A 56422-nucleotide genomic window follows, 5' to 3' on the forward strand; every position below is an offset into this window, starting at 1 on the left:
TGAAGTAATCGCCGAAGCTGAAGTTACCCAGCATTTCGAAGAAGGTGTGGTGGCGGGCGGTGTAGCCCACGTTTTCCAGGTCGTTGTGCTTGCCGCCGGCACGCACGCAGCGCTGCGAGCTGGTGGCGCGGGTGTAATCGCGCTTGTCGCGGCCGAGGAACACATCCTTGAACTGGTTCATCCCCGCATTGGTGAACAGCAGGGTGGGATCGTTCTCCGGCACCAGCGAGGACGACGCCACCACGGCGTGGCCCTGGCGGGCGAAGTAATCGAGAAAGGCCTGGCGAATCTCAGCGCTCTTCATACGCAAGCAACTACTTTAGACAGGGAAATGGGGAGCAAAGTATAGCGTTGTCAAAGGGCGGTTGCGATGGGGAAGGCGCGCCGGCCCGGCGCGCCACTTACTTGAACGCCGCCGCCGCGCAGACCGTCACCACCATCACCAGCAGAATCCACTTCAGCACACGCTGGGACACCTTGTGGGCGAAGCCCACGCCCAGCCGCACGCCCAGCAGGGTGCCGGCGGCGACCAGCAGGCCCGGCAGCCAGGCGACCTGATCCCGCCACACGAAAATACCCAGGGCGAGAATGGTGAAGCCGGCGGTGATCGCCAGCTTCAGGCCGTTGGTGCGCACCAGGTCGTAACGCAGCTGGCCCGCCAGCACCGCGATCAGCAGGAAGCCCACACCGGCCTGGGCGAAGCCGCCGTAGGCCCCGGTCACGAACAGCCCGGCCCAGGCCGCCGGGGTGCTGGCCAGAGCGCGGGGCGCCTCGTCGGGCCCGGCCACCAGCGTGGACGGTTTCAGCACCATCACCACCGCCATCACCACCAGGGTGGTCAGCAATACCGGTTCCAGAATGGTGGTCGGCAGGAAGGACGCGGCCAGAGTGCCGAGCAAGGCGCCGGCCAGTGTCGGCACCATGATGCCCGGCAACGCCGCCACCGGCATGGAGCCGTGGCGATGGAATTGGCGGGCGCCCTCAAGACACTGGATCAAGACGCCCACGCGCATGGTGCCGTTGGCCAGGGCCGGCCCCATCCCGGTCAGCATCAGCAGCGGCAGAATCAGCAGCCCGCCGCCGCCGGCCAGAGTATTGATAAAACCGGCGATCACGCCGGAACCCAGCAAGGCCGCCACCAGCCAGGGGTCGCTCAGGTATTCCACGTCGATTCCCCGCTACCTGTCAGAAAGGGAAAGTATTATGACCTGTCCGGCGGGGGAATAAAGTGGCGAGGCGCACCGGATCAGTCGAGGTCTTCTTCCCCGGCCAGATCCAGCGCGTTGAAGCTCTGCTCCGCGTCGAAGCCCCGGGACTGCAGAAAGCGCAACTGGCGGGCTTTTTCCTTGCGGTCCGCCGGCGGCCGGCGGAAGCGCCGGGCGTGGGTCTCGCGGGCCAGGGCAAACCAGTCACACTCGGCCTGTTCCAGGGCCTCCTTGACCAGGGCCTCCGGAAGGCCTCGCTGCTGAAGCTCGGAGCGGATGCGCAACGGGCCCTGGCCGCGCTCGATCCGCGAACGCACAAAAAAACCGGCGAAGCGCCGGTCATTCAGAAAGTCGTGTTCCTGGCACCAGTCCAGCGCCGCGTCCAGCGCCTCGCTGTCGCCGAACTTGCGCGCCATCTTGACGCGCAACTCGGCACGGCCGTGGTCCCGGCGCGCCAGCATCTTCACCGCATACTGGCGTAACTCTGAAGGGTCGGCGGGGCCGTCTTCGGGGCCCCGCTGTCGCCGGCGCCGTTCAGTCATCCTTGCCGTCTTGCGCCTCGTCGCCCTCGGCCACCGCCGCTTCCTCGCTGGCGGGGGTGACCACATTCAGCAGGCGGGCACGGATTTCCTTCTCGATGGCTTGGGCCACGTCCGGGTGCTCGGCCAGATAGTCGCAGGCGTTCTGCTTGCCCTGGCCGATCTTGTCGCCCTGGTAGGCGTACCAGGCGCCGGACTTGTCCACCAGGCCCTGCTGAACACCCAGGTCCAGCACTTCGCCCAGCTGATTGATGCCCTGGCCGTAGAGAATCTGGAATTCCGCCTGTTTGAACGGTGGCGCCACCTTGTTCTTGACCACCTTCACCCGGGTTTCGTTACCGGTGACTTCGTCGCCCTGCTTCACCGCGCCGATACGACGGATGTCCAACCGCACGGAGGAGTAGAACTTGAGGGCGTTGCCGCCGGTGGTGGTTTCCGGGTTGCCGAACATCACACCGATCTTCATGCGGATCTGGTTGACGAACATCACCAGGCAGTTGGCGTTTTTCACGTTACCGGTGATCTTGCGCAGCGCCTGGCTCATCAGGCGGGCCTGCAGGCCCACGTGGGCGTCGCCCATCTCGCCTTCGATTTCCGCCTTCGGCACCAGGGCCGCCACGGAGTCCACGATCACCACGTTGACGGCGCCGGAACGCACCAGCATGTCGGTGATTTCCAGCGCCTGCTCGCCGGTGTCCGGCTGGGACACCAGCAGGTCGTCCACGTTAACGCCGAGTTTTTCCGCGTAATCCGGGTCCAGGGCGTGCTCCGCGTCCACGAACGCGCAGGTGGCGCCCTGCTTCTGCGCCTGGGCGATCACGCTCAGGGTCAGCGTGGTCTTACCGGAGGACTCCGGGCCGTAAATTTCGACGATCCGGCCTTTCGGCAGGCCACCGATGCCCAGGGCGATATCCAGCCCCAGGGAGCCGGTGGAAATGGCGGGAATGCGCTCGCGCTTCTGGTCGCCCATGCGCATCACCGAACCTTTACCGAACTGGCGCTCGATCTGAGACAGCGCCGCCGACAGTGCCTTACTCTTGTCGCTCATTTGTGAACCCCTCTCCGATTCCATCCATTGGCACAGAAACTGACCCGATGGCCAGCACTGTCTTTCTGGACAGCATTATGGGCAGTGTTTGTTCAGGGTGCAACCCCTGCGCCGTGTCTGACGATGGAGGCCATGATACACGTCCCGCCCGCGTAACAAATAAGCCAATGGAGGACAGCGGCGGACATCTCCTACAACATTGTAATGATATTCATTCTCACCTATAGTCCAGCCCTTCTGCGTTTCATCGTTCGGGGGCGGGCCATGTCCGGGGGAAGATCACAGTCACTGTCCGTAAATACGCTTTATGCCGAGTACCACGGCTGGCTGCACGGCGTGCTGCGGCGACGGTTGGGCAACGCCGACGACGCGGCGGATCTGGCCCACGACGCCTTCGTGCGCCTGCTGACATCATCCCGCCCACTTGATCACCACGGCGCGCGGGCCTACCTCAGCCGCATGGCACGGGGCCTGTGCGTGGACCTCTGGCGCCGCCGGGAGGTGGAGCGGGCCTGGCTGGAAACCCTCGCCAACCGTCCCCTAGACGCGGTGCCCTCGGCGGAGCGACAGACCGCCGCGCTGCAAGCCCTGGTGGCGGTGGACGCGATGCTCAAGCGCTTGCCGGCTCCGGTGGCCGAGGCGTTTATCCAGTCCATGGTGCACGGCAGGAGCGCCAAGGAGGTGGCCGCCGATCTGGGGGTTTCCGATCGCACCGTGCGCAATTACCTGTCCCGCGCCATGCTCGCCTGCCTGCGTTTGCAGTCCCGGCTGGGCCTGGATAATGGCGATCCGGCATGAACCCGGCACCGAGCCAACGGGTGCTCGCCGAGGCCGCCGAGTGGTTCGCGCTGCTGCGGGCCGGCGAGGCGTCCGAGGCCGACGTCCGCCGCTGGCGGCACTGGCTGGAAGCCAGCCCGGAGCACCATCGCGGCTGGCAAATGGTGGAGCGCGTGGAGCAGCAGTTCAGCATGGCGAGTGGTGACGATCCCGACCAGGCCGAGGCGACGCTGGCCCGAACCCGCCAAAGGCGCCTGGACCGACGCGGCATGATCAAAGGCATGGCGCTGCTTTTCGGTGTCGGCGGTCTCGGTTGGGCCGGCTGGGGTGCGTCCCCGCTGCCCACAGTGGTGGCCGCCTGGGGCGCCAGCCATCGCACCGGCACCGGTGAGATCCGTGAACTGGCTCTGCCGGACGGCAGCCGGCTCTGGCTGAATACCAACACCGCTATTAACACCGACTTTGACGGGGAAAGCCGGCGCATCGATCTGATCACCGGTGAAATTCTGCTCGCCACCGCCCGGGATGACCGGCCGCTTACCGTCTCCACCGCGCAAGGCCAGGTGCGCCCGCTGGGCACTCGCTTCACCGTTCGAAGCGAAGACGACACCACCCTGGTGGCGGTCTATCAGGGCGAAGTGGCGGTCACCAATGGCGGAGAGAGCACACGAATCGTGCCGACCGGGCAACAAACCCGGTTTTCGCGCGCCGCCCTCCAGCCGCTGTCGGCGGCCGACCCCGCCCGGGAAGCCTGGCACCGGGGGGTGCTGGTCGCCGACGACATTCGCCTGGCCGATCTTATCGCCGAACTCGGCCGCTACCAGCACGGTTACATCAATGTGGCGCCGGAAGTGGCCGGGCTGCGTGTGTTCGGTGGCTACTCACTGACCCGGCCGGCGCACACCCTTTCCCTGCTGGAAAAAGTACTGCCCATCCAGGTGTCCCAGCCCCTGCCATGGTGGACTGAAATCCGGCCCGCCGGAGCCCGGGCTGAAAAAAACGAAAATTAGTTTTCCGCTTTCAGCGCCGCTGTTCGATCTCCTAGTAAATAACGCCAACAGGAGACACCGTGTTCTATACCAACAACCGCCTGCGCGCGCTGGCCGTGGGCCTCGCCCTGGGGCTGGCTCCCCTGCCCTTTCCCGGCGGCCACGCCCAGGCCGCCACCGCCGAAGCCGCGCAGCAGCAATACAATATCGCCGCCGGGCCGCTCAACACCGTGCTCACCCGTTTCGCCGATGTCTCCGGCAGCCTGATCGCCGGCAACCTGCAACTGGCGGCGGACAAGCAGAGCCCGGGGGTAAGCGGCAGCTTCACTCCGGATCAGGCGCTGGCCCGGATCCTGGCCGGCACCGGTCTGGTGGCGGACCGTGACCCTGACGGCGCCTATGTGCTGCGGGACGCCGAGGCCGCGGGCACGAACGAACTATCGCCGGTTTCGGTGACCGCGCCCAACCAATACAGCGTACAGAACAGCCTGAGCTATGACCGGGGCCGCATCGAAGCCCTGCAACCGCAGGACATGAAAGATCTGTTCAAGAACGAATCCTCGGTGTCCGTGGGCGGTTCCATTCCGATTAACCAGAAGGTGTATGTGCGCGGCGTGGAAGAAACCGCCATGCTGGTGACCATGGATGGCGCGCGCCAGAACAACAAGGTGTTCCACCACAACGCCACCAATCTGATCGACCCTTCCTTACTGAAAGCCACCCGCGCCTCGGCGGGCGTGGCCGCCGCCGATGATGGCCCGGGCGCGCTGGGCGGCAGCCTGGCCTATGAAACCGTGGACGTCGGCGACCTGCTCGCTCCCGGTGATTCCCTGGGTGGCTTCCTGGACGGTCGCTACGCCAGCAACGGCGACACCGTTACCAGCGCCGGCTCCGTGTTCGGCCGCGCCAACGGCTTTGAGGCGCTGGGCTATGTGAAGCACACGGACGGCAACGACTACCAAGACGGCAACGGCGACACCGCCCCGTTCACCGCGCCGGCGCTGCTCAGCGGCCTGGCGAAGATCGCGTATCAGGGCGACGGCCCGAGCCGTTTCGAGCTGAGCCACGAAACCGTTAACGACGAGGCCGCGCGCCCCTACCGGGCCAACTTCGCCGGCCTCGACGGCGGCCGCCCGGTACCGGACTCGCGGATCTATGATCTGACCCGCGAGAACACCGTCTTCAACTACAGCCGCGACACCGGCGAGGGTTACTGGAACCCGAAAGTGACGCTCGCCCACAACGAGACCGAACTGGAAACCCGGGAAGTCCCCCTCAGCGCACCGGACACCACTATCGTGTACACCGGCATCACCGAAAGCCTCTCCGCGACGCTCAAGAACGTCTTCCATACCCGGCTGGCGAGCGTCTCCACCGGGGTCGACTATTACGACGACAGCGCCGTGTTCCGTTTCGAAGGCGACCCGGACCTTGAGGAAAACGCGCAAAACACCGGTGCGTTCCTGCAAGTACGTCAGCCCGTCGGCGATAAACTGGACCTCTCCTACGGCGTGCGCTACGACCAGCAGGACTTCACCGGCACCGACGATTCGGAACACGATGATTCCGGCGTCAGCAGCAACGTCTTCGCGGAGTTCTTCGTCAACGACCATCTCTCCTTCAACGCCGGCTACGCGGACGTCTGGGGCGGCACCGCCCTGGCCGAGAACTTCATCCTCAACGGCGCCTGGGACTATGGCGATCAGAAACCGGTGGAAGCCTATAACCACACCTTTGGCGGCAAGGCCGACTGGAACGGGTTCTTCGCCGAAACCAACCGTTTCGAGACACGCATCAGCAACGGCCGGGTGCCGTCGTTCAGCGTCGGCCCCAACGAGGTGGCCGACTTCGATATCGAAGGCTATGACGTGTCTCTGGGCTACATTGGCCAGCGCGGCGAAGTATCAGTGAAATACGCCAACATCGAATCCGAAAAGGATGGCGAACCAGCCACCTCCTTCGACGGCAACTATTTCACCGCACCGCTCGGTGAGATCATCACCATCAGCGGCGCCTTTCGCATGCCGATCCTGGCGCTGGAACTCGGCATGAGCACCGAAATCACGCTGGATAACGACGCCCTGGAGGCGGCCGGAAACGAGCAGGAGGGTTACACCGTCGTGGACCTCTACGCGGATTACCAGGCGACGCGCAATCTGTCGCTGCGGCTTTCCGTGGACAATCTCGGCGACGAGGACTACACCGACCGCGCCAGCTACGGCCAGGAGTTCGCCACCGTGGACACACTGCTGGAACCGGGCCGCTCCTTCGCGCTCAGCGCACGCTACGGCTTCTAACGGTCGAGCCGCTCGATCAATCCCTCGATGGCCGCCAGCATGCTGCGGTTACGCACCTCGTCGCGGTCGCCGGGGAACAGAAAGTGTTGCGCCTCGGCGACGTCCTCGCCGAGGCCCCAACCGATCCACACCGTGCCCACCGGCTTGTCGGCGGTGCCGCCATCCGGACCGGCCACGCCGCTCACCGAGATGCTGACGTCGCCGTTGGAGTGCGCCAGCGCACCCCGGGCCATGGCCAGCACCACCTCTTCGCTGACCGCGCCGTGGGTTTCCAGAAGGGAACGCGGCACGCCCAGCATCTCTTCCTTAGACAGATTGGAATAGGTCACGAAACCGCGCTCGAACCAGCTCGAGGCCCCCGGCTCGTCGGTGAGCAGGCGGGCGATGCCGCCGCCGGTGCAGGACTCCGCCGTGACCACGGAGAACCGCCGCTGTTGTAAAATCTTGCCTAACTCCCGGGCTCGATCCGCCAGTCCTTGCATGCGCCTTACCTCGCCAAAGCCTGTTATCAGCGCCTCCATGATGGACGACTTGGCGCGGGCTTCCCAGCGCCCGCTACGCGACCACCTTCCAAGCCGGCGGCGGCTGTGCTATCCCCGGAGGCACCGACGCTAGTGAAGGAGCACTACCGTGACCACCGCGAAGGAAGATTCAACCGCGGCGGACGCCGCACCGAAAGGCACCACGCCGGGCGCCGCCATGGACAGTGTCGTACACCTGGTGGACGAAGACCCCGGTGCCCGCGACCGCCTGGACCGGCTGATGCGCCGCGCCTACCTGCCCTGCCGGGGCTACCGGGACAGCGACGATTTGCTGCTGCGCCTTAACGATGACCGGCCCGGCTGCGTACTGGTGACCCTGCGCACCCCGGGGATGGCCGGGGTGCGCACCCAGCAGCGTCTGAGCGACACCGGCTCGACGCTGTCGGTGGTGTTCCTGGGCGACAGCCCCCGGGTCAGCGCGGCGGTCGGGGCGATGCGCGCCGGCGCCGAGGACTTCCTCGCCAACCCCACCGACGACGACACCCTGATCGAAACCGTGCAACAGGCGGTCGCCCGGGACCGGCGCCGCAAGGCCCGCCAGAGCGCCCGCCTGGCGCTGCGCCAACGCCTGGCCCGGCTCACCCCGCGTGAGCGGGAAACCCTGGAGGCGGTGGTCTCGGGGCTGTCCAACAAGGGCATCGCCGAGTCCCTTTCGATTTCGCCGAAAACCGTGGAACTGCACCGCGCCCATATGATGCACAAGATGCGTGCCGGCTCGGTGGCGGAAGTGGTGAAGCTGTACCTGTTCGCCACGGAAGCGGCCACGCCGCCGGTTACGGGTTTTCCCCTGCCCGGCCACGGGGAACGCCCTATAGGCAACCGCCAGCGCACGGACTAGCTTGGCCTTTCACCCAAGGAACCGCCGGCGCCGTGCCGGCGGCCGGCAAAGGAGGCGCTATGAAAGCTCTGACCTGGCACGGTACCCACGACGTGCGCGTGGATACCGTCCCCGACCCACGGATCCAGGACCCCGGCGACGCCATTCTCAAAGTCACCGCCACCGCCATTTGCGGGTCCGACCTGCATCTCTATAACGGCCTGATGCCCGCCATGGAGCCCGGCGACGTGCTCGGCCACGAATTCATGGGTGAAGTGGTCGAGGTCGGCAAGGAGGTACGCAACCTGAAGAAAGGCGACCGTGTGGTGGTGCCGTTCACGATCGCCTGCGGCCACTGTTTCTTCTGCGACAAACGCCTGTATTCGCTGTGCGAGACCAGCAACCCCAACGCCGACGACGCCGCCCAGGCCATGGGGCACTCCCCGGCCGCCCTGTTCGGCTACTCTCATCTTCTGGGCGGCATCCCCGGCGGCCAGGCGGAATACGTGCGCGTGCCCCACGCCGATGTGGGACCGCTGAAAGTGGCATCCGACATGAAGGACGAGCAACTGTTGTTCCTGTCGGACATCTACCCCACCGGCTACATGGCCGCCGCCAATTGCGACATCAGCGCCGGTGACACGGTGGCGGTGTGGGGCTGCGGCCCGGTGGGTCAGTTCGCCATCCGCAGCGCCTGGATGCTCGGCGCCGGCAGGGTTATCGCCATCGACCGCGTTCCCGAGCGGCTCGCCCTGGCGGAAACGCAATCCCAGGCGGAAGTGATCAACTTCGAGAAAGACGACCCCTACCGGCGCCTGATGGAGATGACCCGAGGCTACGGGCCCGACAGCTGCATCGACGCGGTGGGCGCCGAGGCCCACGGCGCCGGCGACCCGGAATACCAGCGCCGGGACAGCGACTCCGGCGAACCCAACCGCCCCACCGCCCTCAACCAGATGATTCAGAGCTGCCGCAAGGGCGGGCAATTGTCGATTCCCGGCGTCTACACCGACAGCATGGACGGCGTCGCCTTCAACGGCCTGATGAACAAGGGGCTGTCACTGAAAAGCGGCCAGACCCATATGCAGGCCTATATGCCCGCCCTGTTACAGACCATCGAGCTGGGCAACATCGACCCGTCCTTCATCATCACCCACCGCTACGGACTGAACGACGCCGCCAATGCCTACGCGGATTTCAACGCCAAGCAGGACGGCTGCATCAAGGTGGTGATGACGCCCTGAGCCCCGCAGCCGGCGTCCACAAAAAAGCCCCGCCATCCGGCGGGGCTTTTTATGCGCCTCTGATTATGCGCCTTTGAGTGTCGCCGCTGTCGTTCAGGGCAACCGGGTCTTCAACGCGTCGGCGTCTTCGCTATCGTCTTCCACTTCACCTTCCAGGATCGCCTCCGCGCTGATGGCGCGGGTGTAGTATTCCTGGTTGGCTTCATCGTCACTGAAGACATCGCTGACGCTGATGGCACCGCCGGCGAACAGGCCTTCGGTGCTGCTCCAGAACAGCACGTCGCCCTTGCCGTAGCTGCCCTGGGCCACCTTGGACCAGTCGACAAGCGTCAGGCCGGCGTCCGCGTTGAGCGCGAAGTTGTGGTCCTGCTTGAAGGACGCCACCGCCTTATCGGTCATCAGCAGCATCGCCACCTCGCCGGCGGCGACACCGCCCTGGGCACCGGCACTGACCGCGCCGAAGTTAAAGAACGCCGGACCGTTCCAGTCACCGCCGTCCTTGGCCAGCACCACGCCCTGGCCGCCGCGGCCACCGAACACAAAGGCGCCACGCCCGAAATCGGGCACCAGAAACACACCCTTGGCCTGCTCCAGCGCGGCGTCCATACCGTCCTCGCGCTTCATGTTTTGCAGCACCTTCTCGGACTCGTTGAGCACGTCCCGAGCGTTCCGGCGCTCTTCGCCGGTCTGCACGTTGGACGCCTGGTCCTCCATATGATCCATGCTCTGGGTGTTCTGCATGGTCTCCGCGTCATCCACGTCGCGACCGGTCTGATTGGCGGCGACGCCCGCCGCCAGCGAAGCCAGCGCCAGGGAAGTCGCTGTGATCGTTGCTACCTTCATGGTTCTCTCCTTCCTTGATGAGGGAACCGCCACGCTAGGGCGCCAGTCCGACCTCTGGAAATACGGGATAACCCGTGGTCGGCGGCCACAGCGTGCTAATCTTGGCCGGTTTTTCATTCCTTAACACACCCGGACACCATGACCTCAGCACCTACCCGAGCCCGGCGATGGCTGGAACGCCTCAACGGCTCCAAGCACATGCTCTGGCTGCTCGCGCTGTTCTCCTTTCTGGAGACCCTCATCGTGCCGGTGCCCATTGAGCTGGTGCTGATCCCGCTGATGGCCCTGAACCGCCAGCGCATCTGGCGCATCGCCACGGTCACCACCGCCGGCTGCCTGGCCGCCTCGCTGCTCGGCTACGGCGTCGGCATGGTGCTTTACCAGTCCGTCGGCACCTGGTTCATCGACACCATGGGCATGCAGAACGCCTATCAGGCCTACCAGGGCTTCTTCGACCGGTACGGTTTCATCGCCATCCTCACCCTGGGCATTCTGCCGATCCCGTTCCAAGTGGCGATGATCACCGCCGGCCTGTCCGGCTACCCCATCGTCCTGTTCGTGCTGGCCGCGCTGATCGCCCGGGGCATCCGCTACTACGGCCTGGCCTGGCTGGTGCTGCGGTTCGGCCCCCGGGTGGAGCGGATGTGGCGGCGCCACGCGCTGGTGACCAGCCTGGCGGCCGGGCTGATCGTCCTGGGCGTGGCGCTGGGGATACAGTGGCTGGCGGGCCAGGTGCTCTGAGCGCTCCCCTCTATCGCACTCTATCGCATTGAAATGATACCCATTCCCATTTAAGATTCGTCCTCATTATCTTTGTCCGTATCGGGGTCGGGTTATGTCCGGGGTTCCACAGCAGTCGCTGTCGGTGGCAACGCTGTACAGCGACCATCATGGGTGGCTGAAAAACTGGCTGGGGCGGCGGCTGGGCGATGCCATGGACGCCGAGGATCTCACCCAGGACACCTTTATCCGTGTCATCCGCTCCTCCCAGGACCCGGGGCTGCTCCGTGAGCCGCGCCGGTTTCTGGTGACCGTGGCACGGGGTCTCACCGTCGACCTGTTCCGGCGCCGGACGCTGGAACGGCAATACCTGGAAGCTCTGGCCAGCCTGCCGGAGACCGCCGCGCCTTCGGAAGAGGAGCGGGCTTTGGTGGTGGAAACCTTGATGGAAGTGGACGCCATGCTCGCCAACCTGGGCGCGCGGGTGCGCAAGGCCTTCATTCTTTCCCAACTTGAGGGGCTGACCTACCAGCAGATCGCCGATCAACTGGGCGTTTCCCTGCGCACCATCAAAGGTGATATGGCCAAGGCCATGGAGCATTGCTGCCTGTACCGGCTGGAGCACGGCCTGCAATGACCACACGGCAAGGCATCGGGGAAACGCTCAAGGACGCCATTCGCGACGCGGCCCGCTGGTACGCGGTGCTGAATGCTCCCGACGTCACGCCGGCGGATCAGCGTGGCTGGCAGCAATGGCTTGCCGATGCACCGGAGCACCGACTGGCCTGGCGCGAAGTGGAGCGCGTGCAGGACAGCCTGCAGCGGGTGCCGGGCCGGCTGGCGGCGCCGGCGCTGCAGCGCGCCACGCTGACCCGGCGTCAGGTGCTGACGCGGCTCGGCATGGTCGCCGTGGCCGCGCCCGTGGGCGCGCTGACCTGGCAGCTGGCGCCCTGGGAGCGGTGGCGCGCCCAATACGTCACCGGCATCGGCGAACAGCGCAAGCTGGTACTGGCCGACGGCAGCCAGCTTATGCTCAACACCGACACCCGCGTGGACACCGACTACAACCCGCGCCACCGGTTGATCCGCCTCCACGACGGCGAAATTCTGGTGCAATCCGCGCCGGACCCGCGCCGGCCGTCGCGCCCGCTTCTGGTGGACACGCCCGAGGGCCGTATCCAGGCCCTGGGCACCCGGTTCACGGTGCGCCGTGACGCCGGCCAGACCCGCGTCACCGTTCTCGCCGACACCGTGCGCGTCACCAGTGCCAATCATCCGGACGGACGGCTCGTCCAGCAGGGCGAGGAAATCCGTTTCACCGCGGGCGACCTGCCCCCCACGCGCCCGGCGCCCGCCGGCGCCGCCAGTTGGGCCGGCGGCAAGCTGATGGTGGTGGATATGCCGTTGCGGGAACTGCTCGCCGAGCTTGGCCGCTACCGCCGGGGCCTCCTCGCCTGCAGCGACGCGGTTGCCGGATTGCGGGTGTCCGGCACTTTCCCGCTGGCGGACACCGACCGGGCGCTGAGCGTGATCACCGAGGCGTTCCCCTTACGCCAACGCCGCCTGACCGATTACTGGGTCACCCTGCTGCCTGTATAGAACGTAATTTTTCGCCCTCCCTTTGCCCCTTTTTGCTCCCTGATTCGGCCCTCGGGTAACAGACGCTCATTTTCGAGGAACGACAATGTCCAGACCGCACACTATCACCAGCGCGCGCACGGCCCTGGGGCTTGCCGTGGCCCTGGCCATGGGCGCCACCGCCCTGCCCGGCGCCGCCCACGCGCAACAGAACACCGGCGGCACCGTCCAGGCCGAGCAACACTACGACATTTCAGCCGGACCGCTGAGCCAGGTGCTCAACCGGTTCGCCGACCAGGCCGGGGTGGCGCTCTCTTTCGATGCCGCCCGGCTGGGCCAGCGGCGCTCCGGGGGCCTCAAGGGACGCTTTACCGTGGAACAGGGGTTCAGCCGTCTGCTCGACGGCTCCGGCCAGATCGCCCGCGAGAAGAGTCCGGGCAACTACGTAATCGAAGCCACCAATGACAACCGGCTCGACCCGGTCCAGGTGAAAACCGGGCGGCTGGGTCTGAGCACGGAAAACACCGGCTCCTACACCACCGCCCAGGTGGGCATCGGCAGAACCGTGGAATCGGTGCGCGACATCCCGCAGACCGTCAACGTGGTCACCAGCCAGCAAATCAAAGACCGCAACATGACCACGCTGCAAGACGCCCTGGAAAACACCACCGGGGTCTCGGTGAAGAGCTACGGCACCGGCACCGCCAACTACCTGATCCGCGGGTTCGAAACCGACGCCATCAGCATCGACGGTAACCAGACCGGGGGCACCTCCAGCGGCACCCACGGCCACGGCGCGCCGGACCTGGCCGGCTTCGAGCGCGTGGAAGTGCTCAAGGGCCCGGCCGGGCTGCTGCAGGGCTCGGCGGAACCGGGCGGCTACATCAACCTGGTGCGCAAACGGGCCCTGGCGGAGCGGGCGGTGAGCCTCACCGGCTTCGCCCACTCCTGGCCGGGCTACCGGGTGCAGGTGGACGCCACCGGCGCCCTCACCGACGACGACCGGCTGCGCGCCCGCACGGTGGTGGCCTACGAAGATTCCGACGGGTACATCGACGACGTCACCCTGGAAAAAAAGGTGCTCTACACCACTCTGGAATACGACCTCACCGACGCCACCACCACCTCCATCGGCTTTTCCACCGAGGACGTGGAGTCGGTCCCCGACGTGGGCGTGCCCACCTACGCGGACGGCACCTTCGCCGACATCGACCGAGACCTTTACACCGGCGCCCCCTTCAACAACAAAAGCAGCCGGCTGAGCCGCGCCTTCGTGGAAGTGGAGCACCTGTTCGACAACGGCGTCATGCTGCTGGCCTCGGCGAACCGCACCGAGCGCGACTTTGATTATCTGTTGAACTACACCGTATCGCCGATCGACCCGGTCACCGGAGAAAGCACCCGCTGGGCGCTGGCCACCGACCAGGAACTCGAAGAGCAGGCCTACGACGTGCGCCTGGATATGCCGGTCTCGCTGCTGGGCCTCAACCACGACGTGCTGCTGGGCGTCCACCGCCGGACCTCCGAAGACGTGAGCAGCGGCTACCAGATCGACCTGAATTACCCGCCGATCAACGTGTTCGCCCCGGAAACCGCCAGCAACCCCTGGCCCAACCTGGCGCCCTTCAGCGACCCGAGCACCACCGAGCAGGAAGAAACCGGCGTTTACTTCAAGACCACCTCGTCGCTCACCTACGCCACCAAACTGATCCTCGGCGGGCGCCTGACCAACTGGGAGACCGACAACGGCCAGGACACCGAACGGGTCAGCGATGAATTCACCCCCTACGCCGGCGTCGTCCACGAGCTGAATAACGACCTCAGCCTCTACGCCAGCGCGGCGCAGTCCTTCGTCCCGCAAACCGCGGAAAAGGCCAACGGCGACATCCTTGCCCCCCGCGAAGGCACCCAGTTCGAAATCGGCGCCAAGGGCGTCTTCAACCGCGGCCTGACTAACTACAACCTGGCCCTGTTCCGCATCACCGACGACAACCGCGCCATCCAGGACCCGGGCAACCCGGCCTTCTCCGTGGCCGGCGGCAAGGTGCGCGCCCAGGGCGTGGAAGCGGAAATCGCCGGCCAGGTCTCCGAGCGCATCCAGGTGCTCACCGGCTACGCGTACACCGACACCGAACAGCTCGAATCCGACGACCCGAACGCCGAAGGCAAACCCTTCGCCCCGGACTCCCCGGAGCACAGCCTCAAACTGTGGGGCAAATACACCTTCAACCCCAGCTGGGAAGCGGGCCTGGGCGCCCAATACAGCAGCGGCACCTTCGCCGAATCCGGCGGCGTGCGCTGGGAGCAGAACGGCTACACCACCTTCTCGGCCATGGCCGCCTACAACCTCAACGCCGACACCCGCTTCGTGCTCACCGGCAGCAACCTCACCGACAAACGCTACTACAGCCGCGTGCAAGGCGGCGGCCGCCAGAACTACTTTGGCGATGCGCGGCAGTTCAAGCTGAGCTTTGAGACGCGTTTTTGAGGCATCAGTGGGTGCTGCCGCCACTGGCGTCAGATCTGCGCCCGGCGGCTCATCGCCGCCGGACGCGCAGCGTCATTGAATACGCCGACCAATACACCGATCGAAAATGGCTTCCAAGCGCCGGTAATCACAGGCCACGGCATCAATATTCCCCAGCCGCCAATCCTCTGGTTCGACCTCCCACCAACTGATCTCGTAGCCGGCATTGATGATCAAATGTTCAAACATCAACCGCTGGGCGCGACCGTTTCCTTCCCGGAAAGGGTGCAACATATTGATATCACCGTAATACTCAGCCACGGCGGCGATCAGGTCAGCCCGTTCGTAGTGCTCAAGCCAACGATCCTGGGCGAGCCTCGCAAAAATTTTCTCGGCTTCCGCTTCAATACGGGTAACAGTACAAAAGCGGGTGTCGTCTTTGGAGATGTCCACGGTGCGGATTTCGCCAGCCCAGTCATAGATGTCCTGGAACAGGTAGCGGTGCAGGCTTTGGAGATAATCAAGAGAATATGGAGGCGGATTAAAATCGATTTCGTCGGCGGCTATCGCGGTCAGTTCGCGTTCAGCCTCCGCTAGCTCATCGTCCGCCATTAGTCCAAGGCGGTTGATCAGCGTCGAGGTTCCCGGATAACAGTGTGGATCCTGGGCAACCCCGTACTTATCAGTACTCAGGCCTTCACCTTCGCACGATATTTATTGATTACGGCCTGTCGAGAAGTTGATGGCGCCACGGGGGCGGCCTTACTAACCTGAAAGCCCTCCAGCCGCATACTCGCCCGGTAGTTGGAGCTTCGGACCCTTGCGTGGTAGCTCTTTTTGGCTTTTAGCGTCAATGTCTTATCAGCCATAACTCACCCGTCTGTCGCCCCGTCATTATATCATAAATCAATCGCCTCTAGCGCATCAGTACCCCATATCGTGCTCTTGGGCCTGATCCGCCAGCGCCTGCAGGGCGGCTTCGCTTTCGGCGGTTCGGGCTGCCCGGTACTCCATCACGTCCTGAAAGCGGATGCGACGATGTGTTCCGACCCGGCTGAAGGGGATGGCACCCTCCTCCAGCAGTTTGACCAGGTGAGGCCGGGATACATTGAGCAGGTTGGCGGCTTCCTGGGTGGTTACCTCCGCGTGGACGGGCATGATGGTTACCGAGTTGCCCTGGGCCATTTCGGTGAGAATATTGCGCAACAGCTCCAGGGCATGCCGAGGCAGCACCAAATCCGTGTCATCCATACGAACCCTGGCGCGATCCTGCTCCGGATGATCTTTGAGCAACTTCGCCAGAGCGGCGGAGCTCTCACGAGCCAGATCCGTAGCCTGAGGGTCGGGGAGCTTGCTGTGGTCCGACGCGGTGTTCATGAGTACCTCTTGATAACAAGTAGGTTGACGGCACCGTCAATTTAATCGAAATAAACGAAAAGCCGCCTTACTTTCGGCGCATCTGCGACATCGCGCCCCACCAATAGAGCCCGCCCCAAGGGTTTGCTATTCTGCCCCGCTTACGTCCCGTTACCCGCCGGGGCGCCACCACTCTTCAGAAAACAGGCGATACCGCGCTTATGGCAATGGACGACCTTTCCGGGCACACGCCCATGATGCGCCAATACCTCGGCCTGAAGGCCGACCATCCGGATCAGTTGCTGTTCTACCGGATGGGGGATTTCTACGAGCTGTTTTTCGGCGACGCGCAGAAGGCGGCGCGGCTGCTGGATATCACCTTGACGCAGCGCGGCCAGAGCAACGGCAAGCCGATTCCCATGGCGGGGATTCCATACCACGCCGCCGAGGGCTATCTGGCGCGGCTGGTGAAGCTGGGCGAGTCGGTGGTGATCTGCGAGCAGATCGGCGATCCGGCGCTGGCCAAGGGGCCGGTGGAGCGCAAGGTGGTGCGCATCGTGACGCCGGGGACGGTGAGCGACGAGGCGTTGCTGGAGGAGCGCCGCGACACGCTGCTGTGCGCGCTCTATGAGGACGGGCCGCGCATCGGCGCGGCCAGCCTGGACGTGGCCGCCGGGCGCTTCGTGGTGACGCAGGTGGACGGTCACGAGCAACTGCAGGCGCTGCTGGAGCGCTGGCAGCCGGCGGAGCTGTTGATCAGCGAGGACCACGGCCTGCCGGGCCCGCTGAGCCAGCGGCCCGGTTGCCGGCAGCGGCCGCCCTGGGATTTCGATGCGGAGGGCGCGCGCCGGCAGCTTTGCCAGCAGTTTCAGGTGCAGGATCTGTCCGGCTTCGGGCAGCCGGCGCCGGCGTCCGTGGCGGCGGCCGGGGCGCTGTTGCAGTACGCCCGGGAGACCCAGCGCAGCGACCTGCCCCATGTCACCGGGCTGACCCTGGAAGCGTTCGACGATGGCGTCGCCATGGACGCCGCCACGCGCCGCAATCTGGAGCTCACCGAAACCCTCACCGGCCAGGAGGAGCCGTCCCTGGCCTGGGTGCTGGACAGCACCGAGACGGCGATGGGGTCGCGGTTGCTCAAGCGTTGGGTGCACCGGCCGCTGCGCGACCGCTCGGTGCTCGGTGAGCGCCAGGACCGCATCGCCGCGCTGCGCGACGGCTGGCGCTTCGAGTCGGCCCGCCAGGTGCTGGACCGGATCGGCGATATGGAGCGGATTCTCGGCCGGGTGGCGCTGCGCTCCGCCCGGCCCCGCGACCTGACGCGGCTGCACATCAGCCTGTCGGCGCTGCCGGAGTTGCACGCCGCCCTGCCCGACGACGCGGTGTTCCAGGGGCTGCACGACCGGCTCAGTGACTTCCCGGACAAAGTGGCGCTGCTGGAACGGGCGGTGATCGAGAACCCGCCCATGCTGATCCGCGACGGCGGCGTGATCGCGCCGGGCTACAGCGAAGAGCTGGACGAGCTGCGTTCGATCAGCGAGAACGCCGGCGCGGTGCTGGTGGACATTGAAACCCGCGAGCGTGAGCGCACCGGCTTTTCCACGCTGCGGGTCAAGTACAACCGGGTGCACGGCTACTATATTGAGCTGTCCCGCCGCGAGGCGGACCAGGCGCCGGTGGATTACCAGCGCCGCCAGACCCTGAAGAACGCCGAGCGCTTTATCACACCGGAGCTGAAGGAGTTCGAGGACAAGGCGCTGTCCGCGTCCAGCAAGGCGCTGAACCTGGAGAAGCGGCTTTACGAAGCGCTGATCGAGGAGCTGGCCGCCGATCTCGGCCCACTGCAGGCCAGCGCCGCGGCGGTGGCCGAGCTGGACGTGCTGGCGTGTCTGGCGGAGCGGGCGGAAACCCTGAACTGGGTGCGCCCCAATCTGGTGGACGAGCCGGGCATCGAGATCGTCGACGGCCGCCACCCGGTGGTGGAACAGGTGATGGACGACGCCTTCGTGCCCAACAGCCTGCAGCTGGACGACCAGCGCCGCATGGTGATCATCACCGGCCCGAACATGGGCGGTAAGTCCACCTACATGCGCCAGACCGCGCTGATCGCCCTGCTCGCCCACATCGGCAGCGCGGTGCCCGCCGCCAGCGCCCGCATCGGCAAGATCGATCGCATCTTTACCCGCATCGGCTCGTCCGACGATTTGGCCGGCGGCCGTTCCACCTTTATGGTGGAGATGTCGGAAACGGCCAACATCCTCAATAACGCCACGCCGGAAAGCCTGGTGTTGATGGATGAGATCGGCCGTGGCACCAGCACCTTCGACGGCCTCAGCCTGGCGTGGGCGGCGGCGGAGCATCTGGCCCGCAATCTGCGCGCCTACACGTTGTTCGCCACCCATTACTTCGAGCTGACGCAGCTGCCGGAGCATCTGCCCGGCGTCTACAACGCCCATCTCACCGCCAGCGAGCACAACAACCGCATCGTCTTCCTGCACCGGGTACAGGAAGGGCCGGCGAGCCGCAGCTACGGCCTGCAGGTGGCGCAGCTGGCCGGGGTGCCCGCCGGCGTGATCCGTCAGGCGGCGGACAAGCTGGCGGAACTGGAAAGCGGTGAGCGGCCGGTGCCGGCGGCCCACTCCGAAGCACCCGCCCAGGCGGACATGTTCGGTGCCATCAGCGAGGTGGATAAAGCGCTGCGGGATCTGGACCCGGATGATCTGACGCCGCGCCAGGCCCTGGAGGCGCTCTACCGCCTGAAGCAGTTAAGCGACCACTGATAAACCGCGGCATTGACCACTTCGGTCAATCGCGGTGCCCGCGGCGCTTGCCAGCCCGGCACAGTCGGGTAGACTAGCGCGGCCCCGAGGGAGGGTCACGCGCCGAGCGGCTGGCGCCCCTGGCGATATACCCCAAGCGGGCCGGTGATCTGATAGAATTCAGTGCTGGCCCTGGAAAGAGAATACACCTGGCGAGGACAGGCTATGACGTTCGTAGTAGGTGAAAACTGCATCAACTGCAAACACACGGACTGCGTGGAAGTATGTCCGGTGGACTGTTTCTATGAAGGCCCCAACTTCCTGGTGATTCACCCGGACGAATGCATCGACTGCGCCCTGTGCGAGCCCGAATGCCCGGTGAACGCCATCTTCTCGGAAGACGAGTTGCCCGACGACCAGCAGGATTTCCTGGAAATCAACGCGGAGCTGGCGGAGAAGTGGCCCAACATCACCGAGATGAAGGACTCCCCGGACGATGCGGAAGAGTGGGACGGTGTCCCCAACAAGAAGGAAAAGCTCGCCCGCGAGTGGTAACCGGCGGGTAGCCTGAAATAAGAAAGGGCGGCATCCTGCCGCCCTTTTTGCGTCGAGTGTTCCTTACCCGATTGCGCTCACCTAGAACCTCCGTGTCCACCGTCCCTAGCTTTCCGTGTGCTCTTCTCCATGAGCACGGGAGGCACTATAGCAATCGCGGAGGCCGGCAAGGGTTAAAGATATATAAAAACTGCGGACAAGAAATGAGCTCTTTCGGCTCTTCCCCAGGTATATCAATAGCTTAGCGAATTCGCCGATAAAAATTGACGGCATCCGAGGACAGAAGATTGGTAGAAATGCTTACAGTCTTGTAAGATATTGCTTACAAACTCAGAGCATTTCAGCAGGCTGTTCCGGTGCCTTAAGGCCTCCGGGACACACAGCGGTGCCACAAAGCCGCCAAGTTTTACAATCGCTCACGGCTTTTTACAGCATGGGCAAAGTGGGACATGTAACCTTTTGATTAGATAAATGGTATCCCCCCAAGGCGCTAGCAATAGCGCTCACAACCCCCCCTCATCCACCCCCTTTGGATGAGGGGTTTTTTTTGCCCGCTCAACAGGCGCCGAGGGCGTCGCAGGACTTCTGGAACTGATTTTCCAGGGCCTCCATCAGGGTGCCGGCGGCGGCCAGGTCCCGCTCGCGGGCGTATTGCTCGATTTCCAGGCAGATGCCCGTTACCCGCAACGCACCCAGATTGCCGCTGCTGCCTTTGAAGCTGTGCGCCTGCTGCCGGACGGCTTCGGCGTCGCCGGCGGCGAGGGCGTCGTGGAGGGCTTGCAGGCGCTGACCGCCATCGCGGATGTAGGAGGCGACCAGGGTGTCGAAGTCGCCCCCCATGATTTCTCGAAGTTCATTGATAACGGCGCTGTCGAGCACCGGTGGCTGTTCCATGTCTCACTCCCTTGATTGAAGGCGGCCCGGATTCCGATGATAAGCCTAAAGGACCACCTGGAAGGCCAATATACTAAGCCGGAAGCGCGGGGTTCAGGAAGCCGGAAGTACCGGGAATGGGACTCAGGGCAACACACCCAGGTTGCGGGCGCGGGTCACGTCCTCGGGGATATCCACGTCCCAAAGGGGCGGCAGTACGGTCACCGGGGCCACGTCGTTGAGCGCCACCAGCGTATCGGCCATGGCATAATCGGTGCCCAGGCGCACCCCTTCGAAGCGTCCGTCGTGCCAGACCGAGGCGTCGCTGCCGCCGATCAACACATAGCCGCCGTCCTCGCTGGCGCCCAGCACCACCCGGGCGTTGTCGAGCCCGTCCACGGCCAGTGCCAGGTAGGTCTGGTCCAGCACCGGGCAATCGCTGCCCACCAGTAGCACCCGGGCCGCTTCTTGCAGGCCGTCCCGCAGTGCCGCGTTCATGCGCTCGCCGAGTCCGCCGCCGTGCTGCAGCCCCACCTCCAGGCCGATTTCCCGGGCGTGGGCGGCGAGCCGGTCGTCATGATCGTCGAGCATCAGCCTGGCGCGGCCGGGGAAAGCGGCGGCCTCCCGCAGGGTGCGGTCGAGCAGGCGCTGGTGTACGTCCAGGGCGGTGTCCTCGCCCAGTTCGGGCACCAGGCGGGTCTTCACCCTGCCCCGGCGCGGGGCCCGGGCGAAGACCAGCAGCAGGGTATCCATGGCGGGCGCGCGCTCAGCCGCCATGGTGCTGCTGACGGTAATGTTGGCGGTAGTAGTCGCGGTGCAGCCGGGCCGGGTCCTCGCCGCGCCAGTAGCGCCAGCGCAGCTGCCACATCAGCATCATGGTGCGCCACACGCCGTGTTCCTCCCAGCGCCGGCTGTCGGCCACCAGCCGCGGACGCAGGCAGGCGGGCGCCGCCAGGCGGCGCAGACGCTGGCTCAGGGCCACGTCTTCCATCAGCGGCTGCATCGGGAAGCCGCCCATTTCCAGGAATTGGTCGCGCCGCACGAAGATGCCCTGGTCGCCGGTGGCGATGCCGGTCCAGCGCGAGCGGATATTCATGGCATGGCCGATCAGCGGGAACAGGCGGTGATTGCCGGACAGGCGCACGTCGAAGCGGCCCCAGACGGCGTCCTCGGGCAGCGCTCTCAGGGCGCGGATGTGACCGCGCACCACCCGGCCGCAGTCGGCGTGCAGGAACCACAGCCAGTCGCCTTCGGCGCGCTCGGCGCCCAGGTTCATCTGCCGGGCCCGGCCACGGTCGCAGTGCAGCACCAAGTCGGCGTGCTCACGGGCGATCAGCGCGCTGTTGTCGCTGCTGCCGCCGTCCACCACGATGATCTGATCGCCCTCGCCCAGGCGTTCACGAAGCATCTCCAGGAACGGCCCCAGACATTTCGCCTCGTCGAGCACCGGAATTACCACACTCAGGTTCATCCCAAAGCGCCTCCACAGCTACTGCCGGACCCCGCGGTGCACCCGAAGCAATGATCGGCCACGTACACCGGCTCGCCTTCCTTGTCGGCGTCGAGCAGCTCGCTGACGTGGGGGCGCCGATCATGGTGCCCCTGGGGCATATCCAGCATCTGGTTGAAGTCACAATCGTACAGGTAACCCTGATAATCCACGCTCAGGGTATTCCGGCACATCACGGCTTCAAGATTGTCGCGATTGTAGTTGTCGCGCAACAACTGCATGTAATCGTTGAACTGGTTATGCGCCAGCAGCACCGCCCCGAAACGGCTGATGGGCATATTGGTGATCGTCAGCAGGCGGTTGAAGCGCACGCCGAAGCGCTGGTCCAGCTCGCGGTGGTAGTCCGCCTCCAGGGCCGCCTGCGGCGGCGGCAGATGGGCGCCCACCGGGTTGTAGACCAGGTCCAGGGGCAGTGCCGGGTCGCCATAGCCGACCGCGTTCAGGCGCCGGATCGCCTCGATGCTGCTGCTGTAGACGCCCTTGCCGCGCTGCTCGTTGACGTTCTCTTCCAGGTAACAGGGCAGCGACGCCACGATCTGCACGCCCTGCTCCGCCAGAAATTCCGGCAGATCCTGATAGCCGTCCTCCAGCAGGATGGTCAGGTTGCAACGGTCGATCACGGTGACGCCGCGGGCCCGGGCGGCGCGCACCAGATCGCGGAAATGCGGGTTCATTTCCGGGGCGCCGCCGGTCAGGTCCAGAACCTCCACGCGGCCCCGGTCCAGCACCTGGATGATCTGCTCAATGGTCTCGCGCTGCATCATTTCGGTGCGCGTCGGGCCCGCGTTCACATGGCAGTGCACGCAGCTCATATTGCACAGATAGCCGAGATTGACCTGCAGAATGCTGGTGTGGCGCCGGCGCAGCGCCGGGAAGTCGGTACCACTGCGGAGCAAAAGCCCTCGGGTGTCCTTCATGGTGCGCTCCTCTACTTCCAATACGCCCATGGATGCACGTTAAAGGGAAACGTTACGTCAAACAGGGGAATCCGGCGAGGGTTTATCCGAAAAACCAGGAAAGATGGCGCCCCGAGCAGGAGTCGAACCTGCGACCTAGCGCTTAGGAGGCGCTTGCTCTATCCAACTGAGCTACCGGAGCGTAAGGGTTGGTATTGTAATTATCTCGGCGCGTGATGCCAGTGCGTGGGTTTACGGGCTTTTACCTTCGTTTGGTTTACCGGGGCGGCGAGTGTGGTTAGCGTCGAGGTATCCATTCGATGAACCTAGGGAGCGGGCACATGAGCAAGATACTCGGCTTAATCATTCTGGTGCTGGATATTCTGGCGATCATCAAGATCGTTCAGTCCGGCGCCTCCACCGGCGAGAAGATTCTGTGGGTGATCCTGGTATTGGTATTGCCGGTGATCGGCCTGGTGATATGGGCGCTGTTGGGCCCGGGCTCACCGGTCAAGAAGTAGCGACACGGCGACCGGCGCTATCCGCCGGTCGCCGCCTTTATCAACGCCTGATTGTCCTGGCTGATCAGCCAGAAACCCACACTGCCCAGCGACACCATCAGAAACTGCATATGCTGTTTGCGCCCGCGTAGCCAGGCCTGCGGCCAGTGTTCGCGGACCGCCGCCACCTTCTCCATCAGAAACAGCAGCATCACCGCCACCGCCATCAGCGGCGTGGACGCCCAGGCCGGCAGAAACGGCGTGGCACAGGCGGCCACCAGCAGCAACGCCGCCATCGGTACCAAGCCGGCATCCTCCCGCGCCAGCGCCGAGCCCGTATAGAGCCCCACCTGCAGCAGCACGTGCAGTGCCGCCAGCAACGCCACCAGCGTCACCCAGGATTGCGCCACCGTCGGTGACGGCAGCCAGATCGCCGTGGCCACCGCCACCACCACGAAGCCGTGGATGAACTGCAATCGGGACAGGGTTTTCAAGCCGGCCGGAAGCTCCGGGTCGCGGGGCAAACGCATGCAACATCCTCACTGCCAGAAAAGGGTTATAGATAGGGCTCGAACAGGTGTGCCAGCGCATTGCGCACATGGCGCCAGCGGCCCATGGCACGGAACTCCGCCTCGCCGACCCGGCGCGCGCCGCGCAGGCGGCGGTCGATCAAATCGTTGGCCTGCTCCGCCAGGGGGTCATCATAACATTCCATATCGAATTCGAAGTTAAGGCGCAGGCTGCGCGCGTCCCAGTTGCCCGAGCCCAGCAGCACCCAGTGGCCGTCCACCGTCATCAGCTTGGTGTGATCGAACGGCGGCGCCGAGAAATGCAGCTCCGCGCCTTCGCGCACCAGCCAGCGAAGCGCGTGCAGGCTGGCCCACTGCACCAGCCGCAGGTTGTTCTTTTGCGGCACCACGATGTTCACCCGCACCCCTTTCAGCAACGCCAGCTGCAGGCTCGCCAGCAGGGTCTGGTCGGGCACGAAATACGGCGTGACGATGCGCACTTCGTGCTCGGCGGCGCCGATCGCCGCCAGCAATGTCAGCCGGCGTTTGTCGAAATCCGCGTCCGGGCCGGCGTTGATACCGCGCGCCAGGGTGTCGCCCGCTTCCAGGGCGCCCAGGTAGTTGTCATCCAGGGTCTCGCCGCAGGTAAAGGCCCAGTCGGCGACGAAGCTGCGCAGCAGATGCACCACCGCGGGGCCCTCCACCCGGGCGTGCAGGTCCTGCATGTGTGCCGGCTCGCGCAGGTAGCCGGCGCGGATGTTCATACCGCCGGTGAAGCCGATGCAGCGGTCCACCACCATCAGTTTGCGGTGGTTGCGCAGGTTCAGGTAAGGCATTCGCCAGGGGGCGATGGAGTGCAGAAAGCGCTCCACGCGCACGCCCCGGCGGCGCAGGCGCAGGGTGATCGGCGGCAGCGAATAGAGCGCGCCGACGCCGTCCACCAGCACCCGCACGGTCACGCCGCGCGCCACCGCCCGCTCCAGGGCCTCCGCCAGCGGCTTGCCGGCGGCGTCGTTGCCGAAGATATAGGTGGCCAGCAACACACTGTCACGGGCCTGGTCCACCGCCTGGATCATCGCCGCCAGCGCCGGCCCGGCCTCCAGCAGCGTGACCCGGTTACCGCCGGTAAGCGGCAGGCCGGTGAGACGCCCCACCAGCCGCGCCAGCACCCGCAGGCGGTCGGATTGCAGCGGCGTGCCCTGATCCCGGCCGGCGCTCAGGGCGGCATCAATGGCGCCGCCGCCGGTGAGCTGGCGGGCGCGCCGCTGTATGCGGTTCACCCCCAACAGCAGATACAGCAGGGCGCCGACCAGCGGCACCAGCCATACCAGGCCGGTCCAGGCCGCGGCGGCGCGGGCATCCCGTTTGTGCTGCGCCACATGCAGCGTCACCCAGACCGCCGCGACCACGCCGGCGGTGGCGACGATGGCGGGCCAGAACACCTGTAGCCAGGCGATCAGCCACTCCACGAGCGACGCCGCGCCGGCGACCCATTCCTGCATGCTCTCTCCCTTGCGATTGATTCCCCGTCCGCACGCGGCCCAGCATACACCAGGGCCGCCGGGCGTCCGTCCCCGGCGGCGCCGTTTTGCGCTCGGACGCGCAAACGCATACCATAGCGCCGCTTTACACCCGCCGCGTTAACGACGCGCCGCCCCTGGCCATTTCGGCCCGCAGGGGTACTTATCCGGCCCAAAAGGCCATGGGGTCAGCCCCCGACGCAGACAGATATAACATGAACCACGCTGGTTGAAGCGGCCAGTGTACCGGCGCGCCCCTTGTCGCCGTCGGCGCATGATCAGGAGCGAAAACCATGTCAGAAGCCAATACGGTTATTCCGCTGCGTGAACATCAGGAGCCGGCCACCCAGGAGCCGCGCCGCTTCAAGGTGTTCACCGCACGCCAGTTGGACAAAATCGAACAATTGCAGCGCCTCGACGATGACGCCCGTTTCGCCATGCGCGTGGTGGCCAACGTGCTGCCGTTCCGCGTCAACGAATACGTGATCGAGGAACTGATCGACTGGGACCGTGTGCCCGACGACCCGATCTACCAGCTCACCTTTCCGCAGAAAGGCATGCTGGCGCCGGAACACTTCGACAAGGTGGCCGACGCCATGCGCGGCGGCGACAAGGCGGAGATCGATGCCGCCGTGGCCGAAGTCCGCGAGGCCCTCAACCCGCACCCCGCCGGGCAGATGGAACACAACATTCCGGAAGTGGACGGCGAAAAGATCGAAGGCATCCAGCACAAGTACAACGAGACGGTGCTGTTTTTCCCCAGTCAGGGCCAGGTGTGCCACAGCTACTGCACCTTCTGTTTCCGCTGGGCGCAGTTCATCGGCGATAACGATCTCAAGATCGCCACCAAGGAAGCCGGCCAGCTGAAGCGCTATGTGCAGGCGCACCCGGAGATCACCGACATCCTGATCACCGGCGGCGATCCACTGGTGATGAAGACCAAGAACCTGCGCGCCCACATCGAACCGCTGCTGGAGCTGGAGCAGATCCGCACCATCCGCATCGGCTCCAAGGCGCTCACCTTCTGGCCCCAGCGGGTGGTTTCCGACAAGGACGCCGACGACCTGCTCGACCTGTTCCGTGAAGTGCAGGCCGCCGGCAAGCACCTGGCGCTGATGGCCCACTACAACCACTGGCGCGAGCTGGAGCCGGCCATCGCCCGGGAAGCGATCGCCCGGGTACGCGAAACCGGCGCCCAGATCCGCGCCCAGGGCCCGCTGCTCGCGCACATCAACGACAACGCCGACGACTGGGCGCGCCTGTGGCAGACCCAGGTGGAGCTGGGCATCGTCCCCTACTACATGTTCGTGGAACGGGACACCGGCGCGCGCCGCTACTTCGAAGTGCCGCTGGCCCGCGCCTGGAATATCTACCGCGACGCCATGAAGCAGGTCTCCGGCCTGGCGCGCACCGCCCGTGGCCCGAGCATGTCCAGCCACCCGGGCAAGGTGGAAATCCAGGGCGTCACCGAAGTCGCCGGCGAGAAGGTGTTCGTGCTGCGCCTGATCCAGGGCCGCAACCCGGACTGGGTACAGCGCCCGTTCTTCGCCAAGTACAACGAGGACGCCACCTGGCTCAACCACCTGGAGCCGGCGTTCGGCGAAGACAAGTTCTTCTTCGATGACGAGCTGGCGGCCATGGAAGGCTGAGAACGCAGCCCGTCAGGCGCGGGAGCGGCCGGTCGACGTTCAAAGCAACGCGGCCAGCCGCGCCAGCGCACGCTCCACCCGACTGTCCCAGCGCACCGCGCAGTTCAAACGCAAACAGTGATCGAACTTGCCGGAGGCGGAGAACAGCGCCCCCGGCGCGAAGTTCACACCCGCGTCCAGGGCCCGCTCCGCCAGCTCGGTGGTATTCACCCGGCCGGGCAGTTCCAGCCACAGTACGAAACCGCCCTCGGGCCGGCTGACCCGGGTCTCCGTGGGAAACAGTTCGGTGACCCGGTCGGTCATGCGCGCCACCGCCTTGGCGTGCAGGCTTCTCACCCGCCGCAGATAACGGTCGTAGTGACCCTTTTCCAGGAAATGCGCCAGCGCCAGTTGTGACGGCGTGGCCACCGATACCGTATTGATGAACTGCAGATACTGCGCCCGTTGAAAATCCCGCCCGGGCACCAGCCAGCCCACGCGCATCCCCGCCGACAAGGTCTTCGAGCACGACGAGCAGTAGTACACCAGGCCGTCCCGGTCCCAGGCCTTGATCGGCAGCGGACGCGTGCCGCTGAGCGGCAGGTCACCGTAGATGTCATCCTCCACCAGCGGCACGTCGTGGTCCGTCAGCAGACGCAGCAGCGCCTGTTTGCGGCTGTCCGGCATGCGCGTGCCCAGCGGATTCGAGAAGTTCGGCACCATCACGCAGGCGGCCACCGGCCAGCGCTCCAACGCCAGCGTGAGCGCCTCCAGGGACAGGCCCTGGATCGGGTCGGTGGGGATCTCCAGGGCCTTGAGGCCCAGGGATTCGATCACCTGCAGCAGGCCGTAGTAGGTGGGCGACTCAATGGCCACGGTGTCCCCCGGCCGGGTCAGCATGCGCAGGGCGATGGCGACGGACTCCTGGCAGCTGTTGGTGATCAGCACCTGATCCGGGGACACCGGGCAGCGCAACGCCGCCAGCCGGCGGGCCAGGCCGGCGCGCAACTCCGGCGCCCCGGGCGGAAACTCATAGCCCACGCAGCGGCGACGCTGTTCGCGCAGCACGGTGCGGAAGGCCCGCTCCATATGCGCCACCGGCTGGAAATCCGGGTCCGCCACCGCCGCCCCCAGGTTCACCACCGCCGGATCGTTAACCGCCTGCACCATGCGCAGCACCCGCTCCTGGCCGGTCACCGGGCGCGGGCGGCGGCCGGCGCGGGGCAGGCTGGGCGCGTCCCGCCGGGCCAGCGGCGGACACACGAAAAAGCCGGAGCGCGGCCGCGCCTCCAGCACACCGCGCTGCTCCAGCTCCCGGCAGGCGCTCACCACCGTGGCCACGCTCACGCCATGCTGCTCGCCGAGCTTGCGCACCCCTGGCAAGCGGCTGCCCACCGGATAGACCTGATCGCGGATCAGCGTCTGCAGCTGGTCCGCCAGTTGCTCGTAGCGCTTGTTCGGGTATCCCATGACCGCCGTCCCTCATCACTTCATTGCCAGCACAGTTGCCGTGAAATCGAACGGCACAGTTCTCCCTCACAACAATCTGTACCGGTTCAATTTCTACTTTTTATATCTGTATTGACTCAGGGTGTCCACCTAACCTGATCCCTCTGGATCAGGAGCCCACGCATGACCCTGGAACACCTTCTCCCACTGATCGGTTTCGTCGCCGTGATGAGCGGCACCCCCGGCCCCAATAACCTGATGTTGATGGCCGCCGGCGCCAACGTCGGCTGGCGGCCCTGCCTGCCCCACCTGCTGGGCATCGCGTTCGGCTGTCAGGCCCTGCTGTGGAGCCTGGCCCTGGGGCTGGGCGGGCTGCTGGCCCACTACCCGGCCCTGAACTGGGGGCTGCGGCTGATCGGCGCCGGGTTTCTGCTGACGCTGGCCTGGCGGCTCGCCAGTGCCCGGACCCGGCCCGGGGATCAGCGCGCCGCCCGGCCGCTGACGTTTAGCCAGGCGGCCCTGTTCCAGGCGGTCAATCCCAAAGCCTGGATGATGATGCTCACCGCCCTGGCCACCTTCACCGAGCCGTCCCGGTTCGTCGCCGACGTGGCGTTAGTAGCCCTGTGTTATCTGCTGGTCGGATTGCCGCTGATCAGCGCCTGGAACCTGGGCGGGGTGGTACTCAAGGCACGGCTGCACCAGGGGCACCGGCTCCGCCACTTCAACCGGGCGATGGCGGTGCTGCTGCTAGCGCTGCTGTATCCGGTCTTTTTCAGCGCCGAGGCGCCACCGCTGCCGGCGCCCGCCGCGACCCCGCCGCAGTGGTGGCTGAGCGTTATGTGACCACCCCGGCGGCCGACACTTTTTCTTTGCGGGTGAGTCGCTTAGGCTTGGCGGGCGGCCCGCCCGGGCCGTGGATACGGGATGCTCAGGGGAAGGCGGCGATGCACAACGGTTTCATGGTGTTGCACGGCAACCGGCTGGAGACGCTCACCGAGCTGGTGGCGGACTGGCTGCGGCAACACCCGCTGGCGCCGCTGGACGAGGAGATCTTCCTGGTCCAGTCCAACGGCATGGCCCAGTGGCTGAAACTGCAGCTGGCCGGGGCGCTGGGCATAAGCGCCGGTTTCCAGTTCCAGATGCCTGCCCGCTTTCTGTGGAGCGCCTACCGCACCGCGCTCGGTGAAGACCGGGTGCCACGCACCTCGCCGTTCGACAAGTCGCGGCTGCTGTGGCGCCTGTACCGGCTGCTGCCCACCCTGCTCGACGCCCCCCATTTCGGTCCGCTGCGCCACTTCCTGGCCGACGACGTGGACGGCCGCAAACGCCACCAGTTGGCGGAACGGCTGGCGGATCTGTTCGACGCCTACCAGGTCTACCGGGCCGACTGGCTGGCGGACTGGGAACGGGGCGACGACCGGCTGCGCCGCGCCGAGGACCGCGACCGCTTCGACGACTTCCCCGCCAGCCAGCTGTGGCAGGCGCATTTGTGGCGCGCCCTGCTCGCGGACATGGAGGCGGACAAACAGGGGCTCAGCCGCAGCGCCATTCACCGGGCCTTCGTCGACACCCTGCAACAGGACACTCTGCAACAGGATACGCCGCCGGCGGGGCTGCCGCGCCGGCTGATCATTTTCGGCATCAGCGCCCTGCCCCAGCAGGCACTGGAAGCCCTGGCGGCGCTCAGCCGCCACTGCCAGATCCTGATGCTGGTGCAGAACCCCTGCCAGCATTACTGGGCCGACATCGTCGAGGACAAACAGCTGCTGCGCCGTCAGCTCGACAACCGCAAACGTCACCTGACCGCGTTGCCGGACAACCCGGTCAATCCGCTGCTGGCCGCCTGGGGCAAGCAGGGCCGCGATTTTATCGGCCTGCTCTACGACCACGACGACCCGGACAGCTACCGCAGCGCCTTTCAGAATCAGATCGATCTGTTTGAGAACCTGGAACCGCGCACCCTGCTGCAACGGCTGCAGCAGGATATTCTCGACCTGGAGCCGCTGCCGTCGCCGGATCAGCGGCCACCGCTGCAAGCCGACGGCTCGCTACGCTTCCGCATCGGCCACAGCGCCCAGCGGGAGGTGGAGATTCTGCAGGACGAGCTGCTCGACCGCTTCAGCGCCGACCCGGACCTGCAGCCCCGCGACGTGATCGTCATGGTGCCGGACATCGAAGCCTATGCCCCGCACATCGACGCCGTGTTCGGCCGCCTGGATCCGGGCGACGCGCGCTACCTGCCCTACACGCTCAGCGACCGCAGTGCCGGCGCCGCCTCGCCGCTGGCCCAGGCGATCGAGTCGCTGCTGCATCTGCCGCAGTGGCGCTTCACCGCCACCGATATCCTCGACCTGCTGGACGTACCGGCGGTGCGCGAGCGCTTCGGCATCGACGAGAGCGACCTGCCGCAGCTGGCCCGCTGGATCGACCAGGCGCGCATCCGCTGGGGGTTGAACAGCGAGCAGCGGCAGACCCTGGACGTGCCCGGCTTCGAGCAGAACAGCTGGGCGTTCGGCCTGAAACGCATGCTGGCCGGCTACCTGCTCGGCGACGGCCCGGCCTGGATGGGCATCGAGCCGCTGGACGAAGTGGCCGGCCTGGGCGCCGAGCTGGCCGGGCGCCTGGCGCGCCTGCTCGACACCCTGGAACACCACTGGCGCCAATGCCGCCGTGACGGCGGCGCCCGCGACTGGCGAGAGCGCTTCACCGCCCTGCTCGACGATCTGTTCCTGCCCGTGGACGAAGCGGACCAGAACCTGGACGCGGGCCTGCGCGACGCCCTCAACGACTGGATCGCCGCCTGCGACGAAGCGGATTTCGACAGCCCGCTGCCGCTCACCGTGGCGCGCCGGCCGCTGCTCGACGCCCTCAACGCGGAAAGCCTGTCGCAGCGGTTCATGGCCGGGCGCATCAACTTCTGCACGTTGATGCCGATGCGCGCTATCCCGTTCCGCCATGTGTGCCTGCTGGGCATGAAGGACGGCGACTACCCGCGTCAGCAGCAGCCCATGGATTTCGACCTGATGCGCCAATGGGGCAACTACCGGCCCGGCGACCGCTCGCGCCGCGACGACGACCGCTACCTGTTCCTGGAGGCCCTGCTCAGCGCCCGCGACAGCCTCTACATCAGCTGGACCGGCCGCAACGTGCGCGACAACAGCGAACGCCCGCCTTCGGTGCTGGTGGCGCAACTGCGCGACCACATCAACCAGCGCTGGCGCGTGGACCGGGGCGAACCGGTGGACGCCCTCACCGTGGCGCACCCGCTGCAGCCGTTCAGCCCGGACTATTTCGACGCCGACGATGACCGGCTGCACACCTACGCCAACGAATGGCGCGCCCTGCACCAGGGCGACGCGCCCCGGGCGCGCAATGAACAGCCGCTGGCGCCGCTGGAAACCGGCGAGCCGGTCACCTGCGCCGCCCTGGGCCGCTTTCTCAAGCAGCCGGTGGCGCACTTTTTCGAGCACCGTCTGAAAGCCCGGCTCCGACAGGAACGCCGCGTGCTGGACGACACCGAGCCGTTCGCCTTCGACGGTCTGCAACGCTTCCAGCTGCAGGATCAACTGCTCAGCGAGGCCCTGCGCGCCGGCCCCGACCAGGCCGACGCCGCCATGGCCGCCGGCCTGGACCGGCTCGCCGGCAGCGGCGACCTGCCCCTGGCGCCGTTCACCGAAGGCAGCCGCGACAGCCTGTTGATGCCGCTGTCCCAGCCGCTGGCGCAGTACTTCGCCCTGCTGGCCGAATGCGGGGAACGGCGGGCGCAGCAGGAAATCCGCCTGCAGGCGGGGCCGCTGCTGATCGAGGACTGGCTCACCGACCTGCGCGGCAGCAACGCCGACCCGCGGCGGCTGGTGCTGCACACCGGCCGCCTCAAGGACCGCTTCGACAAGGTCACCCCGGAGTGGACCCTGCACCTGGCCGCCTGCGCCGCCGGCCACCCACTGACCACGCACCTTCAGGGCCAGGACGGCCGCCTGACCCTGCCGCCGCTGGCCCGCGACGCCGCCCAGCAGCACCTGGACCGCATCGGCCAGGCCTGGCGCCAGGCCCTGTGTGAGCCGCTGCCCATCGCCTGCGCCACCGCGTTCGCCTGGCTCAAGGGGGAGGAGAAGGACAACGGCGAATACGAGGCCCGCAAGCAGTTCGAATCCGGCTTCATGCACACCGGCGAACAGGAAAAAGAGCCGGCCCTGGCGCGCGCCTGGACCGGCTTCGACGCCCTGCTCGCGCCCCGCCACGGCGACCTCAGCGCCTTCGAATACTGGACCGGGCAGCTCTACGCGCCGCTGTACGCGCACGCCCAATGGCACGAACCGGGGGAGCCGGCATGAACGCTGAACGACCGCTGCCGATCACCTTCCCGCTGCACGGCACCCGGCTGATCGAGGCCAGCGCCGGCACCGGCAAGACCTTTACCCTGGCCGCCCTCTACCTGCGCCTGGTGCTGGGCCACGGCGACGACGGGGACCACAACAACGCCTTCCACCGGCCGCTGCTGCCGCCGGAAATCCTGGTGGTGACCTTCACCGAAGCGGCCACCGAGGAACTGCGCGAGCGTATCCGCCACCGCCTCGCCGAAGCCGCCCGCCTGTTCGCCGACCCTGACGCCGAAGCCAGCGACCCGGTGCTCGCCGAGCTGCTCAACGATTACCGCGAACCCGAGCAACGCGCCCGCTGCGCCCAGCGTCTGGAGGCCGCCGCGCAATGGATGGACGAAGCCGCCGTCTACACCATCCACGGCTTCTGCAACCGCATGCTCAAGCAGCACGCCTTCGATTCCGGCAGCCTGTTCAGCCTGGAACTGCAGGAGGACGCCAGCGACGAGCAGCAGCAGGCCGCCCGCGATTACTGGCGCACCGTGATCGCCGATTTCCCGGTCAGCGCCGCCAATGCCCTGCAAAGCGACAACCTGGGCAACCCGGACGCCCTGCTGGCCGCCTGCCGCCCGCTGCTGGGCCTGCGCGAAGCGGACCCGGACGTGCTGCCGCAAAGCGTGCGCCACTGGCTCACGCTCACCGGCCCGCAGGCGGACACGGAGCAGCGGGCGCGGCAACAGCTGGCCGCCGAACTGCCGGACTTTCTGGAATGGGTGCGCGCCGCGCGCGACAACAAATGGCTCAACGGCAACAGCTACCGCACTAACAGCCTGCCGGGCATGCTGCAGACCCTGCAGCGTTACGCCAACGGCGAGCGACTGAACGACAAGGGCTACGAGACGCTGGCGAAGTTTTCCCACGACGGCATGAAGCTCACCAAGGCGGGCCAGGCCCACCGACCGGACTTCGCTTTCTGCCAGGCCCTGGACGCGGTCATGGAAGGGCGCGCCAACACCCGCCTGCCGCGCACGGATCTGCTCGCCCACGCCGCCGCCTGGATTCATCAGCGGGTGGACAAGGTGCGCCGCCAGACCGCCACCATCGGCTTCGACGACATGCTCAGCCGCCTGCACGATGCCCTGCACGGCGACAACGGCGAGCGGCTCGCCGAGGTGATCCGCACCCAGTTCCCGGTGGCGCTGATCGACGAATTCCAGGACACCGACCCCACCCAGTACGGGATTTTCTCGGCGCTGTACGGGGGCCGCGAGGCGGACTTGGCTGACAAGCGCACCGGCTGGTTTATGATCGGCGACCCCAAGCAGGCGATCTACGCCTTCCGGGGCGCCGACGTCTTCACCTATCTGAAAGCGCGCCGCGCCACCGAAGGCAACCACTACACCCTGGACAAGAACTTCCGCTCCGCCGAGGCCATGGTGGAGGCGGTGAACCATTTGTTCACCTACAGTCAGGAGGCGTTCGGCGATGTCTTCATGATGGACAACGCCATCCCCTTCGAGACGGTGAAAGCCCAGGGGCGCAAGGAAGAGCTGCTGGTGGACGGTGCGCCCAAGGCCGGCGTCACCCTGTGGGTGGAGGACCGGGACAAACCGGTGAGCGCCGGCCCCTATCGCGAAGAGCAGGCGGCCCGCTGCGCCAACCACATCGCCCACCTGCTCAACGGCGCGGAACAGGGCGTCACCGGCTTCCGCGACGGCGACGGCTTCACCCCGCTGCACCCCAACGACATCGCCATCCTGGTGCGCGACCGCATTGAGGCCAAGGCGGTGCGCGACGCGCTGATGGAACGCCAGGTGCGCAGCGTTTATTTGTCCGATCAGGATTCCGTGTTCGCCCAGCCGGAAGCCTTCGACCTGCTGCTGATTCTGCACGCCTGCGCGGCGCCGGAATCCGACAGCCGGGTGCGCAGCGCCCTGGCCTGCTCGGTGCTCGACCTGGCCTACGCGGAGCTGGACGCGCTCAACCAGGACGAGGTGCGCTGGGAAAAGACCGTGGAGCAGTTCCACGGCTACCGCCACCAGTGGCGCACCCAGGGCGTGCTGCCAATGCTGCGCGGCCTGCTGATGGAGTTCCAGGTGCCCGCCCGGCTCAGCCAGAGCCTGGACGGCGAGCGCGCCCTGACCAACCTGCTGCACCTGGCCGAGCTGCTGCAGCAGGCCGCCACCCGCCTGGACGGCGAGCAGTCGCTGATCCGCTATCTGGAAGACGCGGTGGAGAGCGCCGTGGAAGAGCAGCGCTCCGGCAGCAAGGAGAGCATCCTGCGCCTGGAAAGCGACGACGACCGGGTCAAGGTGATCACCATCCACAAGTCCAAGGGCCTGGAATACCCGCTGGTGTACCTGCCCTTTATCTGCGGCTTCCGCCCGGCGGACAAGAACAAGCCGCCGCTGCGCTACCACGAAAACGACCACCTCAATGTGTCCCTGGAGCCGGACGACAGCGTCGAGCACAAGGCCGACCACGAGCGGCTGGCCGAGGACATGCGCCTGCTCTATGTGGCGCTGACCCGCGCCCGCCACGCCTGCACCCTGGGCCTGGCGCCCTACATCAAGGGGCGCGGCAAACAGAACCACCTGGAACGCAGCGCCGTGGGGCGTCTGCTGTTCGGCGGCGGCGTCGCCAACGACGGCCTGATGGCGGCGCTGGCACCGCTGGCCTGCGACGCCATCACCGTGATGGCCCCGCCGGACAGCGACCTGGAGGTCTACCGGCCCACGGAACAGGCCATGACGCTCAGCGACGAGCTGCGGCTTCCGGCCCGGCAGCGGGAGCCCTGGTGGATCGCCAGCTACAGCGCCCTGAAACAGGTTCAGGAAACCCTGGCCCCGGCGGATCCGCGCGGCGATCAACTGGCGGAACAGCACAACGAGGACAGCGACCCGGCGGACGTGAACCAGCCGCCACGGCCGGACAGCATCCACGCCTTCCCGCGCGGCGCCGCGCCCGGCACCCTGCTGCACGACCTGCTTGAGCAGGCCGCCGACCAGCGCTTTGCTCAGACCCTTGCCGAGCCCGCCGACTTCGATCTCAACCTGGAAGAGAAACTGCGCGCCCGGGGCTGGCAGGACCACAGCGACGTGATCCGTGACTGGTGGAAACAGACCCTCAGGGCCGAGCTGCCGCTGGCCGAGGGGCGCATCAGCCTGGCGACGCTGAACACCTATGTGCCGGAACTGGAATTCGTGTTCCCCGCCCACCGGGTCAAGGTGGCGGAGATGGACGCCCTGATCCGCCGGCATATTCATCCGCAGCATCCACGCCCACGGCTGGAAGCGGACACCCTCAACGGCATGCTGAAAGGCTTTATCGATCTGGTGTTCGAGCACGACGGCAAATACTACGTGCTGGACTACAAATCCAACTGGCTGGGCGCCGACGACCAGGCCTACACCCGGGACGCGATGACCGACGCGGTGCTGGAGAAGCGCTACGAGGTGCAGTACGTGCTCTATCTGCTCGCCCTGCACCGCCTGCTGCGCAGCCGCCTCGGCGACGGCTACGACCCGGAGCAGCACCTGGGCGGCGCCGTCTATGTGTTCCTGCGCGGCCTGCGGGGCCCGGCGGCGGGCACCGTGTTCGACCGGCCGGATACGGCCCTGATTGAAGCGCTGGACGCGCAGTTCGGAGGCGCCCATGCAAACTGATCTGTTCGCCACGCTCGACTGGCAGGACGCGCTGGCGCAGCTGCGCGACCAGGGCCTGCTCCGGGATCTGGACGTGGCGGTGGCCCGCTTCCTGCAGCAGCAATGCCCCGAGGCCGGCAACGAAGTCCTGCTGCTCGCCGCCTTCACCAGCAACCAGCAGGCCAGCGGCCACCTGTGCCTGGACCTGAACAACCGCGAGTTGCCCACCCAGCTGTGGGGCAGCAATCCGCCGCCGGCGCTCACCGCCCTGTTGCCCGGCGGCGTGGACGACTGGCTTCGGCACTTACAACAGAGTGCGCTGGTCAGCGAGAACGGCGGCACCCCCCTGGTGCTGGACGGCGGCCGGCTTTATTTGCGCCGCAACTGGTCCCGGGAGCAGGCGGTGGCCGAGGCCATCGAGGCGCGCCTGGCGGGCGGCGAACCGGTGCCGGTGGACGCGCTGCGCGCGGCCCTGGCCAGGCTGTTTCCGGGCGGCGACGGGGCGCACACCGACTGGCAGCAGGTGGCCTGCGCGCTGGCGGTGCGTGGCGGCATCGGCATCATCACCGGCGGCCCGGGCACCGGCAAAACCACCACCGTGGTGCGCCTGCTGGGCGTGCTGCAGAGCCTGGCCATGGCGGACGGCCGGCGCCTGCGCATGCGGCTGGCGGCGCCCACCGGCAAGGCGGCGGCGCGGCTCACCGAATCGATCGGCGAGCAGCTGCAAAAGCTGCCGGTGGACGCGGCGGTGCGCGACGCCATCCCCACCGAGGTGACCACCCTGCACCGGCTGCTCGGCACCCGCCCGGACAGCCGCCACTTCCGGCACCACCGCGACAACCCGCTGCACGCGGACCTGGTGGTGGTGGACGAAGCCAGCATGATCGACATGGACATGATGGCCAGCCTGCTGGACGCGCTGGATCAACATACCCGGCTGATTCTGCTCGGCGACAAGGACCAGCTGGCCAGCGTGGAAGCCGGCGCGGTAATGGGCGACCTGTGCCGCGACGCGGACCAGGGCCTGTACACCCCGGACACGGTGGCCTACCTGCGCCAGGCCTGCGGCGCCGACGTCAGCCCCTGGGCCGGCGACGGCGCCGCCCTCGCCCAGCAGACCGCCATGCTGCGCACCAACTGGCGGTTCAAGGACACGCCGGGCATCGGTGAGCTGGCGTTGGCGGTGAACGGCGGCGACCCGGCGGCGGTGGCGCGGGTGTTCCAGCAGCAGCGGCCCGGCCTGCGCGGCCTGTCCCTGGGTGAAGAAACTGACGCGCTCACCGACCTGGTGCTGGACGGCGACGGCCAGCACCCCGGCCTGCGGGCGCTGTTCGCCGAAGTCGGCGCGTCCCCCGACGACGCCCACCCTGATGCTTGGGCCGCGCAACGGCTGCGTCAGCTCACCGGTCAGCAGCTGCTCAGCGGCCTGCGCAGCGGCCCCTTCGGCGTGGACGCGCTGAACCGGTCGATCACCGAGCGCCTGCGCCGCGAAGGTCTGGCCGGGGACCACGACTGGTATCCGGGCCGGCCGGTGATGATGACCCGCAACGACTACCAACTGGGCCTGATGAACGGCGACGTGGGCCTGACATTGCCCCACCCGGACGGCCTGCGGGTGGCGTTCCAGCTGCCTGACGGGCGCATCAAGTGGGTGCTGCCGAGCCGCCTGGACAGCGCCGACACCGTCTACGCCATGACCGTGCACAAGGCCCAGGGCTCGGAGTTCGGCCACACTCTGCTGGTGCTGCCGGACCATCCCCATCCGTTGCTGACCCGGGAGCTGATCTACACCGCCGTGACCCGCGCCAAGCAGGCTTTCACGCTGATCGAATACGGCCCCCCCACCGTGCTTGCCGACGCCGTTAGACGGCGCACTTGGCGCGCCTCGGGCCTATGGCAAAAACTGAACCGTTAACCCACAAAAAAGGGGCGGCAAAAGCCGCCCCACGGGTTCGCTGAGCAAGGCAGCTGAATCACTCCTTGAATTGCGCTTCCTTCTCTTCGCTCTCAACCACGATGTCGGCGCGGCGGTTCTGCTCGCGGCCTTCGGCGGTGTCGTTGGGCGCCACCGGACGGCGTTCGCCGTAGCCCTGGGTGTCGATCACGCCGCTCTCCACCTGGTACTCCTGGATCAGCTCGTCACGGACCGAGTTGGCGCGCCGCTCGGACAGGCCCTGGTTGTACTCCTCGGTGCCGATGCTGTCGGTGTGGCCTTCGACGCGGATGCGGTTGCCGTCGCCGTCGCGTACTTTCTCGGCGGCGCTGCGCACTTCGTTGTTGAACTGGTCACGGATATCGGACTGGTCGAACTCGAAGTAGATGGTTTTGATGGTCTCTTCCCGACGGACGTCGTAGACCTGACAACCACGGTCGTCGACCACCGCGTTCGGCGCGGTGCCGGGGCAATCGTCGCGGGCGTCGATCACGCCGTCGCCGTCGCTGTCCTTGCTGACCACCTGGGCGGGTTCGTCCACGGCGGTGCGCGGCTCGCTGTCGGACTCGCGGCCACTGACCGCGAACATCAGGTTCACGCCGGCGTAGACCTGGCCTTCCCAGAATTCCCGGTCGCTGCTGTAGGCATGCCGCGTGCCCAGATCAAGCAGCACGTTTTTGAAGAAGGCGCGCTGGATGCCCATCTCCACGCCGCTCATGGTTTCTTCGTTGTCGTTGATTTCCTGGGTGCCCACGTTCAAACCCATGTAGGGCTCGAAACCGAGCAGGCTGGTTTCATCGAAATGGTGACGCAGGCTGGCGTAGTAGTTGACCACATCGGATTCGCGGTCGGTGTATTTATGCTCGACCTCGTCGTTTTCTTCATACCAGGCCTGCACCGACCAGCGCGGGCTGAAGCGCCAGCCGATCTGGCCGCCGAAGAACTCGGAGTCGTCGAAACCATCCACGTCCCCGGTCACTTCGTTATCGTAGAAAAAATACTGGCTGACGTGCCCGCCGATGTACCCGTAGGTATCCGGCACGTTTTCATCGGCGAACGCGGGGGAAAACAGAAGCGGTGACGCAAGCACCGCGGTCATCATTGACTTCTTCATGGCAAGCTCCTTTGCGAATCAGTGCTGAACATCAGCAATTCTGAGCCGCAAAGGGCAGCTTGGGGATGGGAAAACGTAAACAGTTTCGAAAATCCAAGCGGATTTTACGCCGTTATTACAATCCTGTTTCCCGGTGTTACCGGACGTTCAAACCCCTTAACCGGGCGCCTGCTTTGGGAAACCTTTTATTTGGTCACCCACTGCCCGGTGGGGGTCTTCACATATTCGCCGGATGGGGTTTTCTCGATCGCTTTCTGGCCGGCCAGATTGGCGACCTGCTCCAGGCTGATACCGTTTTCCCGGGCGATGCGCTGATACGCCTCACGGCGTTTTTCGTTCACGTCGGAGACCAGCTCCACCGCTTCCGAAGTGGCCTTGACCACGCCCAGATAGCCGTTCGGCTGCTCGCCCACCAGGCCCTGGCTTTTCGCGCTGTCCAGGTCCAGGGCAAACGCCGCGCCGGCGAAAACCAGGGTGACCGCGAACAGCAGGTGTCGAATGAATGTCATGTTTATCTCCTGATCCCTACCCTAGAACAACTCGCTGTCTTCACTGAACAGGTCGTCAATATCCTTCTCGACCTTAAGACGGATTTCATGATCGATCTTAACGTTGAGGTTGATCGTGATCGGCTCCTTGGGGGCTTCCAGCGCCACCCGCGGCGTGCAGGCAACGGCCAGAGGCACCATCAGCGCCAGGGCCAGCAGGCCCGCGCTCCGGTGTCCGTTGATCCGGTCTGTCATGGTCTGGTCTCCGTCATCACTCTGTCGGTGATTCGTTCACCGATGCGTAAACTGCGTAATAGCTCTAGCACATTTTCCTTGTGGGTGTAATTAAAGACCACCGGCAGCCCGTTTCGTTGCGGATTGGTGCCGCGAATGTGCACGGCGGCGTCCAGCCAGCCGTCGTCGGCCATATCCACTTCCGCGCTGAAACGCTCCACGCGCAGCGGGTTGAGCGCCTCCAGAGCGATCGATACCGCCCGGTTGGATTCCGCCATCGCCTGGGTGCCCGCCGCCGGCAACAACGCCAGCGACAGCGGTGTCTCGTTGGCCAGCCGGCCGTCGCGCACCGCCACGCTGTCGGCGGCCAGGCGCAGCGGAATATAGCCACCCACCTCGCCGGTGAGGCTGACCACCGCCTCGTTCTGCAACGCCGCCAGCTGATTCAGCTCGATGCCGGTCAGCACCGCCGGCTGCCACTCCGACGACGGCCAGCGCAATCCGGGGGCGCGCACTTCGCCACCCAGCAGTTGCGCGCTGATTTTTTCAAAACGCCACTGCTGCAGATCGGTGCCCACGCCCATGCGCACCTCGGTGACCGGCACGCCCACGTCCAGGTTGGCCAGGGTCAGCGGCTCACGGCTGCGGATGCGCGGCGCCTGCCCCTGGCGCCAGTCCAGCGCCAGATCCGCGTCCAGGCCACGCGCCTGGATGCTGCCCCAATCCAGTGACAGCCCTTCGCCGCGCAGGGTGCCGTCGACCTGGAAGGCTTCGCGCCACTGCCAGCGACCGTCCATCACCAGGTCGCCGGCGCGGGTGGTCAGCGGCAGCCCGCGGCTCATCGCCGGCACCAGCGGCGAGCGGCCCTGCAGCGTGCCGCTCAGCCCGGTGCCGCCCTGGCGGCCGCGCATGGACAGCCGGGTGCCCCACTGGTCCACCGAGAGGTCCGCCTGGAAGGCGGCGCCGTTAAGTCGGGCACTGCCGGTCACCGGCGGCAGGGTCCAGCGCTCCGCCACCAGGCCTTCGGCGCGCACTTCCAGGGCGCCGGTGGGCCCGCCCTCGCCGATCACCAGCGGCTCACTGACGCGCAGCGTAAGCGGTTTGACCAGACGCGTGCCGCTCACCGTACCGCCCACGGACAGCCGACTACCGGCCAGCAAGCTCAGGCTGTCATCCCAGCGCCAGCGGCCCTCGGCGGTGACCGGCCCGCCCTGGCCGAGCGTCGGCACCAGGCTGTAGAAGTGTTCGCCGCTGGCCTGGATCCGGCCCGACCAGACGCCCTCGTCGAGCGCGCCGCTCAGTTGGCCCCGGAACGGCACGCTCTGGTAGCGGCCCTCCACGCTGGCCTGGAACGGCCACTGTGGCGGGCGCAGGCCGTCCACCGGCAAGCGCGCCGTCACGTCCAGATCGGTGGATTGGAGGCGCAGCCGGGCCGGCTCGCCACGCACCCCGGTGGGGCCGGCGTCGCCGGACCAGCCGCCGCTCACCCGGTAGCCCTGCCAGCGCCCGTCCACGGTGACGGCGCCGCGCCACTGCAGATCATTGGGCCGCCAGGCGAGGCCGCTTTCCGTGGTTTCCAGAGTGAGCTCCCGCCAGACCAGCGACAGCGGCAGGCTGGCCTGGCCCTGCATCGCCAGCGGCGCGGTGACCGGCTCGCGCAGGCGCACCGTCAGGTCCTCGGCCAGCCCGCCGACCTGGAACGGTGACACTGTGACCTCACCGTCGCGCCAACGGAAGGCCACCTCGCCGCCAAGGCCCTCGCTGAGCGACAGGCTGCCCTGCCCTTCGCCCAGCCGCGCCGCGTCGCTGCTCAACGACAGGGCCGCCCGCCCCTGGGGGCCGTTGGCCACCAGGCGGCCGTCCGCCCGCACCAGCGCCGCGCCTTCGCCACGGGCCTGCAGGTCCTCGCCGGGGCTCACCACCCAGCCGGCGCCCACCGCCAGCGGCTCGTCCAGGCCGGCGCGCAGCCGCCAGGCGTCGCCCCGCCATTGGCCGCGCACGGTGACGTTGCCGCGCGGCCCGGGGGTTTCCAGACCCAGGTCCCGGCCCAGCAGCACCAGCTCACCGGTGAAGTGTTCCGGGTCGGTCCAGTCCCCGGGCAACCACAGGCCGTCGCCCTGGACCCGCACCTCGCCGGCGAGGCGCTGGTCCAGATGGCCGCCTTGCAGGGTGCCGTCCAGCCGCCAGCGGCCGCTGCCGCGGCGGTACTCGGCGCGAAGCCGGCTGTCGCGGAATTCGGCCCGCGCCCGCCAGGCGCCGTCGCGCTGAGACAGGTTGACCATCACCGGTGGCAGATCGCGGTACTGCACCGCCCACACGGTGACCTCCAGGGCCGGTAAGGAAGGGATGTCGGTGAGGCCGTCCGACGCCGTATCGGCGTCGTCGGGGCAGGCGTGAATGCCCAGGGTGTCGATGCCCAGGGTGAGCGGGCGCAGCGCCGACAAGCGCACGCCGCGGGCTTCCAAGGGCCGGCAACCGTCTGTTTCTTGCCAGACCGCGTCCAGGGTCAGGCCGTCGCGCCAGCCCGGGCCCTGCCAGTGCCAGCCGGCCAGCCGTATCGCCAGGGCGGCGACCAGCACGGCCAGCAACAGGCCCGCCGCGATCACAAGCGGCAGCAGCCAGATCAGCCGCTTGCCGGGAAACCGTTTCGCCATCAACAATTCGACCTTTTTCCCTGGTCAGCAGTAAAGGGAAAGGATGGCGGTTTCACGCTCGGAAATACAGGCCTTTGCGACTCAACCGCGGGCGAACGCGGCCAGATGCTGGTCGGCGCCACCGAACAGGCCGTCCATGGCGGTGATGCGCTTAAAGTAACGCCCCACCGCCAGCTCGTCGGTCATGCCCATGCCGCCGTGCAGCTGCACCGCTTCCTGGGCGATGTGCCGGCCGGCGCCACCGATGCGGGCCTTCAGCGCGTGCACCGCCTGACGGGCGTCGTCGTGGCCTTCCAGCGTCTTCAGGGTGGCGGCCAACAGCAGCGAGCGGGTCTGCTCCAGGGCCATGAACATGTCCGCCATGCGGTGCTGCAGCACCTGGAAGCTGCCGATCGGCACGCCGAACTGCTTGCGGGTTTTGCTGTATTCCACGGTGTCGTCCAGCAGCACGGAGAGCGCGCCCACGGCTTCCGCCCCCAGGGCGAGAATGGCTTCGTCCAATACCTGGCGGACCGGTTCGAAGGCGGCGTCTTTCTCGAAGATCAATGCGTCGGCGGACAACCGGACCCCATCGAGCTGCAGCCGGGCCGCCCGGTGGCCGTCCACCAGACGGTGCGGTGTCAGCGTCACGCCCGGGCTGTGCGGGTCGAGCAGGAACAGCGACAGGCCGCGCTGATCGCCGGGCTCGCCGCCGGTGCGTGCCAGCACCAGAATACGGTCCGCCTGATCGCCGTTAAGCACCACGGTCTTGCGACCGTTCAAAACGAAGCCGCCGCCCTCCTCGCGGGCTTGCAGCGCGGTGTTCTCCGGCGCGAACACACGCTCCTGTTCGTCCACCGCCAACGCCAACTGCAGGTCGCCCGCCATCAGGTCCGGCAGATAGCGGGCACGGCAGGCCGCGTCGGCGCGGCGCAGGATGCCGCCGCCCAACACCACCGTGGCCAGGTAAGGCGTGGTCACCCCGCCGCAACCCAGTTCTTCCAACAGGACCATGGTTTCCACCAGGCCGGCGCCCAGGCCGCCGTCGTCCTCGTCGAACGGCAGCGCCAGCCATCCCAGTTCGGCGAACTGATGCCAGAGGGTTTCCGCCTGATACCCGCCCTGCACAAAACGGCGCGCGCTGTCGGCCAGCATTTGCTGCTCATCGCTCAGCGAAAAATTCATCCTCGTTCTCCTTTCGTCGCCGTCACAGGCCCAGTACCGCCTTGGCGATAATGCCCCGCTGCACCTCGTTGGACCCGCCGTAAATGGAGCAGGCCCGCGCATTGAGATAGGACGCCATGGCGGTGAGCGCGTACTCCGGGCCCAGCGGCGCCTCGTCACCGGCGGGCACCAGCGCCTGCGGCTGCCAGACCAGCGCCTGGCTGCCCAGCGTCTCGATACCCAGCTCGGTGACCCGCTGCTGCAGCTCGGTGCCGAGGATCTTGGTCATCGACGACAGCGCGCCCGGGTCCTTGCCCGCGGAGAGCGCCGACTTGATGCGCTTTTCCGTAAACGACAGCGCCAGCACCTCGCTTTCGCAGGCGGCCACCTTGTGCGCCCACACCGGATCCTCGCGCAGGCTGCCGCCGCCGGCGGTGGTCTGCCGCGCGGCGATCTGCTTCAGCCGCTGCAACTGCACGCCCAGCGCCGGCGCATAGTCCTGGCCGCCGCGCTCGAAGGTGAGCAGGTACTTGGCCACCGTCCAGCCGTCGTTCTCCTCGCCCACCCGGTTGCGCTTGGGCACCCGCACGTTGTCGAAGAACACCTGGCACTGCTCCGGCACTTCATCGAGGCCGACGATGGGCTCCACGGTGATCCCCGGGGTGTTCATATCCAGCAGCAGGAAGGTGATGCCCGCCTGGGGCTTGCCGTCGCGGCGGGTGCGCACCAGCAGGAACATGCGGTTGGCGTGGTGGGCGTAGGTGGTCCAGATCTTGGTGCCGTTGATCACATAGTCGTCGCCGTCGCTCTCCGCGAAGGTCTTCAGCGACGCCAGATCGGAACCGGCGCCGGGCTCGGAATAGCCCTGGCACCAGATATCCTCGCCGGAAAGAATACGCGGCAAATAATGCGCCTTCTGCTCCTCGGTGCCGAAGCCGATCAGACAGGGCCCGCACATCTGCAAGCCCATGGGAATCAGCGGGGGCGCCTCGGCGCGCACCAGCTCCTCGGCGAACACCGCGCGCTGGCCGACACTCCAGCCTGTGCCGCCATACTCTTTCGGCCAGTGCGGCGCCGCCCAGCCCTTTGCATGCAGAAGACGCTGCCAGGCCATCGCCTCCTTCACCGGCGCGAACACCGAGGTGGTCTTGCGCCCCGCCTCCAGAATCTCAGGAGTCAGCGCTTCATCCAGGAACGCACGCACTTCCTCGCGGAAATGCCGCTCCTGCTCGGGTACTCGTAAATCCATGGTTCACCCCGCTTGCGATAACGTCCGACAGCATAGAACCGCCCGGTTCTCATGGCAGTGACCGTGAGCATCACACTATTGAAGAAAGCAGTCAGGACAGCATTAATAGGCGACCTGGACTCAATATTCGGGGCTGGGTGTGCTACGCCCCCGCCGGCTAGATTTCCACTTGCTCGTCCTGGCAACAATCCACCGACCGTAACACCGGAAAAGGTGGTTGACGGGCAAGATCGGCCTTGAGATGCGAGAGAAGAATGGCAATGGCGCGACGGTAGGACTTTAAACTGAGATCGAGAATGGGCGGGCCAAAACTGTTTAAGTTCATCGTGTAATGATACACCGCCACAGTGGCGCCATTTCGTCTGGCCTGTGCCAGCAAGGTAATGTCCTTGTCTGTCTTGATGGGCAATATAAATAGCGTGGCGGACGAAATAAGCGCCGGAAAGGTCGAATGGTGGTTCTCATCTTGCAGTTTGATGATTAGCTGATTGTCGGTGCCGAGCCCCGCCATAGCACTGAACAGGCCAGACGCCTTTAAATCATTGAACATCTCATGATCATAAGGATACGCATTGCCGCTGCCTTGAGTGCCATCATCGATAAACACCGATACCGGTTCAAACACCGGGGTTGATGAGGGCATGGGCTTAGCTTCAATGGAATAGTGTGTACTACAACCCGCTAAACAAACCAAAAAAGAGAGCACGAGGTACCTGAGCATAAAATCTTCTTCTGCTTATTTATTTTCTAGGAGTATAGCAGGCTGCCTTGCGTCGTGAATGGAACGGGACTCACCAGGCGCGTAAAACGAAAAAGGGCCAGCCGCCCGCAGGCGACTGACCCTCTTCGTTTTATTTGGTCGGGACGGAAGGATTCGAACCTTCGACCCCTTGCACCCCATGCAAGTGCGCTACCAGGCTGCGCTACGCCCCGAAATTGTGCTGCTCCGCCAGGGGAAGGTTCAGTGCGGCGAAGCGGCGGGAATCATAACGGATTCCCCGGTCGGATGGAACCCGGAATCCGCGCCGGTCGGCGCGGATGCTCAGGCTTTGAGCAGACGGCGTTCAGGGATGGCGCACGCTGTTGATGCGGTCCGCGTTGAGCACGTCCAGCACATCCTCCAGTTCGACGATCATCTGCTTGATCATCTGGTGGTAGCGGGTGGACTGCTCGGCGTTGGCGTCGCCGGAGAGCTGCTGACGGGCGCCGCCGATGGTGAAGCCCTGCTCGTAGAGCAGGCTGCGGATCTGGCGGATGGTGAGCACGTCCTGGCGCTGGTAATAACGGCGGTTGCCGCGCCGCTTTACCGGTTTGAGCTGGGGGAATTCCTGCTCCCAGTAGCGCAGCACGTGCGGTTTGACGTCGCACAGCTCGCTGACCTCACCGATGGTGAAGTAGCGCTTGCCGGGGATCGCCGGCAGTTCGTCGTTATGACTGGGTTCGAGCATAGTCTTCCACCCGCTGTTTCAGTTTTTGCCCGGGACGGAAGGTGACTACGCGGCGCGCGGAGATCGGGATCTCTTCCCCGGTTTTCGGGTTCCGGCCGGGACGCTCGCTTTTGTCACGCAGGTCGAAGTTGCCGAATCCGGAGAGCTTCACCGGCCGGTTGTCGGCCAGTGAGTCTCGAATCTGCTCGAAGAACATCTCCACCAGTTCCTTGGCTTCGCGCTTGTTGAGACCGAGCTCCTCGAACAGCCGGTCGGCCATATCTGCTTTGGTCAACGCCATTGGAAATGCCTCAATCCAGGCCCTTCTTCAGTCCCTGAGGGTCGCCTTAAACTGTTGTTTTAACTGAGATACTACCGCTTCCACCAGGTCGTTGACCTGGGCGTCCTTAAGAGTGCGCGAAGGATCCTGGAAGGTCAAGGTCAGCGCCAGGCTTTTGCGTCCGGCCTCGATGTTGTCGCCCTGGTAGAGGTCGAAAATATGCACCTGACGCAGGCGGTCGTCGCAGGCCTGGTGGGCGGCGGCGACCATCTCGCCGGCCGGCACGTCGGCGTCGACCACGAAGGCCAGGTCGCGCTGCACGCGGGGCTGGTCGGAGACCGGTTCGAAGTGCGGCAGACGGCCGAGACGCAGGGGCTCCAGGGCCAGTTCGAACAGGTACAGGCCCTTGGGCAGGTCGAGCTGCGCGGCCAGGCGCGGGTGCAGGCGGCCCAGGTGGCCCACGGTGCGGCCGTCACGGGTGACTTCGGCGCACTGCCCGGGGTGCAGCGCCGGGTGGCTGCCCGGCCGGAACGCGAAGGCGTCCGGTTGTGACAGGGCCAGCAGCGCTTCCACGTCCCCTTTCAGGTCGTAGAAGTCCACCGGGCGCGGCTTGCCCTCCCAGTGGGCGGGCTGGGCGCTGCCGTAGAGCAGGCCAGCGACCATGGGTTCCTGGGCCAGGCCGTCCGGGCCGGGCACGAAGCGCAGGCCGGTCTCGAACAGGCGCAGGCGGCTGCACTGGCGGTTGACGTTGCGCTCGGCGGCGCTCAGCAGGCCGGCGATCAGGCCGGTGCGCATCACGCCCAGGTCGGCGGAGATCGGGTTGAGCAGCGCCAGCGGCGCGTGGTCCGGGTCCACCTTGGCCTGCAGTTCCGGGGCCACGAAGCTGTAGGTGATGGCTTCCATATAGCCGCGGTCGCGCAGGGTGTCGCCCAGGCGGCGCAGCGGCAGCTCTTTCTCCGGGGCGGGGTCGCCGGCGGGGGTGCCGGCGGGCACGCGGCTGGGCAGATTCTCGTAGCCGTGCACGCGGGCCAGTTCCTCGATCAGGTCTTCCTGGATCGCCATGTCGAAGCGCCAGCTGGGGGCGCTCACCGACCATTGGCCGGCGCCGGTTTCGGTGACCGTCATGCCCAGGCGCTCGAGAATATCGACGATGTTGGCCTCGTCCAGGGGCGCGCCCAGCAGGCGGGCCACGCGCTCGGCGCTCAGCTCGATGGTGGCGGGTTCGGGCAGCTTGTCCTCGGCCAGGGTTTCGTCCAGCGGGCCGGCTTCGCCGCCGGCGATCTCCAGGATCAGCGCGGTGGCGCGCTCCAGGGCGCGTTGTTGCAGGGCCGGGTCGACGCCGCGCTCATAGCGGTGCGAGGCGTCGGTGTGCAGGCCGTAGCGGCGCGCCCGGCCGGCGATGGCCAGCGGGCTGAAGAAGGCGCACTCCAGGAACAGATCGCGGGTGGTTTCGGACACCGCACTGGGACGGCCGCCCATGATGCCGGCCAGGGCCAGGGGGCCGTTGTCGTCGGCGATCAGCAGGGTGTCGTCGTTCAGCTCCAGGGTCTGGTCGTCCAGGCTCTGCAGGGTCTCGCCGGCCTGGGCGCGGCGCACGCGGATGCCGCCGGTCAGTTTGGCCAGGTCGAAGGCGTGCAGCGGCTGACCCAGCTCCAGCAGCACATAGTTGGTCACGTCGACGATCGGGTCGATGGCGCGCACGCCGGCGCGGCGCAGGCGCTCCACCATCCACAGCGGCGTCTCGGCGGCGGCGTTGATGCCACGGATCACCCGGCCCAGGTAGCGCGGGCAGCCGTCGCTGTCGTCCAGGGTCACCGGGAAGCGGTCGTCCAGGGTGGCGGGCACCGGCTCGATGGCGGGCTCATTGAGCGGGGTGCGGTTGAGCACGCCCACTTCCCGGGCGATGCCGCGCAGGCTCAGGCAGTCGGCCCGGTTGGGGGTCAGGTCCACTTCGATGACGGTGTCGTTCAGCGACAGGTAGTCACGGATATCCGTGCCCACGGGGGCGTCTTCCGGCAGTTCCAGCAGGCCGTCGATGCGGTCTTCGAGACCCAGCTCGGAGCCGCCGCACAGCATGCCCTCGGAGGGCTCGCCGCGCAGCTTGGCTTTCTTGATCTTGAGGTCGCCGGGCAGCAAGGCGCCGACCCGGGCGAACGGCGCTTTCAGACCTTCGCGGGCGTTGGGGGCGCCGCACACCACCGGGAAGGAGCTCTCGCCGTCGCTGACTTCACAGACGCGCAGCTTGTCGGCGTCCGGGTGCGGCTGGCAGCTTACGATTTGCCCCACCACCACGCCGGTGAACGGCGCCGCCGCCGGTTCCACGGCGTCCACTTCCAGGCCGGCCATGGTCAGTTGGTGGGCCAGGGTGTCGCTATCGATGTCCGGGTTGACCCATTCCCGCAACCAGGCTTCATTGAAACGCATTCTTTATAATCCCCTAGGCGAATTGCGACAAAAAGCGCGCGTCGTTTTCGAAGAACAGACGCAGATCGTTGACGCCGTAGCGCAGCATGGCAAGGCGTTCCACGCCCATGCCGAAGGCGAAGCCGCTGTAGCGGGTGGCGTCCACGCCGCCGTGCTCCAGCACCTTGGGATGGACCATGCCGCAGCCCATGATTTCCAGCCAGCCGCTGTGCGAGCACACCCGGCAGCCCTCACCGCCGCAGGTCATGCAGCCCACGTCCACCTCGGCGCTGGGCTCGGTGAACGGGAAGTAGCTGGGCCGGAAGCGCACCGGCAGGTCGTCCACCTCGAACACGAACTTGAGAAACGCCGCCACGGTGCCTTTCAGGTCCGCGAAGGTGATGTTCTCGTCCACCAGCAGCCCTTCCACCTGGTGGAACATGGGCGTGTGGGTGAGATCCGAATCGCAGCGGTACACCCGCCCGGGGGCGATGATCCGGAACGGCGGCTCGCCCTTCTGCATCACCCGCACCTGCACCGGCGAGGTGTGGGTGCGCAGCAGGCGGCCGTCACCGAAATAGAAGGTGTCGTGCATGGCCCGGGCCGGGTGGTGGGCGGGAATGTTGAGCGCCTCGAAGTTGTGGAAGTCGTCTTCCACCTCCGGGCCCTCGGCGATGTCGAAGCCCAGGCGCAGGAAGAAGTCTTCCATGCGCCGGCGCATGCGCGTGACCGGATGCAGCGCCCCGGGCTGTTCGCCGCGGCCGGGCAGGGTCACGTCCAGGGTCTCGGCGCTCAGCTGCTCGTTCAGGGCCGCTTCCTCGAGCGTTTGGCGGCGCTCGTCGATGGCCGCCTGAACGCGCTGCTTGGCTTCGTTGATCAGCGCGCCGGCCTTGGGCCGCTCTTCCGCGCTCAGCCCGCCCAGGCTCTTGAGCAGCGCGCTGATCTCCCCCTTCTTACCCAGGTAACGCACCCGCACGTCGTCCAGCGCGCGCGCGTCACCGGCCCCGGCCACTTCCGCCAGCGCCGCCTCCACCAGGCTTTCCAGGTTCTCCATCATACGATTTACCCGTTCCCGTGTTATCTATGCCTTGCTTCGGGAGCGCCAGTCGGGGCTCCCAAAACGAAAAAGGGGAAGAGCGCGAGCTCTTCCCCCGTTTCGGAGTGCTGTCGTGTAGGCTAACCGACAGTCAGCTCAGGCGGCGAGACTCGCTTTGGCTTTCTCGGCCAAAGCACCAAACGCTGCCTGATCGCGAACCGCCAGGTCCGCCAGCACTTTACGGTCGATCTCGATGGACGCCTTCTTGAGGCCGTCGATCATACGGCTGTAGGACATGCCGTTGACGCGGGCGGCGGCGTTGATCCGCACGATCCACAGACGACGGAACTGACGCTTGCGGACCTTGCGGTCACGGTAAGCGTACTGGCCGGCCTTGGTGACCGCCTGTACCGCCACGCGGAAGACGCGGCTGCGCGCCCCGTAATAACCTTTTGCTTGCTTGAGAATCTTCTTGTGCCGGCGACGCGCCTGCACACCACGCTTAACTCGAGCCATTGTTCAGACCTCCAAAAACCGGTGATTTAGCTGTAGGGCATCATGCGCTTGACCAGGGGCACATCGGACTCGTGTACCTGGGTCTTGGGGCGCAGATGACGAATCGTCTTGGCGGACTTCTTCGTCAGGATGTGGTTTTTGAATGCCTGCTTACGCTTGAAACCGGAGGCGGTTTTTTTAAAACGCTTTGCGGCCCCGCGGTTCGTCTTGATCTTTGGCATGGTACCTGTCTCAAGTTGTGTGAATAAAACAAAAGCAACCGGGGTTCCGGTTACTTTTTCTTCTTGCTGCCCGGGCTGAGCACCATGATCATCTGGCGCCCTTCCATGTTCGGGCGTTGCTCGACGGAACCGTGTTCCGCGAGATCGGCCTCCACCCGCTCCAGCAGTTCGCGACCCAGCTCCTGGTGAGCCATTTCGCGACCGCGGAAACGCACGGTGACCTTGGTCTTGTCGCCGGCCTCGAGGAAGCGCTTGAGGTTACGCAATTTCACCTCATAGTCGCCGGAGTCGGTGCCGGGACGGAATTTGATTTCCTTAAGCTGAGTCTGACGCGTCTTCTTGCGCGACTCCTTGGCTTTCTGCTTTTGTTCGAACAGATGCTTGCCGTAATCCATGATTCGGCAAACAGGCGGTTCCGCATCAGGGGAGATTTCCACCAGATCCAGTTGCTTGCCGCTGGCCTGCTCGATGGCCTCCTCTAAGGGAACGATGCCTACCTGCTCGCCATCGACGTCGATCAGTCGAACCTGAGTCGCCTGGATTTGCTGATTAATTCTGGCTCGCTGCTCGCGGCCTTTGCCTCCACGCTTAATGTCGTGAACCTCCAACTGGTTAATCGAACGAGGCCGCCATCACCTCAGCGGCTCTTGAATATAGCGGGTCATTCTAGGCGACCCCCGGGTCTGCGTAAACCTGGGGTGGCCAAGCGCTGAATTCAAGAGCGGCTCGAAACTGGTAGAACCGGGCGGATTCGAACCGCCGACCTCTGCCATGTCAAGGCAGCGCTCTAACCAACTGAGCTACGGTTCTGCAGAGGGGCGCAATTCTAGGCAGCCAGGACGCCGCTGGCAAGCCCTTATCGGCCTGTGGGGGCTATTTACGGCGGCCACCCCAGGCCGCTTCGATCTGGCGGGCCCGGGTAATGGATTCCTGTACCAGCTCGGACTGGTGCTCGGCGAATTCGCGGATGATCTCCAGGGCCGAGCGCACGTCGCGGCGGAAGATGGTCTCCACCAGCGCCTTGAAGAACGACAGGCACTCTTTCATCTCGTCGTTATCCAGGTGCAGCGCCATGAAATAGGTGCGCTGCAGGGCCGGGTGCAGGTCGGTGAGCACGTCCTCGACGAAGCCGTTGCGGGCGAACGGATAGGCGTGCTCCAGGAACTGGAAGCTGAGGTCGAAGAAGCGCTCCAGGTCCCGGTCGGAGGCCGCCACCTGCAACTCGTGGATCAGGGCGATGATCGGGTCCAGGTCGTCCTCGCGCACATTCTTGATCGCCTTGCGGATCACCAGACCCAGCAGCACCTGGACCAGCTCATAGAGGCCGCGCACCTGGCTTTCCGACATTTCCTTCACCACCGCGCCGCGGCGCGGCAGGATGTCGATCAGGTGGCGCCGCTCCAGGATCAGCAGCGCCTCGCGCACCGACCCGCGGCTCACTTCCAGCTCGCCGGCCACGCGCAGTTCCTGGATGCGGTCGCCGGCCAGCATGTCACCACGAATGATCTGCGCGGCCAGATGGCCGGCGATTTGTTCGGAAAGGCTTTCCCGGGCTTTAAAGGTCACGTTGGCCTGCGTCCGCTGGCGAATGGAAGACGATGGAAATCACTTTGTCCGACTATAAAACAATCCGGCAGGACCACCAAGCCGGCGCCGAATGCAAAAAATCCACCCCGGGCATGACAAGCCTGTCCCGGTCTGGTTAATTGAGGGTACAGAGGGATTGCGGACGGCCACCACGCCAAGGGCAGTAATGAAAAGGCTAATCACCGAACTGGCGGAACTGGACGGCCTGTTCGACCAGTACGCGGAGCGCTTCGGGCGGGACCAGACGCCCTATCGGAACCACGTTTACCGGGTGATCAACCTGGTGGCGGCGCAGCGCACGCTCACCGGTGACGATCTGCGCAAACTGGAGCTGGCCGGCTTCTTCCACGACGCCGGTATCTGGCTGGCGGGCACCTTCGACTACCTGCCGCCCTCGGCGCGGCTCGCCTGCCACTATCTGGACGAGCACGGGCTGCAGAGCTGGAGCGACGAAATCCACGCCATGATCGTCCAGCACCACAAACTCACCCGCAGCGACGCACCCGCCGAAACCCTGGTGGAGGCCTTCCGCCGCGCCGACTGGATCGACCTTTCCCTGGGCCTGCTGCGTTTCGGCGTCGACCGGGAGCGCCTGCGCGAGATCAACCGGCGTTTCCCCAACGCCGGCTTCCACGCCCTGCTGCTGGGCCTCAGCGCCCGGCAGCTGATCACCCAGCCGTGGCGGCCGTTCCCGATGCTGCGGCTGTAGCTCGCCGGGGTAGGACCTTTTGTCACTTGGTGCGGATGCCCCTGATGGGGCAACATACCGGGTATGACAGCGGCCCCGCCCGGAGCCGCCGGATCACTCAGGAGCTTCGCCCATGACCGAAACCCTGGCCCTGGACCTGGCGCGTGCCCAGTTCGCGTTCACGATTTCGTTTCATATCATCTTCCCCGCCATCACCATTGGCCTGGCGAGCTATCTGGCGGTGCTGGAAGGGCTCTGGCTGTACACCAAGAACACGCTGTACCGGGACCTGTACCATTTCTGGGTGAAGATCTTCGCCGTTAACTTCGGCATGGGGGTGGTCTCCGGCCTGGTGATGGCGTACCAGTTCGGCACCAACTGGAGCTTCTTCTCCGAATTCGCCGGCAGCATCACCGGCCCGCTGCTGGCCTATGAAGTGCTCACCGCCTTCTTCCTGGAGGCCGGCTTCCTGGGCGTGATGCTGTTCGGCTGGAACCGGGTGGGCCCCGGGCTGCACTTCTTTTCCACCGTGGTGGTGGCCATCGGCACGCTGATTTCCACCTTCTGGATCCTCGCCTCCAACAGCTGGATGCAGACGCCCCAGGGCCACGAGATCATCAACGGCCAGGTGGTGCCGGTGGACTGGCTGGCGGTGATCTTCAACCCCTCCTTCCCCTACCGGCTGATCCATATGTCGGTGGCCGCGTTCCTGGCCACGGCGCTGTTCGTGGGCGCCTCCGCCGCCTGGCATCTGCTGCGCGGCCGCGACAACCCGGCGGTGCGCAAGATGTTCTCCATGGCGATGTGGATGATGGTGCTGGTGGCGCCGGTGCAGGCGGTGATCGGCGACTTCCACGGGCTCAATACCCTGGAGCACCAGCCCGCCAAGGTGGCCGCCATGGAGGGCCACTGGGGCGGCGAGGAGGCCGCCGACGGCGAGGGACTGCCGCTGATCCTGTTCGGCTGGCCGGACATGGAGGAAGAGCGCACCCGTTTCGCGGTGTCGGTGCCCCACCTGGGCAGCCTGATCCTCACCCACAGCTGGGACGGCACCATTCCGGGGCTGAAGGAATTCGCCCCGGAGGACCGTCCCAATGTGCCGATCGTGTTCTGGTCGTTCCGGATCATGGTGGGCCTGGGGATGCTGATGATTCTGCTCGGCGGCCTGAGCCTGATGCAGCGCTGGCGGGGGCGGCTCTACGACAGCCGCTGGTTCCTGCGCTTCGCGCTGCTGATGGGCCCCGCCGGGCTGATCGCCATCCTGGCCGGCTGGTACACCACCGAAGTGGGCCGCCAGCCCTGGGTGGTATACGGGCTGATGCGCACCGAAGACGCGGTTTCCACCCATTCCGCCACCACCCTGGGCGTGTCCCTGGCGCTGTTCGTGGTGGTCTACCTGTTCGTGTTCGGCGCCGGCGTGGCGTACACCCTGCGGCTGGTGCGCAAGGGCCCGCAACTGGAAGAAGGCGCCCGGGAAACCAGCGGCGGGCCGGGGCGGCCACGGCATGCCATGCGCCCCCTGTCCGCGGTGGAGGAAGACCTGGACGACGATCAAGACACGGACGGAGGGCGCTGAGCCATGGGTATTGATCTGCCTCTTATCTGGGCGCTGATTATCGGTTTCGGCGTCATGATGTACGTGCTGATGGACGGCTTCGACCTGGGCATCGGCATCCTTTATCCCTTTATTCCCGACCGCCACCACCGCGACGTGGCGATGAACACCGTGGCGCCGGTCTGGGACGGCAACGAAACCTGGCTGGTGCTGGGCGGCGCGGGCCTGCTGGCCGCCTTCCCGCTGGTCTACTCGGTGGTGCTCACGGCGCTCTATCTGCCGCTGATTTTCATGCTGCTGGGGCTGATCTTCCGCGGCATCGCGTTCGAGTTCCGCTTCAAGGCCCGCGACCACGAGCGCCACATCTGGGACAAGGCCTTTATCGGCGGCTCCTTCACCGCCACCTTTTTCCAGGGCGTGGTTCTGGGCGCCTACGTCAGCGGCCTGCCGGTGGAGAACGGCGCCTACCCCGGCGGCCCGCTGGACTGGATCGCGCCCTTCCCGCTGTTCACCGGCGTCGCCCTGGTGTTCGCCTACGCCCTGCTCGGCAGCACCTGGCTGATCATGAAAACCGAGGGCGAGCTGCAGTTCCGCATGTTCCACCTGACCCGGCCGCTGATGTGGATTCTGCTCGCCGCCATCGCCGTGATCAGCCTGTGGACGCCGCTGCGCGATCCGGTGATCGCCGAGCGCTGGTTCAGCTTTCCGAATATCGTCTGGTTCTCGCCGGTGCCGCTGCTGGTGGTGGGCGCCGCCCTGCTGATGCAGCGGGCCCTGGCCCGGGGCCGGCCGGTGGCGCCGTTCCTGCTGGCGCTGCTGCTGATGTTCCTGGGCTACGCCGGGCTGGCGATCAGCGGCTGGCCGAACATCCTGCCGCCGGACATTTCCATCTGGGAAGCGGCCGCCCCGCCCCAGAGCCTGGGCTTCGCCCTGGTGGGCGCGTTGCTGATCATCCCCTTCATTCTGATGTACACCGCCTTCGCCTATTACGTGTTCCGGGGCAAGGTGCGCCCCGGCGACGGCTACCACTGACGCGTTGAGGAGTCCGCATGCAAGGTCGTGAAACCCGGGACCGCGACGGCGCCACCGCCCCGTTGCGCAAGCGGCTGGGCTGGTTGGTGCTGATCTGGGTGGCCAGTGTTCTGACGCTGGGTGGGGTGGCCTGGTTGATGCGCTTGTTCATGAACGCCATCGGCCTGCAGACCAACTGAACCGGCGTGTAAGAAAATCCTCACGAAAAAGTTACTCACAGATTCTGTGGATAACTCTGTGCATAGTCTGTCAGGAACTGTCCCCAGGGCCCATGATCACGC

Annotated in this window: 52 protein-coding genes and 3 tRNA genes (1 of these 55 cut by a window edge); 21 read left to right on the forward strand and 34 right to left on the reverse strand. The window is 66.1% G+C overall.

Annotation, left to right across the window (positions count from 1 at the left end):
- The 4 genes from alaS to recA form a co-directional block, all read right to left on the reverse strand.
- Positions 1 to 304, reverse strand: partial view of an alanine--tRNA ligase gene (gene alaS / locus ACMG4O_RS12935; RefSeq protein WP_142949641.1) — the start only. The gene continues 2294 nt to the left of window position 1, outside the view; only the first 304 of its 2598 coding nucleotides appear in the window; the start codon lies at positions 302 to 304; its stop codon lies off the left edge, out of view.
- Positions 305 to 401: 97 nt separating this feature from the next.
- Positions 402 to 1166 (reverse strand): sulfite exporter TauE/SafE family protein, encoded by a 765-nt coding sequence (locus ACMG4O_RS12940; protein WP_335629347.1) that lies wholly within the window; start codon positions 1164 to 1166, stop codon positions 402 to 404.
- A gap of 80 nt (positions 1167 to 1246) precedes the next feature.
- Positions 1247 to 1747: a regulatory protein RecX gene (locus ACMG4O_RS12945; protein ID WP_370203819.1), complete on the reverse strand. Its 501-nt coding sequence runs from the start codon at positions 1745 to 1747 to the stop codon at positions 1247 to 1249.
- Positions 1740 to 2792 (reverse strand): recombinase RecA, encoded by a 1053-nt coding sequence (gene recA / locus ACMG4O_RS12950; RefSeq protein ID WP_142949638.1) that lies wholly within the window; start codon positions 2790 to 2792, stop codon positions 1740 to 1742. The genes ACMG4O_RS12945 and recA overlap by 8 nt, the downstream gene beginning before the upstream one ends.
- 264 nt (positions 2793 to 3056) lie before the next feature.
- Here recA and ACMG4O_RS12955 point away from each other — a divergent pair, with 264 nt between their 5' ends.
- From ACMG4O_RS12955 to ACMG4O_RS12965, 3 genes are read left to right on the forward strand one after another with little or no spacing between them, the layout of a single operon-like run.
- Positions 3057 to 3590, forward strand: coding sequence for a sigma-70 family RNA polymerase sigma factor (locus ACMG4O_RS12955; RefSeq protein WP_414433904.1), 534 nt, complete (start codon positions 3057 to 3059; stop codon positions 3588 to 3590).
- Complete coding sequence (locus ACMG4O_RS12960; protein WP_414433905.1) at positions 3587 to 4579, forward strand: FecR domain-containing protein; 993 nt, start codon at positions 3587 to 3589, stop codon at positions 4577 to 4579. The genes ACMG4O_RS12955 and ACMG4O_RS12960 overlap by 4 nt, the downstream gene beginning before the upstream one ends.
- Before the next feature lie 59 nt (positions 4580 to 4638).
- Positions 4639 to 6855, forward strand: a complete 2217-nt coding sequence (locus ACMG4O_RS12965) for a TonB-dependent receptor (RefSeq protein ID WP_414433906.1) — start codon at positions 4639 to 4641, stop codon at positions 6853 to 6855.
- Here the strand turns inward: ACMG4O_RS12965 and ACMG4O_RS12970 are convergent.
- Entirely contained in the window at positions 6852 to 7337 is a 486-nt protein-coding gene (locus ACMG4O_RS12970; RefSeq protein WP_414433907.1) for a CinA family protein, read from the reverse strand. The two genes, ACMG4O_RS12965 and ACMG4O_RS12970, sit on opposite strands and share 4 nt — an antisense overlap.
- A gap of 148 nt (positions 7338 to 7485) precedes the next feature.
- Here ACMG4O_RS12970 and ACMG4O_RS12975 point away from each other — a divergent pair, with 148 nt between their 5' ends.
- Together ACMG4O_RS12975 and ACMG4O_RS12980 are read left to right on the forward strand one after the other, a co-directional pair.
- The gene (locus ACMG4O_RS12975) at positions 7486 to 8235 is read left to right on the forward strand and encodes a response regulator transcription factor (RefSeq protein WP_414433908.1); all 750 of its coding nucleotides are present in this window, start codon (positions 7486 to 7488) and stop codon (positions 8233 to 8235) included.
- A 59-nt stretch (positions 8236 to 8294) separates the two neighbouring features.
- Positions 8295 to 9458 (forward strand): zinc-dependent alcohol dehydrogenase, encoded by a 1164-nt coding sequence (locus ACMG4O_RS12980; RefSeq protein ID WP_414433909.1) that lies wholly within the window; start codon positions 8295 to 8297, stop codon positions 9456 to 9458.
- A 93-nt stretch (positions 9459 to 9551) separates the two neighbouring features.
- Here ACMG4O_RS12980 and ACMG4O_RS12985 read toward each other — a convergent pair whose 3' ends face one another.
- The gene (locus ACMG4O_RS12985) at positions 9552 to 10301 is read right to left on the reverse strand and encodes a lipid-binding SYLF domain-containing protein (protein WP_414433910.1); all 750 of its coding nucleotides are present in this window, start codon (positions 10299 to 10301) and stop codon (positions 9552 to 9554) included.
- Between the two features lie 138 nt (positions 10302 to 10439).
- On the opposite strand from ACMG4O_RS12985, the gene ACMG4O_RS12990 reads away from it, so the two are divergent.
- The 4 genes from ACMG4O_RS12990 to ACMG4O_RS13005 all read left to right on the forward strand — a co-directional run bounded on the left by ACMG4O_RS12990 (position 10440) and on the right by ACMG4O_RS13005 (position 15087).
- The gene (locus ACMG4O_RS12990; RefSeq protein WP_414433911.1) at positions 10440 to 11042 is read left to right on the forward strand and encodes a YqaA family protein; all 603 of its coding nucleotides are present in this window, start codon (positions 10440 to 10442) and stop codon (positions 11040 to 11042) included.
- Between the two features lie 94 nt (positions 11043 to 11136).
- Positions 11137 to 11658 carry a sigma-70 family RNA polymerase sigma factor gene (locus tag ACMG4O_RS12995; protein ID WP_339619840.1) on the forward strand — a complete coding sequence of 174 codons (522 nt, stop codon included), beginning with the start codon at positions 11137 to 11139 and terminating at the stop codon, positions 11656 to 11658.
- Positions 11655 to 12620 (forward strand): FecR domain-containing protein, encoded by a 966-nt coding sequence (locus tag ACMG4O_RS13000; RefSeq protein WP_335629338.1) that lies wholly within the window; start codon positions 11655 to 11657, stop codon positions 12618 to 12620. The genes ACMG4O_RS12995 and ACMG4O_RS13000 overlap by 4 nt, the downstream gene beginning before the upstream one ends.
- Positions 12621 to 12705: 85 nt before the next feature.
- Entirely contained in the window at positions 12706 to 15087 is a 2382-nt protein-coding gene (locus ACMG4O_RS13005) for a TonB-dependent siderophore receptor (protein WP_414433912.1), read from the forward strand.
- A gap of 72 nt (positions 15088 to 15159) precedes the next feature.
- Here ACMG4O_RS13005 and ACMG4O_RS13010 read toward each other — a convergent pair whose 3' ends face one another.
- Genes ACMG4O_RS13010 through ACMG4O_RS13020 form a run of 3 tightly spaced genes read right to left on the reverse strand, consistent with a single transcriptional unit; the run spans position 15160 to position 16443 of the window.
- Positions 15160 to 15780: a putative adenosine monophosphate-protein transferase Fic gene (locus ACMG4O_RS13010; RefSeq protein WP_370184589.1), complete on the reverse strand. Its 621-nt coding sequence runs from the start codon at positions 15778 to 15780 to the stop codon at positions 15160 to 15162.
- Positions 15756 to 15935, reverse strand: a complete 180-nt coding sequence (locus tag ACMG4O_RS13015; protein ID WP_370184586.1) for a YhfG family protein — start codon at positions 15933 to 15935, stop codon at positions 15756 to 15758. Before ACMG4O_RS13015 ends, ACMG4O_RS13010 begins: the two co-directional genes overlap by 25 nt.
- 55 nt (positions 15936 to 15990) lie before the next feature.
- Complete coding sequence (locus ACMG4O_RS13020; protein ID WP_142949624.1) at positions 15991 to 16443, reverse strand: helix-turn-helix domain-containing protein; 453 nt, start codon at positions 16441 to 16443, stop codon at positions 15991 to 15993.
- A 200-nt stretch (positions 16444 to 16643) separates the two neighbouring features.
- On the opposite strand from ACMG4O_RS13020, the gene mutS reads away from it, so the two are divergent.
- Together mutS and fdxA are read left to right on the forward strand one after the other, a co-directional pair.
- Entirely contained in the window at positions 16644 to 19199 is a 2556-nt protein-coding gene (mutS, locus tag ACMG4O_RS13025) for a DNA mismatch repair protein MutS (RefSeq protein WP_414433913.1), read from the forward strand.
- Between the two features lie 204 nt (positions 19200 to 19403).
- On the forward strand, positions 19404 to 19733 hold the full coding sequence (fdxA, locus tag ACMG4O_RS13030) for a ferredoxin FdxA (RefSeq protein ID WP_067612130.1): 330 nt from the start codon (positions 19404 to 19406) through the stop codon (positions 19731 to 19733).
- 555 nt (positions 19734 to 20288) lie between these two features.
- On the opposite strand, the gene ACMG4O_RS13035 is transcribed toward fdxA, so the two are convergent.
- The 5 genes from ACMG4O_RS13035 to ACMG4O_RS13055 all read right to left on the reverse strand — a co-directional run bounded on the left by ACMG4O_RS13035 (position 20289) and on the right by ACMG4O_RS13055 (position 23214).
- A complete protein-coding gene (locus ACMG4O_RS13035) occupies positions 20289 to 20627 on the reverse strand; it encodes an Hpt domain-containing protein (protein ID WP_194855400.1) in 339 nt (112 codons plus the stop codon).
- A 123-nt stretch (positions 20628 to 20750) separates the two neighbouring features.
- Positions 20751 to 21383 (reverse strand): TIGR04282 family arsenosugar biosynthesis glycosyltransferase, encoded by a 633-nt coding sequence (locus tag ACMG4O_RS13040; RefSeq protein ID WP_370212298.1) that lies wholly within the window; start codon positions 21381 to 21383, stop codon positions 20751 to 20753.
- Entirely contained in the window at positions 21373 to 22077 is a 705-nt protein-coding gene (locus ACMG4O_RS13045) for a TIGR04283 family arsenosugar biosynthesis glycosyltransferase (protein WP_142948628.1), read from the reverse strand. The genes ACMG4O_RS13040 and ACMG4O_RS13045 overlap by 11 nt, the downstream gene beginning before the upstream one ends.
- Positions 22074 to 23033, reverse strand: coding sequence for an arsenosugar biosynthesis radical SAM (seleno)protein ArsS (gene arsS / locus ACMG4O_RS13050; RefSeq protein WP_370212294.1), 960 nt, complete (start codon positions 23031 to 23033; stop codon positions 22074 to 22076). Before arsS ends, ACMG4O_RS13045 begins: the two co-directional genes overlap by 4 nt.
- A gap of 104 nt (positions 23034 to 23137) precedes the next feature.
- A tRNA-Arg gene (locus ACMG4O_RS13055) sits at positions 23138 to 23214 on the reverse strand.
- Between the two features lie 139 nt (positions 23215 to 23353).
- Here ACMG4O_RS13055 and ACMG4O_RS13060 point away from each other — a divergent pair.
- Entirely contained in the window at positions 23354 to 23533 is a 180-nt protein-coding gene (locus ACMG4O_RS13060) for a PLD nuclease N-terminal domain-containing protein (RefSeq protein ID WP_142948630.1), read from the forward strand.
- Positions 23534 to 23550: 17 nt separating this feature from the next.
- On the opposite strand, the gene ACMG4O_RS13065 is transcribed toward ACMG4O_RS13060, so the two are convergent.
- On the reverse strand, positions 23551 to 24042 hold the full coding sequence (locus ACMG4O_RS13065; protein WP_335629333.1) for a hypothetical protein: 492 nt from the start codon (positions 24040 to 24042) through the stop codon (positions 23551 to 23553).
- Between the two features lie 26 nt (positions 24043 to 24068).
- Complete coding sequence (locus tag ACMG4O_RS13070) at positions 24069 to 25523, reverse strand: phospholipase D-like domain-containing protein (RefSeq protein WP_370201598.1); 1455 nt, start codon at positions 25521 to 25523, stop codon at positions 24069 to 24071.
- A gap of 311 nt (positions 25524 to 25834) precedes the next feature.
- Here ACMG4O_RS13070 and ACMG4O_RS13075 point away from each other — a divergent pair, with 311 nt between their 5' ends.
- On the forward strand, positions 25835 to 27190 hold the full coding sequence (locus ACMG4O_RS13075; protein WP_414433914.1) for a KamA family radical SAM protein: 1356 nt from the start codon (positions 25835 to 25837) through the stop codon (positions 27188 to 27190).
- A gap of 39 nt (positions 27191 to 27229) precedes the next feature.
- Here the strand turns inward: ACMG4O_RS13075 and ACMG4O_RS13080 are convergent, their stop codons facing one another.
- The gene (locus ACMG4O_RS13080) at positions 27230 to 28639 is read right to left on the reverse strand and encodes a PLP-dependent aminotransferase family protein (RefSeq protein WP_414433915.1); all 1410 of its coding nucleotides are present in this window, start codon (positions 28637 to 28639) and stop codon (positions 27230 to 27232) included.
- 162 nt (positions 28640 to 28801) lie between these two features.
- Here ACMG4O_RS13080 and ACMG4O_RS13085 point away from each other — a divergent pair, with 162 nt between their 5' ends.
- The 4 genes from ACMG4O_RS13085 to recD all read left to right on the forward strand — a co-directional run bounded on the left by ACMG4O_RS13085 (position 28802) and on the right by recD (position 38496).
- Positions 28802 to 29461: a LysE family translocator gene (locus ACMG4O_RS13085; protein ID WP_414433916.1), complete on the forward strand. Its 660-nt coding sequence runs from the start codon at positions 28802 to 28804 to the stop codon at positions 29459 to 29461.
- Between the two features lie 101 nt (positions 29462 to 29562).
- Positions 29563 to 32952: an exodeoxyribonuclease V subunit gamma gene (gene recC, locus ACMG4O_RS13090; protein WP_414433917.1), complete on the forward strand. Its 3390-nt coding sequence runs from the start codon at positions 29563 to 29565 to the stop codon at positions 32950 to 32952.
- Positions 32949 to 36602, forward strand: a complete 3654-nt coding sequence (recB, locus tag ACMG4O_RS13095) for an exodeoxyribonuclease V subunit beta (RefSeq protein WP_414433918.1) — start codon at positions 32949 to 32951, stop codon at positions 36600 to 36602. The genes recC and recB overlap by 4 nt, the downstream gene beginning before the upstream one ends.
- On the forward strand, positions 36592 to 38496 hold the full coding sequence (recD, locus tag ACMG4O_RS13100) for an exodeoxyribonuclease V subunit alpha (protein WP_414433919.1): 1905 nt from the start codon (positions 36592 to 36594) through the stop codon (positions 38494 to 38496). The genes recB and recD overlap by 11 nt, the downstream gene beginning before the upstream one ends.
- Before the next feature lie 58 nt (positions 38497 to 38554).
- On the opposite strand, the gene ACMG4O_RS13105 is transcribed toward recD, so the two are convergent.
- From ACMG4O_RS13105 to ACMG4O_RS13185, 17 genes are all read right to left on the reverse strand, one after another.
- Positions 38555 to 39628 (reverse strand): OmpA family protein, encoded by a 1074-nt coding sequence (locus tag ACMG4O_RS13105; protein WP_414433920.1) that lies wholly within the window; start codon positions 39626 to 39628, stop codon positions 38555 to 38557.
- A gap of 185 nt (positions 39629 to 39813) precedes the next feature.
- Positions 39814 to 40137: a YdbL family protein gene (locus tag ACMG4O_RS13110; RefSeq protein ID WP_142948639.1), complete on the reverse strand. Its 324-nt coding sequence runs from the start codon at positions 40135 to 40137 to the stop codon at positions 39814 to 39816.
- Between the two features lie 21 nt (positions 40138 to 40158).
- On the reverse strand, positions 40159 to 40317 hold the full coding sequence (locus ACMG4O_RS13115) for a YnbE family lipoprotein (RefSeq protein ID WP_185956908.1): 159 nt from the start codon (positions 40315 to 40317) through the stop codon (positions 40159 to 40161).
- Between the two features lie 50 nt (positions 40318 to 40367).
- A complete protein-coding gene (locus ACMG4O_RS13120; protein ID WP_414433921.1) occupies positions 40368 to 43004 on the reverse strand; it encodes an intermembrane phospholipid transport protein YdbH family protein in 2637 nt (878 codons plus the stop codon).
- An 81-nt stretch (positions 43005 to 43085) separates the two neighbouring features.
- Positions 43086 to 44168, reverse strand: a complete 1083-nt coding sequence (locus ACMG4O_RS13125; protein WP_414433922.1) for an acyl-CoA dehydrogenase family protein — start codon at positions 44166 to 44168, stop codon at positions 43086 to 43088.
- Between the two features lie 22 nt (positions 44169 to 44190).
- Positions 44191 to 45396, reverse strand: coding sequence for an acyl-CoA dehydrogenase family protein (locus tag ACMG4O_RS13130; protein ID WP_414433923.1), 1206 nt, complete (start codon positions 45394 to 45396; stop codon positions 44191 to 44193).
- Between the two features lie 157 nt (positions 45397 to 45553).
- Positions 45554 to 46039, reverse strand: a complete 486-nt coding sequence (locus tag ACMG4O_RS13135; RefSeq protein ID WP_370201608.1) for a hypothetical protein — start codon at positions 46037 to 46039, stop codon at positions 45554 to 45556.
- 213 nt (positions 46040 to 46252) lie between these two features.
- Positions 46253 to 46329 (reverse strand) — tRNA-Pro (locus ACMG4O_RS13140).
- Between the two features lie 131 nt (positions 46330 to 46460).
- Positions 46461 to 46844: a MerR family transcriptional regulator gene (locus ACMG4O_RS13145; RefSeq protein WP_142948647.1), complete on the reverse strand. Its 384-nt coding sequence runs from the start codon at positions 46842 to 46844 to the stop codon at positions 46461 to 46463.
- The gene (gene ihfA, locus ACMG4O_RS13150) at positions 46825 to 47124 is read right to left on the reverse strand and encodes an integration host factor subunit alpha (protein ID WP_142948648.1); all 300 of its coding nucleotides are present in this window, start codon (positions 47122 to 47124) and stop codon (positions 46825 to 46827) included. The genes ACMG4O_RS13145 and ihfA overlap by 20 nt, the downstream gene beginning before the upstream one ends.
- Before the next feature lie 27 nt (positions 47125 to 47151).
- The gene (pheT, locus tag ACMG4O_RS13155) at positions 47152 to 49527 is read right to left on the reverse strand and encodes a phenylalanine--tRNA ligase subunit beta (RefSeq protein WP_414433924.1); all 2376 of its coding nucleotides are present in this window, start codon (positions 49525 to 49527) and stop codon (positions 47152 to 47154) included.
- Between the two features lie 13 nt (positions 49528 to 49540).
- Positions 49541 to 50560 (reverse strand): phenylalanine--tRNA ligase subunit alpha, encoded by a 1020-nt coding sequence (pheS, locus tag ACMG4O_RS13160; protein ID WP_142948751.1) that lies wholly within the window; start codon positions 50558 to 50560, stop codon positions 49541 to 49543.
- A gap of 138 nt (positions 50561 to 50698) precedes the next feature.
- Positions 50699 to 51058, reverse strand: coding sequence for a 50S ribosomal protein L20 (rplT, locus tag ACMG4O_RS13165; protein WP_067610411.1), 360 nt, complete (start codon positions 51056 to 51058; stop codon positions 50699 to 50701).
- Positions 51059 to 51084: 26 nt separating this feature from the next.
- Positions 51085 to 51279, reverse strand: coding sequence for a 50S ribosomal protein L35 (gene rpmI, locus ACMG4O_RS13170; RefSeq protein ID WP_067610414.1), 195 nt, complete (start codon positions 51277 to 51279; stop codon positions 51085 to 51087).
- A gap of 50 nt (positions 51280 to 51329) precedes the next feature.
- Positions 51330 to 51887: a translation initiation factor IF-3 gene (gene infC, locus ACMG4O_RS13175; RefSeq protein ID WP_142948650.1), complete on the reverse strand. Its 558-nt coding sequence runs from the start codon at positions 51885 to 51887 to the stop codon at positions 51330 to 51332.
- Positions 51888 to 52012: 125 nt separating this feature from the next.
- A tRNA-Val gene (locus tag ACMG4O_RS13180) sits at positions 52013 to 52089 on the reverse strand.
- Between the two features lie 63 nt (positions 52090 to 52152).
- Positions 52153 to 52845 carry a GntR family transcriptional regulator gene (locus tag ACMG4O_RS13185; protein WP_067610418.1) on the reverse strand — a complete coding sequence of 231 codons (693 nt, stop codon included), beginning with the start codon at positions 52843 to 52845 and terminating at the stop codon, positions 52153 to 52155.
- A gap of 187 nt (positions 52846 to 53032) precedes the next feature.
- Between ACMG4O_RS13185 and ACMG4O_RS13190 the strand changes: the two genes are divergently transcribed.
- The 4 genes from ACMG4O_RS13190 (at position 53033) to ACMG4O_RS13205 (ending at position 56320) form a co-directional block, all read left to right on the forward strand.
- Positions 53033 to 53575: a hypothetical protein gene (locus ACMG4O_RS13190; protein WP_142948651.1), complete on the forward strand. Its 543-nt coding sequence runs from the start codon at positions 53033 to 53035 to the stop codon at positions 53573 to 53575.
- Between the two features lie 112 nt (positions 53576 to 53687).
- Positions 53688 to 55130, forward strand: a complete 1443-nt coding sequence (locus ACMG4O_RS13195; protein ID WP_370184887.1) for a cytochrome ubiquinol oxidase subunit I — start codon at positions 53688 to 53690, stop codon at positions 55128 to 55130.
- A 3-nt stretch (positions 55131 to 55133) separates the two neighbouring features.
- Entirely contained in the window at positions 55134 to 56141 is a 1008-nt protein-coding gene (gene cydB, locus ACMG4O_RS13200) for a cytochrome d ubiquinol oxidase subunit II (protein WP_142948653.1), read from the forward strand.
- Between the two features lie 17 nt (positions 56142 to 56158).
- Positions 56159 to 56320 (forward strand): DUF2474 domain-containing protein, encoded by a 162-nt coding sequence (locus ACMG4O_RS13205; RefSeq protein ID WP_142948654.1) that lies wholly within the window; start codon positions 56159 to 56161, stop codon positions 56318 to 56320.
- The last annotated feature ends 102 nt before the right edge of the window (positions 56321 to 56422 follow it).

Source organism: Alloalcanivorax venustensis (genome assembly GCF_047495515.1).
Lineage (GTDB): Bacteria > Pseudomonadota > Gammaproteobacteria > Pseudomonadales > Alcanivoracaceae > Alloalcanivorax > Alloalcanivorax venustensis.

Bases quoted from the DNA above. Each gene is read 5' to 3' on its own strand.
- ACMG4O_RS12945 (WP_370203819.1), bottom strand. From the start codon at position 1,747: ATGACTGAACGGCGCCGGCGACAGCGGGGCCCCGAAGACGGCCCCGCC.
- recA (WP_142949638.1), bottom strand. From the start codon at position 2,792: ATGAGCGACAAGAGTAAGGCACTGTCGGCGGCGCTGTCTCAGATCGAG.
- ACMG4O_RS12955 (WP_414433904.1), top strand. From the start codon at position 3,057: ATGTCCGGGGGAAGATCACAGTCACTGTCCGTAAATACGCTTTATGCC.
- ACMG4O_RS12960 (WP_414433905.1), top strand. From the start codon at position 3,587: ATGAACCCGGCACCGAGCCAACGGGTGCTCGCCGAGGCCGCCGAGTGG.
- ACMG4O_RS12970 (WP_414433907.1), bottom strand. From the start codon at position 7,337: ATGCAAGGACTGGCGGATCGAGCCCGGGAGTTAGGCAAGATTTTACAA.
- ACMG4O_RS12980 (WP_414433909.1), top strand. From the start codon at position 8,295: ATGAAAGCTCTGACCTGGCACGGTACCCACGACGTGCGCGTGGATACC.
- ACMG4O_RS12985 (WP_414433910.1), bottom strand. From the start codon at position 10,301: ATGAAGGTAGCAACGATCACAGCGACTTCCCTGGCGCTGGCTTCGCTG.
- ACMG4O_RS12990 (WP_414433911.1), top strand. From the start codon at position 10,440: ATGACCTCAGCACCTACCCGAGCCCGGCGATGGCTGGAACGCCTCAAC.
- ACMG4O_RS12995 (WP_339619840.1), top strand. From the start codon at position 11,137: ATGTCCGGGGTTCCACAGCAGTCGCTGTCGGTGGCAACGCTGTACAGC.
- ACMG4O_RS13000 (WP_335629338.1), top strand. From the start codon at position 11,655: ATGACCACACGGCAAGGCATCGGGGAAACGCTCAAGGACGCCATTCGC.
- ACMG4O_RS13005 (WP_414433912.1), top strand. From the start codon at position 12,706: ATGTCCAGACCGCACACTATCACCAGCGCGCGCACGGCCCTGGGGCTT.
- ACMG4O_RS13015 (WP_370184586.1), bottom strand. From the start codon at position 15,935: ATGGCTGATAAGACATTGACGCTAAAAGCCAAAAAGAGCTACCACGCA.
- ACMG4O_RS13020 (WP_142949624.1), bottom strand. From the start codon at position 16,443: ATGAACACCGCGTCGGACCACAGCAAGCTCCCCGACCCTCAGGCTACG.
- mutS (WP_414433913.1), top strand. From the start codon at position 16,644: ATGGCAATGGACGACCTTTCCGGGCACACGCCCATGATGCGCCAATAC.
- fdxA (WP_067612130.1), top strand. From the start codon at position 19,404: ATGACGTTCGTAGTAGGTGAAAACTGCATCAACTGCAAACACACGGAC.
- ACMG4O_RS13035 (WP_194855400.1), bottom strand. From the start codon at position 20,627: ATGGAACAGCCACCGGTGCTCGACAGCGCCGTTATCAATGAACTTCGA.
- ACMG4O_RS13040 (WP_370212298.1), bottom strand. From the start codon at position 21,383: ATGGCGGCTGAGCGCGCGCCCGCCATGGATACCCTGCTGCTGGTCTTC.
- ACMG4O_RS13045 (WP_142948628.1), bottom strand. From the start codon at position 22,077: ATGAACCTGAGTGTGGTAATTCCGGTGCTCGACGAGGCGAAATGTCTG.
- arsS (WP_370212294.1), bottom strand. From the start codon at position 23,033: ATGAAGGACACCCGAGGGCTTTTGCTCCGCAGTGGTACCGACTTCCCG.
- ACMG4O_RS13060 (WP_142948630.1), top strand. From the start codon at position 23,354: ATGAGCAAGATACTCGGCTTAATCATTCTGGTGCTGGATATTCTGGCG.
- ACMG4O_RS13065 (WP_335629333.1), bottom strand. From the start codon at position 24,042: ATGCGTTTGCCCCGCGACCCGGAGCTTCCGGCCGGCTTGAAAACCCTG.
- ACMG4O_RS13070 (WP_370201598.1), bottom strand. From the start codon at position 25,523: ATGCAGGAATGGGTCGCCGGCGCGGCGTCGCTCGTGGAGTGGCTGATC.
- ACMG4O_RS13075 (WP_414433914.1), top strand. From the start codon at position 25,835: ATGTCAGAAGCCAATACGGTTATTCCGCTGCGTGAACATCAGGAGCCG.
- ACMG4O_RS13080 (WP_414433915.1), bottom strand. From the start codon at position 28,639: ATGGGATACCCGAACAAGCGCTACGAGCAACTGGCGGACCAGCTGCAG.
- ACMG4O_RS13085 (WP_414433916.1), top strand. From the start codon at position 28,802: ATGACCCTGGAACACCTTCTCCCACTGATCGGTTTCGTCGCCGTGATG.
- recC (WP_414433917.1), top strand. From the start codon at position 29,563: ATGCACAACGGTTTCATGGTGTTGCACGGCAACCGGCTGGAGACGCTC.
- recB (WP_414433918.1), top strand. From the start codon at position 32,949: ATGAACGCTGAACGACCGCTGCCGATCACCTTCCCGCTGCACGGCACC.
- recD (WP_414433919.1), top strand. From the start codon at position 36,592: ATGCAAACTGATCTGTTCGCCACGCTCGACTGGCAGGACGCGCTGGCG.
- ACMG4O_RS13105 (WP_414433920.1), bottom strand. From the start codon at position 39,628: ATGAAGAAGTCAATGATGACCGCGGTGCTTGCGTCACCGCTTCTGTTT.
- ACMG4O_RS13110 (WP_142948639.1), bottom strand. From the start codon at position 40,137: ATGACATTCATTCGACACCTGCTGTTCGCGGTCACCCTGGTTTTCGCC.
- ACMG4O_RS13115 (WP_185956908.1), bottom strand. From the start codon at position 40,317: ATGGTGCCTCTGGCCGTTGCCTGCACGCCGCGGGTGGCGCTGGAAGCC.
- ACMG4O_RS13120 (WP_414433921.1), bottom strand. From the start codon at position 43,004: ATGGCGAAACGGTTTCCCGGCAAGCGGCTGATCTGGCTGCTGCCGCTT.
- ACMG4O_RS13125 (WP_414433922.1), bottom strand. From the start codon at position 44,168: ATGAATTTTTCGCTGAGCGATGAGCAGCAAATGCTGGCCGACAGCGCG.
- ACMG4O_RS13130 (WP_414433923.1), bottom strand. From the start codon at position 45,396: ATGGATTTACGAGTACCCGAGCAGGAGCGGCATTTCCGCGAGGAAGTG.
- ACMG4O_RS13135 (WP_370201608.1), bottom strand. From the start codon at position 46,039: ATGCCCTCATCAACCCCGGTGTTTGAACCGGTATCGGTGTTTATCGAT.
- ACMG4O_RS13145 (WP_142948647.1), bottom strand. From the start codon at position 46,844: ATGCTCGAACCCAGTCATAACGACGAACTGCCGGCGATCCCCGGCAAG.
- ihfA (WP_142948648.1), bottom strand. From the start codon at position 47,124: ATGGCGTTGACCAAAGCAGATATGGCCGACCGGCTGTTCGAGGAGCTC.
- pheT (WP_414433924.1), bottom strand. From the start codon at position 49,527: ATGCGTTTCAATGAAGCCTGGTTGCGGGAATGGGTCAACCCGGACATC.
- pheS (WP_142948751.1), bottom strand. From the start codon at position 50,560: ATGGAGAACCTGGAAAGCCTGGTGGAGGCGGCGCTGGCGGAAGTGGCC.
- rplT (WP_067610411.1), bottom strand. From the start codon at position 51,058: ATGGCTCGAGTTAAGCGTGGTGTGCAGGCGCGTCGCCGGCACAAGAAG.
- rpmI (WP_067610414.1), bottom strand. From the start codon at position 51,279: ATGCCAAAGATCAAGACGAACCGCGGGGCCGCAAAGCGTTTTAAAAAA.
- ACMG4O_RS13190 (WP_142948651.1), top strand. From the start codon at position 53,033: ATGAAAAGGCTAATCACCGAACTGGCGGAACTGGACGGCCTGTTCGAC.
- ACMG4O_RS13195 (WP_370184887.1), top strand. From the start codon at position 53,688: ATGACCGAAACCCTGGCCCTGGACCTGGCGCGTGCCCAGTTCGCGTTC.
- cydB (WP_142948653.1), top strand. From the start codon at position 55,134: ATGGGTATTGATCTGCCTCTTATCTGGGCGCTGATTATCGGTTTCGGC.
- ACMG4O_RS13205 (WP_142948654.1), top strand. From the start codon at position 56,159: ATGCAAGGTCGTGAAACCCGGGACCGCGACGGCGCCACCGCCCCGTTG.